This window comes from Tsukamurella sp. TY48 (assembly GCF_019656655.1).
Taxonomy (GTDB): Bacteria; Actinomycetota; Actinomycetes; order Mycobacteriales; family Mycobacteriaceae; genus Tsukamurella; species Tsukamurella strandjordii.
The window spans coordinates 170,646-226,628 of the sequence record NZ_BPMV01000002.1; the positions used below are offsets into that span (position 1 = coordinate 170,646).

58 protein-coding genes and 2 pseudogenes (2 of these 60 running past the window's edge) are annotated in these 55,983 nt (G+C 70.0%); 24 read left to right on the forward strand and 36 right to left on the reverse strand.

Annotation, left to right across the window (positions count from 1 at the left end; genetic code table 11):
* On the forward strand, positions 1–1,195 hold the 3' portion of the coding sequence (locus tag TTY48_RS16595; protein ID WP_220658764.1) for an excinuclease ABC subunit UvrA. It extends 1,172 nt beyond the left edge of the window; 1,195 of the gene's 2,367 nt are visible here — the last part of the coding sequence; its start codon lies off the left edge, out of view; its stop codon occupies positions 1,193–1,195.
* Between the two features lie 47 nt (positions 1,196–1,242).
* Positions 1,243–1,809, forward strand: a complete 567-nt coding sequence (locus TTY48_RS16600; protein ID WP_220658765.1) for a vitamin K epoxide reductase family protein — start codon at positions 1,243–1,245, stop codon at positions 1,807–1,809.
* 7 nt (positions 1,810–1,816) lie between these two features.
* Here TTY48_RS16600 and TTY48_RS16605 read toward each other — a convergent pair.
* The 3 genes and pseudogenes from TTY48_RS16605 to TTY48_RS16615 all read right to left on the reverse strand — a co-directional run.
* Positions 1,817–2,392 (reverse strand): annotated as a pseudogene (locus tag TTY48_RS16605) (MFS transporter); the annotation flags it as partial.
* 39 nt (positions 2,393–2,431) lie between these two features.
* Positions 2,432–3,603, reverse strand: a protein-coding gene (locus tag TTY48_RS16610) for an IS3 family transposase (RefSeq protein WP_374758672.1) whose coding sequence is annotated in 2 segments (ribosomal slippage) — positions 2,432–3,340 and positions 3,343–3,603 — 1,170 coding nt in all. Because the reading frame shifts where the segments join, the coding sequence is not laid out codon by codon here.
* A gap of 66 nt (positions 3,604–3,669) precedes the next feature.
* Positions 3,670–4,347: pseudogene (locus tag TTY48_RS16615) on the reverse strand (CynX/NimT family MFS transporter); the annotation flags it as partial.
* A gap of 82 nt (positions 4,348–4,429) precedes the next feature.
* On the opposite strand from TTY48_RS16615, the gene TTY48_RS16620 reads away from it, so the two are divergent.
* The 4 genes from TTY48_RS16620 (at position 4,430) to TTY48_RS16635 (ending at position 7,785) form a co-directional block, all read left to right on the forward strand.
* On the forward strand, positions 4,430–5,107 hold the full coding sequence (locus TTY48_RS16620; protein WP_220658766.1) for a FadR/GntR family transcriptional regulator: 678 nt from the start codon (positions 4,430–4,432) through the stop codon (positions 5,105–5,107).
* 31 nt (positions 5,108–5,138) lie between these two features.
* Complete coding sequence (locus tag TTY48_RS16625; protein ID WP_220658767.1) at positions 5,139–5,531, forward strand: hypothetical protein; 393 nt, start codon at positions 5,139–5,141, stop codon at positions 5,529–5,531.
* A 79-nt stretch (positions 5,532–5,610) separates the two neighbouring features.
* Complete coding sequence (locus tag TTY48_RS16630; RefSeq protein ID WP_220658768.1) at positions 5,611–6,228, forward strand: DUF305 domain-containing protein; 618 nt, start codon at positions 5,611–5,613, stop codon at positions 6,226–6,228.
* A gap of 171 nt (positions 6,229–6,399) precedes the next feature.
* Positions 6,400–7,785 (forward strand): PE-PPE domain-containing protein, encoded by a 1,386-nt coding sequence (locus TTY48_RS16635; protein WP_220658769.1) that lies wholly within the window; start codon positions 6,400–6,402, stop codon positions 7,783–7,785.
* Here TTY48_RS16635 and TTY48_RS16640 read toward each other — a convergent pair.
* On the reverse strand, positions 7,782–8,939 hold the full coding sequence (locus TTY48_RS16640) for an iron-containing alcohol dehydrogenase (RefSeq protein WP_220658770.1): 1,158 nt from the start codon (positions 8,937–8,939) through the stop codon (positions 7,782–7,784). The two genes, TTY48_RS16635 and TTY48_RS16640, sit on opposite strands and share 4 nt — an antisense overlap.
* 27 nt (positions 8,940–8,966) lie before the next feature.
* Between TTY48_RS16640 and TTY48_RS16645 the strand changes: the two genes are divergently transcribed.
* The gene (locus TTY48_RS16645) at positions 8,967–9,707 is read left to right on the forward strand and encodes a VIT family protein (RefSeq protein WP_220658771.1); all 741 of its coding nucleotides are present in this window, start codon (positions 8,967–8,969) and stop codon (positions 9,705–9,707) included.
* A gap of 19 nt (positions 9,708–9,726) precedes the next feature.
* On the forward strand, positions 9,727–10,245 hold the full coding sequence (locus tag TTY48_RS16650; RefSeq protein ID WP_220658772.1) for a gamma carbonic anhydrase family protein: 519 nt from the start codon (positions 9,727–9,729) through the stop codon (positions 10,243–10,245).
* 4 nt (positions 10,246–10,249) lie between these two features.
* Here TTY48_RS16650 and TTY48_RS16655 read toward each other — a convergent pair whose 3' ends face one another.
* The gene (locus TTY48_RS16655; RefSeq protein WP_220658773.1) at positions 10,250–10,735 is read right to left on the reverse strand and encodes a DUF2231 domain-containing protein; all 486 of its coding nucleotides are present in this window, start codon (positions 10,733–10,735) and stop codon (positions 10,250–10,252) included.
* A gap of 26 nt (positions 10,736–10,761) precedes the next feature.
* Here TTY48_RS16655 and TTY48_RS16660 point away from each other — a divergent pair, with 26 nt between their 5' ends.
* Positions 10,762–11,244: a ubiquinol-cytochrome c reductase iron-sulfur subunit gene (locus TTY48_RS16660; protein ID WP_220658774.1), complete on the forward strand. Its 483-nt coding sequence runs from the start codon at positions 10,762–10,764 to the stop codon at positions 11,242–11,244.
* Positions 11,245–11,365: 121 nt separating this feature from the next.
* Entirely contained in the window at positions 11,366–12,850 is a 1,485-nt protein-coding gene (locus tag TTY48_RS16665; protein WP_220658775.1) for an NAD(P)/FAD-dependent oxidoreductase, read from the forward strand.
* A gap of 67 nt (positions 12,851–12,917) precedes the next feature.
* On the opposite strand, the gene TTY48_RS16670 is transcribed toward TTY48_RS16665, so the two are convergent.
* The 4 genes from TTY48_RS16670 to TTY48_RS16685 form a co-directional block, all read right to left on the reverse strand.
* Positions 12,918–13,532, reverse strand: coding sequence for a L,D-transpeptidase (locus TTY48_RS16670; protein WP_220658776.1), 615 nt, complete (start codon positions 13,530–13,532; stop codon positions 12,918–12,920).
* 73 nt (positions 13,533–13,605) lie between these two features.
* A complete protein-coding gene (locus tag TTY48_RS16675) occupies positions 13,606–14,193 on the reverse strand; it encodes a CPBP family intramembrane glutamic endopeptidase (RefSeq protein ID WP_220658777.1) in 588 nt (195 codons plus the stop codon).
* Positions 14,190–15,035, reverse strand: a complete 846-nt coding sequence (locus TTY48_RS16680) for a hypothetical protein (RefSeq protein ID WP_220658778.1) — start codon at positions 15,033–15,035, stop codon at positions 14,190–14,192. Before TTY48_RS16680 ends, TTY48_RS16675 begins: the two co-directional genes overlap by 4 nt.
* Before the next feature lie 27 nt (positions 15,036–15,062).
* On the reverse strand, positions 15,063–15,398 hold the full coding sequence (locus tag TTY48_RS16685) for a hypothetical protein (RefSeq protein ID WP_220658779.1): 336 nt from the start codon (positions 15,396–15,398) through the stop codon (positions 15,063–15,065).
* Positions 15,399–15,459: 61 nt separating this feature from the next.
* Here TTY48_RS16685 and TTY48_RS16690 point away from each other — a divergent pair, with 61 nt between their 5' ends.
* Entirely contained in the window at positions 15,460–15,795 is a 336-nt protein-coding gene (locus TTY48_RS16690; protein WP_220658780.1) for an RNA polymerase-binding protein RbpA, read from the forward strand.
* Between the two features lie 104 nt (positions 15,796–15,899).
* On the opposite strand, the gene TTY48_RS16695 is transcribed toward TTY48_RS16690, so the two are convergent.
* From TTY48_RS16695 to TTY48_RS16725, 7 genes are read right to left on the reverse strand one after another with little or no spacing between them, the layout of a single operon-like run.
* On the reverse strand, positions 15,900–16,661 hold the full coding sequence (locus TTY48_RS16695; RefSeq protein ID WP_220658781.1) for a polyprenol monophosphomannose synthase: 762 nt from the start codon (positions 16,659–16,661) through the stop codon (positions 15,900–15,902).
* Complete coding sequence (gene lnt / locus TTY48_RS16700; RefSeq protein WP_220658782.1) at positions 16,658–18,241, reverse strand: apolipoprotein N-acyltransferase; 1,584 nt, start codon at positions 18,239–18,241, stop codon at positions 16,658–16,660. The genes TTY48_RS16695 and lnt overlap by 4 nt, the downstream gene beginning before the upstream one ends.
* Positions 18,238–19,800: an amidohydrolase gene (locus tag TTY48_RS16705; protein WP_220658783.1), complete on the reverse strand. Its 1,563-nt coding sequence runs from the start codon at positions 19,798–19,800 to the stop codon at positions 18,238–18,240. The genes lnt and TTY48_RS16705 overlap by 4 nt, the downstream gene beginning before the upstream one ends.
* 19 nt (positions 19,801–19,819) lie before the next feature.
* Positions 19,820–20,365: an FxsA family protein gene (locus tag TTY48_RS16710; protein WP_220658784.1), complete on the reverse strand. Its 546-nt coding sequence runs from the start codon at positions 20,363–20,365 to the stop codon at positions 19,820–19,822.
* A gap of 39 nt (positions 20,366–20,404) precedes the next feature.
* Entirely contained in the window at positions 20,405–23,977 is a 3,573-nt protein-coding gene (gene cobN, locus TTY48_RS16715) for a cobaltochelatase subunit CobN (protein ID WP_220658785.1), read from the reverse strand.
* Positions 23,978–24,013: 36 nt separating this feature from the next.
* Positions 24,014–24,496 (reverse strand): MaoC family dehydratase N-terminal domain-containing protein, encoded by a 483-nt coding sequence (locus tag TTY48_RS16720; RefSeq protein ID WP_220658786.1) that lies wholly within the window; start codon positions 24,494–24,496, stop codon positions 24,014–24,016.
* Entirely contained in the window at positions 24,493–25,104 is a 612-nt protein-coding gene (locus tag TTY48_RS16725) for a TetR/AcrR family transcriptional regulator (RefSeq protein ID WP_220658787.1), read from the reverse strand. The genes TTY48_RS16720 and TTY48_RS16725 overlap by 4 nt, the downstream gene beginning before the upstream one ends.
* 158 nt (positions 25,105–25,262) lie before the next feature.
* On the opposite strand from TTY48_RS16725, the gene fabH reads away from it, so the two are divergent.
* From fabH to TTY48_RS16770, 9 genes are all read left to right on the forward strand, one after another.
* Positions 25,263–26,333 carry a beta-ketoacyl-ACP synthase III gene (gene fabH / locus TTY48_RS16730; protein ID WP_220658788.1) on the forward strand — a complete coding sequence of 357 codons (1,071 nt, stop codon included), beginning with the start codon at positions 25,263–25,265 and terminating at the stop codon, positions 26,331–26,333.
* A gap of 74 nt (positions 26,334–26,407) precedes the next feature.
* Positions 26,408–27,391 carry a precorrin-3B synthase gene (locus TTY48_RS16735; protein WP_255585789.1) on the forward strand — a complete coding sequence of 328 codons (984 nt, stop codon included), beginning with the start codon at positions 26,408–26,410 and terminating at the stop codon, positions 27,389–27,391.
* Positions 27,392–27,400: 9 nt separating this feature from the next.
* Positions 27,401–28,036: a precorrin-8X methylmutase gene (locus tag TTY48_RS16740; RefSeq protein ID WP_220658789.1), complete on the forward strand. Its 636-nt coding sequence runs from the start codon at positions 27,401–27,403 to the stop codon at positions 28,034–28,036.
* The gene (locus TTY48_RS16745) at positions 28,033–29,505 is read left to right on the forward strand and encodes a precorrin-2 C(20)-methyltransferase (RefSeq protein ID WP_220658790.1); all 1,473 of its coding nucleotides are present in this window, start codon (positions 28,033–28,035) and stop codon (positions 29,503–29,505) included. Before TTY48_RS16740 ends, TTY48_RS16745 begins: the two co-directional genes overlap by 4 nt.
* A 26-nt stretch (positions 29,506–29,531) precedes the next feature.
* Positions 29,532–29,822 (forward strand): DUF1330 domain-containing protein, encoded by a 291-nt coding sequence (locus tag TTY48_RS16750; RefSeq protein WP_220658791.1) that lies wholly within the window; start codon positions 29,532–29,534, stop codon positions 29,820–29,822.
* A 79-nt stretch (positions 29,823–29,901) separates the two neighbouring features.
* Complete coding sequence (locus tag TTY48_RS16755) at positions 29,902–30,747, forward strand: helix-turn-helix domain-containing protein (RefSeq protein WP_220658792.1); 846 nt, start codon at positions 29,902–29,904, stop codon at positions 30,745–30,747.
* A gap of 94 nt (positions 30,748–30,841) precedes the next feature.
* A complete protein-coding gene (locus TTY48_RS16760) occupies positions 30,842–31,765 on the forward strand; it encodes an alpha/beta hydrolase (protein WP_220658793.1) in 924 nt (307 codons plus the stop codon).
* Positions 31,762–32,970 (forward strand): MFS transporter, encoded by a 1,209-nt coding sequence (locus tag TTY48_RS16765; RefSeq protein ID WP_255585790.1) that lies wholly within the window; start codon positions 31,762–31,764, stop codon positions 32,968–32,970. Before TTY48_RS16760 ends, TTY48_RS16765 begins: the two co-directional genes overlap by 4 nt.
* 58 nt (positions 32,971–33,028) lie before the next feature.
* Positions 33,029–33,460 (forward strand): PPOX class F420-dependent oxidoreductase, encoded by a 432-nt coding sequence (locus tag TTY48_RS16770; protein ID WP_220658794.1) that lies wholly within the window; start codon positions 33,029–33,031, stop codon positions 33,458–33,460.
* Between the two features lie 23 nt (positions 33,461–33,483).
* On the opposite strand, the gene TTY48_RS16775 is transcribed toward TTY48_RS16770, so the two are convergent.
* Both TTY48_RS16775 and TTY48_RS16780 read right to left on the reverse strand, forming a co-directional pair.
* Entirely contained in the window at positions 33,484–34,071 is a 588-nt protein-coding gene (locus TTY48_RS16775) for a cysteine hydrolase (RefSeq protein WP_220658795.1), read from the reverse strand.
* 22 nt (positions 34,072–34,093) lie between these two features.
* Positions 34,094–34,891 carry an alpha/beta fold hydrolase gene (locus TTY48_RS16780; RefSeq protein WP_220658796.1) on the reverse strand — a complete coding sequence of 266 codons (798 nt, stop codon included), beginning with the start codon at positions 34,889–34,891 and terminating at the stop codon, positions 34,094–34,096.
* Between the two features lie 27 nt (positions 34,892–34,918).
* On the opposite strand from TTY48_RS16780, the gene TTY48_RS16785 reads away from it, so the two are divergent.
* Positions 34,919–35,290, forward strand: coding sequence for a MerR family transcriptional regulator (locus tag TTY48_RS16785; protein WP_220658797.1), 372 nt, complete (start codon positions 34,919–34,921; stop codon positions 35,288–35,290).
* Here the strand turns inward: TTY48_RS16785 and TTY48_RS16790 are convergent.
* The 7 genes from TTY48_RS16790 to TTY48_RS16820 all read right to left on the reverse strand — a co-directional run bounded on the left by TTY48_RS16790 (position 35,268) and on the right by TTY48_RS16820 (position 41,384).
* Positions 35,268–35,537 carry a hypothetical protein gene (locus TTY48_RS16790; protein WP_220658798.1) on the reverse strand — a complete coding sequence of 90 codons (270 nt, stop codon included), beginning with the start codon at positions 35,535–35,537 and terminating at the stop codon, positions 35,268–35,270. The genes TTY48_RS16785 and TTY48_RS16790 overlap by 23 nt on opposite strands.
* Before the next feature lie 77 nt (positions 35,538–35,614).
* Entirely contained in the window at positions 35,615–36,625 is a 1,011-nt protein-coding gene (locus TTY48_RS16795; RefSeq protein WP_220658799.1) for a sugar phosphate isomerase/epimerase, read from the reverse strand.
* Positions 36,622–37,779 (reverse strand): Gfo/Idh/MocA family protein, encoded by a 1,158-nt coding sequence (locus TTY48_RS16800; protein WP_220658800.1) that lies wholly within the window; start codon positions 37,777–37,779, stop codon positions 36,622–36,624. Before TTY48_RS16800 ends, TTY48_RS16795 begins: the two co-directional genes overlap by 4 nt.
* Positions 37,769–38,023, reverse strand: coding sequence for a hypothetical protein (locus TTY48_RS16805; protein ID WP_220658801.1), 255 nt, complete (start codon positions 38,021–38,023; stop codon positions 37,769–37,771). The genes TTY48_RS16800 and TTY48_RS16805 overlap by 11 nt, the downstream gene beginning before the upstream one ends.
* On the reverse strand, positions 38,020–38,772 hold the full coding sequence (locus TTY48_RS16810) for a substrate-binding domain-containing protein (protein ID WP_220658802.1): 753 nt from the start codon (positions 38,770–38,772) through the stop codon (positions 38,020–38,022). The genes TTY48_RS16805 and TTY48_RS16810 overlap by 4 nt, the downstream gene beginning before the upstream one ends.
* 72 nt (positions 38,773–38,844) lie before the next feature.
* Positions 38,845–39,840, reverse strand: coding sequence for an ABC transporter permease (locus tag TTY48_RS16815; protein WP_308443063.1), 996 nt, complete (start codon positions 39,838–39,840; stop codon positions 38,845–38,847).
* On the reverse strand, positions 39,837–41,384 hold the full coding sequence (locus TTY48_RS16820; protein WP_255585792.1) for a sugar ABC transporter ATP-binding protein: 1,548 nt from the start codon (positions 41,382–41,384) through the stop codon (positions 39,837–39,839). The genes TTY48_RS16815 and TTY48_RS16820 overlap by 4 nt, the downstream gene beginning before the upstream one ends.
* A gap of 104 nt (positions 41,385–41,488) precedes the next feature.
* Between TTY48_RS16820 and TTY48_RS16825 the strand changes: the two genes are divergently transcribed.
* Positions 41,489–42,694: an ROK family transcriptional regulator gene (locus TTY48_RS16825; RefSeq protein WP_220658803.1), complete on the forward strand. Its 1,206-nt coding sequence runs from the start codon at positions 41,489–41,491 to the stop codon at positions 42,692–42,694.
* Between the two features lie 5 nt (positions 42,695–42,699).
* On the opposite strand, the gene TTY48_RS16830 is transcribed toward TTY48_RS16825, so the two are convergent.
* From TTY48_RS16830 to TTY48_RS16845, 4 genes are read right to left on the reverse strand one after another with little or no spacing between them, the layout of a single operon-like run.
* Entirely contained in the window at positions 42,700–43,434 is a 735-nt protein-coding gene (locus tag TTY48_RS16830) for a cobalt-precorrin-6A reductase (protein WP_220658804.1), read from the reverse strand.
* Positions 43,434–44,192, reverse strand: a complete 759-nt coding sequence (gene cobM / locus TTY48_RS16835) for a precorrin-4 C(11)-methyltransferase (RefSeq protein WP_220658805.1) — start codon at positions 44,190–44,192, stop codon at positions 43,434–43,436. Before cobM ends, TTY48_RS16830 begins: the two co-directional genes overlap by 1 nt.
* On the reverse strand, positions 44,189–45,325 hold the full coding sequence (gene cbiE, locus TTY48_RS16840; protein WP_220658806.1) for a precorrin-6y C5,15-methyltransferase (decarboxylating) subunit CbiE: 1,137 nt from the start codon (positions 45,323–45,325) through the stop codon (positions 44,189–44,191). The genes cobM and cbiE overlap by 4 nt, the downstream gene beginning before the upstream one ends.
* On the reverse strand, positions 45,322–46,107 hold the full coding sequence (locus TTY48_RS16845; RefSeq protein WP_255585793.1) for an SDR family NAD(P)-dependent oxidoreductase: 786 nt from the start codon (positions 46,105–46,107) through the stop codon (positions 45,322–45,324). Before TTY48_RS16845 ends, cbiE begins: the two co-directional genes overlap by 4 nt.
* A 25-nt stretch (positions 46,108–46,132) precedes the next feature.
* Here TTY48_RS16845 and TTY48_RS16850 point away from each other — a divergent pair, with 25 nt between their 5' ends.
* On the forward strand, positions 46,133–46,531 hold the full coding sequence (locus TTY48_RS16850) for a pyridoxamine 5'-phosphate oxidase family protein (protein ID WP_220658807.1): 399 nt from the start codon (positions 46,133–46,135) through the stop codon (positions 46,529–46,531).
* Here the strand turns inward: TTY48_RS16850 and TTY48_RS16855 are convergent.
* Together TTY48_RS16855 and TTY48_RS16860 are read right to left on the reverse strand one after the other, a co-directional pair.
* Positions 46,528–47,973: a sugar porter family MFS transporter gene (locus TTY48_RS16855; protein ID WP_220658808.1), complete on the reverse strand. Its 1,446-nt coding sequence runs from the start codon at positions 47,971–47,973 to the stop codon at positions 46,528–46,530. The two genes, TTY48_RS16850 and TTY48_RS16855, sit on opposite strands and share 4 nt — an antisense overlap.
* A gap of 49 nt (positions 47,974–48,022) precedes the next feature.
* Positions 48,023–49,138: a Xaa-Pro peptidase family protein gene (locus TTY48_RS16860; protein WP_220658809.1), complete on the reverse strand. Its 1,116-nt coding sequence runs from the start codon at positions 49,136–49,138 to the stop codon at positions 48,023–48,025.
* A 67-nt stretch (positions 49,139–49,205) separates the two neighbouring features.
* Between TTY48_RS16860 and TTY48_RS16865 the strand changes: the two genes are divergently transcribed.
* Positions 49,206–50,168: a 5'-3' exonuclease gene (locus tag TTY48_RS16865; RefSeq protein WP_220658810.1), complete on the forward strand. Its 963-nt coding sequence runs from the start codon at positions 49,206–49,208 to the stop codon at positions 50,166–50,168.
* A 12-nt stretch (positions 50,169–50,180) separates the two neighbouring features.
* Here the strand turns inward: TTY48_RS16865 and TTY48_RS16870 are convergent, their stop codons facing one another.
* From TTY48_RS16870 to TTY48_RS16890, 5 genes are all read right to left on the reverse strand, one after another.
* Positions 50,181–50,882 carry a DUF4333 domain-containing protein gene (locus TTY48_RS16870; protein ID WP_220658811.1) on the reverse strand — a complete coding sequence of 234 codons (702 nt, stop codon included), beginning with the start codon at positions 50,880–50,882 and terminating at the stop codon, positions 50,181–50,183.
* 67 nt (positions 50,883–50,949) lie between these two features.
* Positions 50,950–53,703 (reverse strand): RNA helicase, encoded by a 2,754-nt coding sequence (locus TTY48_RS16875; protein ID WP_220658812.1) that lies wholly within the window; start codon positions 53,701–53,703, stop codon positions 50,950–50,952.
* Entirely contained in the window at positions 53,690–54,694 is a 1,005-nt protein-coding gene (gene tatC / locus TTY48_RS16880; RefSeq protein ID WP_220658813.1) for a twin-arginine translocase subunit TatC, read from the reverse strand. The genes TTY48_RS16875 and tatC overlap by 14 nt, the downstream gene beginning before the upstream one ends.
* 29 nt (positions 54,695–54,723) lie before the next feature.
* Positions 54,724–54,984: a Sec-independent protein translocase subunit TatA gene (tatA, locus tag TTY48_RS16885; protein WP_255585794.1), complete on the reverse strand. Its 261-nt coding sequence runs from the start codon at positions 54,982–54,984 to the stop codon at positions 54,724–54,726.
* Between the two features lie 94 nt (positions 54,985–55,078).
* Positions 55,079–55,983, reverse strand: the 3' portion of a protein-coding gene (locus TTY48_RS16890; protein ID WP_255585795.1) for a YafY family protein. Its footprint extends 70 nt past the window's final position; only the last 905 of its 975 coding nucleotides appear in the window; its start codon lies off the right edge, out of view; it ends in the stop codon at positions 55,079–55,081.

Sequence of the window (55,983 nt, forward strand, 5' to 3'; positions counted from 1 at the left end):
CGTCTTCGACGAGCCGACCATCGGCCTGCATCCGCACGACATCGCGCGGATGAATGATCTGCTGATCCGCCTCCGCGATAAGGGCAACACCGTGCTCGTGGTCGAGCACAAGCCCGAGGCCATCGCGGTCGCCGACCACGTCGTCGACCTCGGCCCCCGCGCAGGCTCCGCCGGTGGCGAGATCGTCTTCGAGGGCACCGTCGATGCGCTGCGGAAGGCGGACACCCTGACCGGGCGGCACCTCGACGACCGTGCCCGGCTCAAGGGCGAGGTGCGCGCACCGTCGGGCTTCCTCGAGGTGCGCGGCGCCGACGAACACAACCTCCAGGACGTCGACGTGGACGTCCCGCTCGGCGTGCTCACGGTGGTGACCGGTGTGGCCGGCTCGGGCAAGAGCTCGCTGATCCACGGATCGATCAGCCCCCGTGAGGGCGTGGTAACCGTGGACCAGACGCCCATCAAGGGCAGCCGCCGCAGCAACCCGGCCACCTACACCGGTCTGCTGGAGCCCATCCGGAAGGCCTTCGCCAAGGCGAACGGCGTGAAACCCGCACTCTTCAGCGCGAACTCCGAGGGCGCCTGCCCCGCCTGCAACGGCGCGGGCGTGATCTACACCGACCTCGGGATCATGGCCGGTGTCTCGACCACCTGCGAGGAGTGCGAGGGCAAACGGTTCCAGGCGGCCGTCCTCGAATACCACTTCGGGGGCAAGGACATCAGCGAGGTGCTCGCGATGCCCGTGGCCGACGCGCTCGAGTTCTTCGCCGACGGCGAAGCGAAGATCCCGGCGGCGCAGAAGATCCTGACCCACCTCAACGACGTCGGGCTCGGCTACGTCAGCCTCGGCCAGCCGCTCACCACGCTGTCCGGTGGCGAGCGCCAGCGACTCAAACTGGCCACCCACATGGGTGACAAGGGCGGAGTCCTCGTCCTCGACGAGCCCACCACCGGCCTGCACCTGGCCGACGTCGAGCAGCTCCTCGGTCTCCTCGACCGGCTGGTCGACTCCGGCAAGTCGGTGATCGTCATCGAGCACCACCAGGCGGTGATGGCGCACGGCGACTGGATCATCGACATCGGCCCCGGCGCCGGACACGACGGCGGCCGCATCGTCTTCGAGGGCACCCCCGCCGACCTGGTGGCGAGCCGGGCGACCCTCACCGGTGAGCACCTCGCGGGGTACGTGCAGGGCTGACGGTGCGCTGACAGCGACCACACAGGAGCCTCGCCTAGGATCGTGACGTGGCCACTGTAGACAACCGACGACCGTCCGGGATCGTGCTCATCATCACGGGTGCGCTGGGACTCCTGGCGTCCGCGATGCTCACCATCGACCGGATCAAGCTGCTACAGGATCCGAGCTTCCGGCCGGGGTGCAGCATCGACGGCGTGCTCTCCTGCGGATCGATCATGGAATCCTCGCAGGGATCGGTCTTCGGGTTCCCCAACCCGCTCCTGGGCCTGGTCGCGTTCACCGTGGTGATCGTGACCGGCATCCTCGCGGCCGGCGGAGTCGCACTCCCCCAGTGGTACTGGACCGGCCTCGCGATCGGATCCGCCGCCGGCCTGATCCTGCTCACCTACCTGATCCACGCCAGCCTGTTCGACATCAAGGCGCTCTGCCTGTGGTGCACGCTGGTCTGGACGATTCAGCCCATCGTGGCCGCGGTGGCGACCGCCGGTGCGCTGGGCGAGCGGGCCACCCTGACGGTGAAGCAGGGGTTGGCCGCGCTCGTCCTGGTCTGGTACATCGTGGTGATCACACTGATCGCGACCCAGTTCTGGGACTACTGGAGCAGCAAGTTCTGATCGCCGATCAGTTCCAGGTGTCCTCGAGCATGCGCGGCTTGCACGCCTGGTAGGCGCCGACACCCAGCACGATCAGGCACACGAAGAGCATCACGAAGGGCGCGGTCCAGCCGCCGGTCGCCTCGTGCAGCAGTCCGAAGCCGAGCGGCCCGGCGCACGCCGCCAGGTAACCCACGCCCTGCATGAAGCCGGACAGGGCGGCCGATCCGGCGCCCGTGCGCGTACGCAGGTTCACCAGGGTCAAGGCCATCGGGAAGGTGGTCGGTCCGAGACCCGTTGCGATCACCCACAGCCAGGTGTGATTCATGGGCGCCAGCAGCAGGCCCAGGAAGCCGATCACGAAGAACGCCAGGAACACCAGGACCAGCGGGAACGGATTGCGCATCCGGGTGCAGATACCGGGGATCACCAGAGTGGACAGGAATCCGACACCGGAGAACAGCGCCACCATGTTGCCGCCGAGCGCCGCGCTGCCGCCGGAGTCCGACAGGATCGTCGGGATCCAGGTGAACATCGAGTAGGTGCACAGCGAGGTCATGCCGAACATCGCGGCCGCGCCCCAGGCCAGCGGCGAGCGCCAGGGTCTGCTGAAGGTTTCGTTGTCACTTCAGCTCAGTGATTGTTAGGCCGCGTTGGCGGCTGTGTAGATCATCTCAAATTCGATGGGTGTGAGCTTGCCGAGTGTGCGTTGTCGCCGGCGGCGGTGGTAGGTCCGTTCGATCCAGACGACGATTGCCGTCCGCAGTTCCTGGCGGGTGGTCCACTGCTGGCGGTCGAGGACGTTCTTCTGCAGCAGCGAGAAGAACGATTCCATCGCTGCGTTGTCCCCGGCGGAGCCGACCCTGCCCATCGAACCGCTGAGCTGAAACCTGTTGAGCTGCTCGGTGAACCGGCGTGATCGGAACTGGCTACCTCGATCCGAGTGCACTACGCATCCGGCAACCGCGGCAGGGCCACCGCGCCGGGTCACGGCGCTGTTGATGGCGTTGACCGCGATGCGGGTCTTCATCCGTTCGTCGATCGAGTATCCGACGATCCGATTCGCATAGACGTCTTTGACCGCGCACAGATACAACTTGCCCTCGCGGGTGTGGTGCTCTGTGATATCAGTGAGCCACAAACGGTTCGGGGCCTCAGCGGAGAACTCGCGTTCTACCAGGTCGTCATGGACCGGCGGTCCGGGACGTTTGCCGCTGCCGCGCCGGCGGCTGTGCGCGGAGAACAGACCAGCTTGTGAGCACAGCCGCCACACTCGCCGCTCCGACACACTGTGACCGGCAGCGACGAGTTCGTCGGCGATGAACCGATACCCGAACTCCGGATCATCACGATGGACATCGACCGCAGCATTAGTCACCACCGCATCATCGACATCACGGTCACAGACTGGAACAGCGCTCCAGGCATAGAAGGCTTGGCGGGAGAACTTCAGAACCCGGCAGGTCACCGCGACGGCAATCCCGTCAGCGGCCAGCTCGCGGACCAGCGGGAACATCATTTTGGGGACGAACCGAGCTTCAGATTCGCCTGCGACAAATACGCCGCCGCCCGCCGAAGGACTTCATTCTCCTGCTCCAACAGCCGGATCCGCCGCCGCGCTTCCCGCAGCTCCTTCGCCTCGTCCCGGCTCACACCGGGACGAACACCGTCATCGACATCGTCTTGCCGCAGCCACCGCCGCAAACACGACTCCGCGATCCCGAAATCCTCCGCTACCTGTTTGAGCGAGACCTGCCCCGACCTGGCCACGCGGACCACATCAGCACGGAACTCCTCTGGATACGCCTTCGGCATGGTCGATCATCCTTCCAGCAACAGTCCGCAGACCGCTACAGATCAGGTGACAACTAGACCTTCAGCAGACCCCCAGATCTGGCCCTTGGGCTCCGCGGTCTCCTCGGCGGTCACATCGTTGATGTCGTGGCCGCGCCGGGCGATGACGATGCCGAGCCAGGGCAGGAAGGCCGCGACGGGGATGATCGCCCACATACCGAGCGAGAAGCGCCAGCCCATCGCGTCGGCGACCGGCACGGCCGTCAGCGCGGGGATCATGGTGCCCAACTGGACACAGGTGAGATAGGCGGTGCTCAGGAAGGCGACCCGCTCCGAGAAGTACCGCTTCACTAGCGGCGGAATCACCACGTTGCCGATGCCCATTCCCAGGAGGGCCAGGCAGGAGAAGGCGAGCAGTCCCCCGGTGCCGCTCATCACCGAACGCACGGCCACGCCCAGGGCGGTGGCGCCCACGGCGATGAGGGTGGTGCGTTCGAGCCCGAACCGGGTCGTCATCACGGGGGTCACGATGCCTGCGGCCGCGAACATCGCGGTGGGCAGCATGCCGAAGACGCCGATGACGGTGGCACCGAAACCGATCTCGTGGCTGATCTCGGTGAGCAGCGGCGTCAGCGAGGTGACCGCGGCGCGCAGCGTCAGCGCGAAGAGCAGGATGGCGACGAGTACCAGAGCCCGGCCCTGCATCATCGAGCGCACGACGGGGTTGGCCTCCCGGGTCTCCGGGTCGGTCGCAGTGCTGGTCATTCGGCCTCCTTACGGTCCACGAAATCATAGGATGAATGGACGTATAGTGGCAAGGCGTTATCGCGCGGATAGGATGAATGTGATGCAACCCGTACGACGACAGACCTTGATCGCGCAGGTCACCGAGCAGCTCCGTGCTGAGATCGCCAGCGGGCGCTGGCCCGTGGGCAGCCGGATTCCCACGGAGACCGAGCTGCGCGAGCTCACCGGCACCGCGCGCAACACCGTGCGCGAGGCGGTGCAGGCCCTCGTGCACGCCGGAATGCTGGAGCGGCGCCAGGGATCCGGGACCTACGTCCTGTCGGCGTGCGCCAGCTCCGCCCTCGGCGACTACTTCGCGGCCGCCCGCGACACCGACCTGTTGGAACTGCGCGAGGCGCTCGATGTGACGGCGGCGGGGCTCGCCGCCCAGCGCCGCGACGAGGAGGACATCGCCGAACTGCGCCGCCTCCTCGCCCACCGCAACGCCCTGTGGTCGCCCGAGCGGGTGGCCGAGGGGAATCAGGAAGAGGCCGTGCGCACCGATCTCGCGATGCATCGCGGCATCGTCGCCGCCAGTCACAACGCCATGTACCTGGAGTTCTACGATTCCCTCGTTCCTGTGCTGCAGGAGCAGCTGGAGGAGTTCCCCGTGGGAGCGGCCACCTCGTACGAAGCGGACCACGTGACCCTCGTGGAGGCGGTGATCGCCGGCGATGTCGACGGTGCCCGGGCCGCCGCGCAACATCTGCTCAACGAGGTCCGGCTCCGCCGCCGGTGACCTAGTACCCCCATGGGGTACCCTGATCCGTGTGCGGATGATGCGAACTCGGGCGGTGGCGATGGTCTTCGCCGCCGTTCTCGGACTCGCTGTCACCTTCATGCACACCGGGATCGGTCCGGTCGGGCACGCGATGCCGACGACGCCCCAGCACGACGGTGCGCCGCTCGCGGCGACCGCCTCGGCCAACCACGGCCCCCAGTTCGAGAAGCCGACCTTCGATGCGGTGCACGAGCACAAGGCGCACGACTGCGCCGGGACGGTAGCCAAACAGCACGCTCTCGGCACGCCCTCGCTCGTCGCGACGCTCCCGGTCATCGGTCGCACCGCGGGGATCGAACCCCGCGTGCTCGCCGCCTTCGCCCGCGGTCCCCCGCCCTGGACCGTGCTCTCCCTCGCTGACCTCTGCCTGTTGCGAATCTGATCGACGCCCGCGCGCGGCCCCGCCGCGGCGCGCTCCGACGTACCCGCACACAGCAACCATCTCCAGTGAGGAATCACCCATGACCATGTCCCGCACCCGCACGGCCACGGCGCTCACCGCCGTCGCCCTCGCCGCCACCGTCCTATCGGCGTGCTCCTCGGCCGACCAGAACGCCGCCGACGCATCGACCACCGCCGGACACGGTGCGCACTCCGCCTCGTCGTCGGCCCCGTCGAGCGCCGTCAACGCCGCGTACAACGACACCGACGTGAACTTCGCGACCATGATGTACCCGCACCACGCCCAGGCCGTCGACATGGCGAACCTCGTCGACGGCAAGGACGCCAGCGCCGATGTCGTCGCGCTGGCCGCCGAGATCAAGGGCGCGCAGCAACCCGAGATGGACGCCTTCACCCGGCTGCTCGCCTCGTGGGGAAAACCGGCCCCCAAGCCGACGATGGATCACGCCATGGACGGCATGATGACCGACGCGCAGATGGATCGACTGAAGTCGCTGCGCGGAACCGATTTCGACCGCGAGTGGTTGACCATGATGATCCAGCATCATCGCGGAGCCATCTCCATGGCCGACACCGAGCTCGCCTCCGGCGTGAACGCCGAGACCCGGCAGATCGCCACCGACATCAAGTCCGGGCAGCAGGCCGAGATCGACCGGATGCAGAAGCTGCTCGGCTGATCCGATTCCCTGGGGCGGCGACCACCGGCCGCCGCCCCCAGGGGAGTCCGCACAGTAGCGAGAACGTGTTCTTGTGAATGATTGATTCCGGCAACATTACGTCGTTCGCCTGCGCATAATCGTCGGGTTGTGGGAGTGACTCCCGCTCCTTCCTTACGAAAGAGAACCCGCATGACGTCCCGCCACCGGCGTCCCACCTCCAGCGCATCCCTCGCGGCCGTCGGCACCGGTCTCGTCGGAGCCTTCCTCCTGGCCACCCCTACCTCCGGTTTCCTCGCCCAGGCCCTCGCCAAGACGATCGTCGTGGTCGGCGGGGCGAACGACCCCACCGGCCAGGACCAGTGGAAGCGCATCGGGCGCGACCACACCGGAGCCCCGCCGGTCTTGGTCCCCTACTCCGCCCAGTTCGGCATCGGCTGGCCAGGTTTCGCGCTCAGCCCGGATCGCACGACCACGTACGCGCAATCCGTCGACGAGGGCGCGGACGCGACCGTCAAGGCGGTGGCCGACGCCGCCGCGTCCGACGATGAGGTGGTCGTCTACACGATCTCCCAGGGCTCGGACGTCGTCGGTCTCGCCGTGATCCGGTACGGCAAGGACCATCCCGCGCCTACGGGAGGAGGGACGCCCAAGCTCACTTTCGTGGAGCAGGGCGGCCCCAGCTTCATCCGCACGGGCATGTGGAACGTGATCCCCGCCGGGATTCCCGGCCTGCACAACGGGCCCATCCGCAACGACGGTGCCTCGGGCGCGAGCGTCGTGGGAATCTGCATCCGCGGCGACATCGCCTGCGGCGTGGGCAATCCGATCTCAACGGTGTTCTACGCCTTCCCCGGTTTCATGCTGCACGGCACCGGCTACACGTCGGAGTACATCGGCCGGTACTCCCCCGTGGACGGCGGCGAGCCCTACACACCGGGCTCGAAGGGCGAGGTGCCGGTGAAGGTCGAACAGGTGCACCGCGACGGCCGCACCGTGATCGAATCCACGTACGCCGACGGTTCGACCAAGCGCACCTGGGTCGAGGACAATGCCACCTGGGTGGTGATCGATACCGGTGAGAACCCGTGGATGCGGCTGCTGCGTGCGAACGGAACACCGATTCCCAGAGAGTTCGACCGCCTCCTCAACACCCTCATCCCGATCGCCGAACCCGGCGCCCGCAATCCCTTCCTCCTCCCCGAATCCCCCTCGCCCACGAGAGCCGATTCCCCGTCGAAGCCCGACACCGCCGGCCGCCACAGCATTGACCGGCCCGGCACCGTCTCCGTTGCCGAGCTCATGACGAAAGCCGGCGCCGAGGCCGAGACACCCACTGCGGTGACGGCACAGCCGTCCCCCGCCTCGGGCGCCCACGAGACGGCGCCCGAACCGCCCGGACCAGCGAACGCGCCGACTTCGTCCGATCCGGAGGACGGGGTGCCGGAACCGTCGGGCCCCGACCCGGACTCGGCGCCCACTCCCGTCTCCGCGCCCGCCCCGGACAGCACCGCCGTCGCAACGTCGGACGCACCGACCGGGTCCGAGGCCGCCGCCCCCGACGTGGCAGCGGCCTAGCCGTACACCTCGTCGTAGAGCGCGACGATCTGCTCGGCGTCGGGCACCCGCGGATTGTTGCCCGGGGAGCCCGACGCCAGCGCCTGCTGCGCCATCAACGGCGCGAGCTCGTCCCACCGCGAGTGCTCGATCCCGTAGTCGCGCGGCGTCGGGACCTCCAGGTCCGAGCACAGCTCGTCGATCGCCACCACCAGCGCCTGCGCCAGCGCCGCATCGGACCCGCCGGACAGGCCGTAGGCGCGTGCGCAATCGGCGTACCGTGCGGGCGCCGCCTCCACCGAGAACCGCATCACCGCCGGCAGCAGCATCGCATTCGACAGGCCGTGCGCCACATGGAAATGCGCCCCGATCGGCCGACTCATCCCGTGCACGAGCGCCACCGAACTGTTGGAGAAGGCCACGCCCGCCTGGGTGGCCGCCAGCATCATCGCCGCTCGCGCGTCGCGATCGCCGCCATCGGCGTATACCGGCCGGATGTTCCGCGCGATGGAACTGATCGCGGTGAGGGCGAAGCCGTCGGCGAAGGGATTCGCCTTGCGACTCACGTAGGCCTCGATCGCATGAGTCAGGGCGTCCACACCCGTATCGGCCGTGAGGCGGGCCGGCATCGACAGTGTCAGCTCGTAATCCACCACCGCCGCGACCGGAAGGAAGGCCGGCCCCGGGCACAGCATCTTCTCGTCGCTCGCGCTGTCGGTGATGATGCTGAACTGGGTAGCCTCGCTGCCGCTCCCCGCGGTGGTCGGGATCGCGATCACGGGCAGGGCGGGCCCCGCAGTCACCGTGGGCGCCTTGTAATCCCGCATCGTTCCCCCGCCGACGGCGAGCACCGCGAGCGCCTTTGCGGTGTCGAGCGGGCTGCCGCCGCCGAGCCCGATCACGCTGTCCGCTTCGTGGGCGCGCACGGCCTCCACGCCAGGTCCCAGCGAATCCGTGGTGGGATCGGGCACCGTGCCGTCGAAGACCGCGGTGGCGCAGCCCGCGCCTTCGAGCGCCGCCACCACCCGCGCCGCGGTGCCCTGCGCGACGAGGAAGGCGTCCGTCACCACCAGCGGGCGCGCGAAACCGAGATCCCGCACCAGGCGCCCCACCTCGGCGGCGGCACCTCCCCCGACCACGAGCCGACGCGGAAGTCCGATCTGTGCTGCCGTCATGCCCCGAACCTACCTAGACTCACGACCATGACAGAGGGGATCGGCGGGGATCGCGACACCGCACCGGAGGACTTCCACTACGAACCGCACCACGACGCCGTCGGCGGCCGCCTCAACTGGCTGCGCGCGGGCGTCCTCGGCGCGAACGACGGACTCATCTCGACGGCCGGCATCGTGATCGGCGTGGCCGCGGCCACGGGCGACTCCTCGGCGATCCTCACCGCCGGCATCGCCGGACTCGTGGCCGGCGCCGTGTCGATGGCCCTGGGCGAGTACGTCTCGGTGAGCACCCAGCGCGACAGTGAGAAGGCGCTGATCGCCAAGGAGCGGACCGAACTCACCGAGGAACCCGACGCCGAGTTCGCCGAACTCGAGGCGCTCTACATCGATAAGGGGCTCACGCCGGAGACGGCGAAACAGGTCGCGATCGAACTCACCGCCCACGATCCCCTGCAGGCCCACCTCGACGCCGAACTCGGCATCGACGAGCAGACACTCACCAGCCCCATCGCCGCCGCCGTCTCCTCCGCCATCTCCTTCAGCGTCGGAGCGGCCATCCCGATCCTCGCCTCGCTCATCGAACCCAACCGGATTCTGTGGATCGTGCTATCGGTGGTGATCGGCCTCGGACTCACCGGCTACACCTCCGCGGTGCTCGGCGGATCGGATCCCAAGCGCGCCACCGCCCGCGTCGTGGTGGGCGGGCTGGTGGCCATGGCCATCACCTACGCCGTCGGTAAGCTGCTCGGCACCACCGGCATCGCCTAGACCGGTCGCAGGAGGACGCATGATCGCACGGTTCGGACAGATGACGCCCCGCGTGGCCGAGACCGCCTGGGTCGCGGACAACGCCACCGTGATCGGCGACGTGGACCTCGGCGACGGTGTCGGCGTCTTCTACGGCGCGGTGATCCGCGGCGACATGGCGACCATCGCCGTCGGAGCGCACAGCAACGTCCAGGACGGTGTGGTGCTCCACGCTGATCCGGGCGTCCCGCTCACCGTCGGCGAGCGCGTCTCGATCGGCCACAACGCCGTGCTGCACGGCTGCACCGTGGGCGACGACGTGCTGGTCGGCATGGGCGCCACGGTGCTCAACGGCGCCGTGATCGGCGCGGGCAGCCTGATCGCCGCGAACGCCCTCGTGCCGCAGGGCATGGAGATCCCGCCCGGCTCGATGGTGGCCGGGGTCCCCGCCAAGGTGCGGCGCGAGTTGAGCGATGCCGAACGCGCCGGCGTGAGCGCGAACGCCTCGGTCTACGTCGAGCTCACCCGCGCACACGCGAGCCAGACCGGACCCGCCTGACGGGTCAGATCCCCGACCACACCATCGTCGCCCCGGAATGACCGGCGGCGACCACACCCACGATGACGGCAGCGGCCGCCGCCGTCGCGAGCACGCCGAGCACGACGGTCCCGGCCCGCCCGGACAGCACGGCCGCGCCCGGAACCCGGCCGCGGACCGTCGGACTCGACCCGGCCCACACCGCGATCCCGAGCACCAGGACCGCGAGCGACCAGTAGAACGTGGCATTGCCCTGGGTCTCGTGGGCCGCGATCTGCTCGCGCATCCGCGCCATCGCCGGACGCTGTTCGAGGCGCTCGCCGGACTGCGTCGCCACGAAGCAGGCCAGCGCCGCGACCAGGGCGAGCACGGGAGTGCCGATCGCCAGCCGGGCGCGCGCCGCCGGCCACCAAGCCGCGGCGACGACGAACAGCGCGGCGATCGGGGTGAGCACCACCGCGCCGTGCACGAACAGGGGATGCGACGGAATTCCGGCGATCTCGGTGAGCACGGTCCAATGCTGGCAGAGTGGGACCCGTGACGCAGACGACTCAGCCAGTCCCAGTCCACGAATCGCCGCTGCTCTGCCCCAGCCGCCGCGCCGTCCTGGCCGCCCTGCCCGGTATCGCGCTGGTTCCCGTCCTCGCCGCCTGCGGCGGCAACTCCGGATCCGGTGCCGGGACCGCGGGCGAGACGACCGCCGCCCGGCCCGGTGAGTCCGGGCCCGGTGGCAGCGCGAAGGTCCCCGCGGCCCAAGTCCCCGTGGGAAGCGCGGTGGTGATCGCCGGTGTCACCCCGTACGTCGTGGCGCAGCCCTCCGCCGGGAAGTACGTGGCCTTCAACGCCGCCTGCACGCACAAGGGCACCACCGTGGCCGCGTCCGACGGGCTCGCGCTGGAATGTCCGGCGCACGGCAGCACCTTCGACGGGGCCACCGGCGCCGCCATCAAGGGGCCCGCGACGGAGGCTCTCGCCGCGATCGCCGTCCGGCTCGACGGGGACACGCTCGTCGTCGGCTGACGGGGGCGGGAGATTCTGGACCCCGCCGAACTGCGGATGTACCATTGGCGCCAGTTATTGAATCGGTCTCAGTAAGCAGCCCCGTGGCTTGCCGGGACCGCCAGCGACCGAGGAGTCTTTCGTGGCCAACCCCGAGGCTATCTACACGGACGTGCTGATCGTGGGTGCCGGCCTGGCCGGCATCGACACCGCCTACCGCGTATCCAGCACCGTCCCGCAGCTCAGCTACACCGTCCTGGAGCAGCGCTCCGAGATGGGTGGCACCTGGGACCTGTTCAAGTACCCCGGCATCCGGTCGGACTCGGACATCTTCTCCCTGAGCTACCCCTTCCTCCCCTGGAAGGGCACCAACCGCCTCGCGAGCGGCCCGGAGATCAAGGCCTACATCGAGGAGGCCGCCGCCAAGTTCGGGATCGACCGCAACATCCGGTTCAACACCAAGGTCGGCACCGTCGACTTCGACTCCGCGACCGACCTGTGGACCGTGACCGCCGAGCGTGACGGTGAGCCCGTCGTGTACACCGCGCGCTTCCTCGCGGCCTGCACCGGCTACTACAACTACGACGCCGGTTACGAGCCGCCCTTCCCCGGCATCGACGACTTCCAGGGCCAGGTGGTGCACCCGCAGCACTGGCCCGAGGATCTCGACTACCGGGGCAAGAAGGTGGTGGTGATCGGCTCCGGCGCCACCGCCATCACGCTGATCCCGTCGATGGCCGACGACGTCGAGCACATCACCATGCTGCAGCGCTCCCCCACGTACGTGCTGCCGGTGCCGAACGCGGACCCGCTCACGCTGTTCGGCGCCAAGGTGCTGCCGCCCCGCGTGGCCCACGGCCTCACTCGCAACATCAACGCCGTGATCAACGTGGGCCAGTACGTGCTGGCCCGCTCGTTCCCCAAGACCTCGCGCAAGTTCCTGCGCAAGCTGAACCAGAGCATGCTGCCCGAGGGCTACGACGTGGACACCCACTTCAAGCCCAAGTACGAGCCCTGGGACCAGCGCCTGTGCGTGGTTCCCAACGGCGACCTGTTCAAGACGATCAAGGACGGCAAGGCCGAGGTCGTCACCGACACCATCGACCGGTTCACCGAGAAGGGCATCCTGCTCAACTCGGGCCGCGAGCTCGAAGCCGACATCGTGATCACCGCGACCGGCCTGCAGCTGCTCGCCTTCGGCGGCGTCGACGTGCAGGTGGACGGCGCCCCCGTCAAGCCGAACGACCGCTTCGCCTACCAGGGGTACATGCTGGAGGGCGTCCCGAACTTCGCCTTCATCATCGGCTACACGAACAACTCGTGGACGCTCCGCGCCGATATCTCGGCCCGCGGCATCGCCCGCCTCCTGAGCTACATGACCACCAAGGGCTACACCCACGTGGAGCCCTCGGTCGGCACGCAGGTGCTCACCGAGCACCCCGCGCTCGACCTCACCTCCGGGTACGTGCAGCGCTCCCCCGACGCGATGCCCAAGGCCGCCACGGAGCAGCCGTGGATGATCCGGCACAACTTCGTGCTCGACTCGATCGACTTCGCCCGCTCGCAGGTCGACGCGCCCGAGCTGACCTTCGGTACCGTCGCCCCGGCGCAGAACGCCGGCGTCTGACGACACCCGCAACGCGAAGAACCCGCCCCGGCATCATGCCGGGGCGGGTTCTTCGTCTACAGGGTTGCTACGAGCCGGGGGTGTACTTACCGCCCACGGTGCCGCGCACCACGATCGGGGTGCCGATCGGGAAGTTGTCGTAGATGTACTTCCCGTTCTCCGTGCTCACGTTCAGGCAGCCGTGGCTCACGTTCGAGACACCCTGCTGGTTCACCGACCACGGCGCGGCGTGGACGAAGATGCCGCTCCAGGACATGCGGGTGGCGTACTCGACGTACGTGCGGTAGCCCTCCGGGGAGTTGACCGGCACGCCGTACGTGGACGAATCCATGTACATGTCGCGCTTCTTCTCCATGGTGTAGTACGTGCCGTTCGGCGTGGGGTGCTTATCGCTGCCCATCGACGTGGGCATCGTCTTCACGACCTCACCGTTGCGCCAGATGGTGATCTGCTTCGTCGCATCGTCCGCGAGCGCGACCCATCCCGTCTTGGTGGCGACCGGGGGCGCCTCCTGCGTGGGCGCGGGGCCATCGGTGGGCGTGGGCGTGGGCGGCGTGGTCGGGGCCGCCGCGGCGATCCCGACGGTGGCCGTGGCCGCGACGAGCGCGGCCGCCGCACTCGCACCGAGACGGGCGAACCCGCGGCGAGTGAGAGCGGTGGCGCCGGTATGGCGGTCAGTCATCGTCATTCCTCCTGGGCGGTATCAAGCCTTGCGCACAATCCTACGTGTCGGTACCGACAAACCTCGAAAACACTTAACCCGAGCTGAGAACAGCACCGGCGCCGTTCAGTGCCCAATGCGCCGCCATCGCGGGCCACAACCTGCGGGTTCGCCGTACCAGAGCGTCGAAGGCCGCCCCCGCGAACGAGGTGACGGCGATTGTCGGAAGTACAGGGTCGCCGGCAGCCTGAGCGGCACCCACATGCCACAGCCCGAAAGTCAGGGCACCCGCGACCGACCCCGCAGGACGTCCCAGAGCGGCCTCCCAGCGCGGCGTGAGCGAACCCCGGAAGAGCACCTCCTCCGGCAGCACCGTGCCCAACGGGATGTCCAGCAGCACCCACCGCGGCAGCGGCGGCGGATCCTCGCGATCCACCGAGCGTGCGCCGATGAGGCCGGCGACCGCGAGCGCGGCCCCCGCTCCGACACCGAGCGGAGCCGGAACCCGGGCCCGCGCCAGCAGAGCATCCGCAGCGCAGAACGCGGCGGTCGCTGCGGACCGGCCCGCACGGCCCAGGCCGAACTCGTGCGTCAGCCGCGGAAGCGCCGCGTTCGACCAGGCCACCGCGGCGCCCGAGGCCAGTGCCGCACCACCGAGCGCGCCGCGATCCGGGCGGCTCATTGCATCGAGACCCAGGTACCGACCGTGCGGTTCAGGCTCGCGGAGAACGACAGATCGGGGGCGCCGTACCGTGCGGGATCGCGCGATTCGTCCTCCTGCAGTGCGTAACTCACGCCGCGCAGCCGGACGAAGTTCACGTGCGTGCCCGTCATCATGTCCACCACGCCCTGCACCGCGGAGCAGTCCACGGCCACATCGGCATCGGAGCAGGTGACCAGGTTGTGCTTGCGCTTGTCCAGGTACTTGGTCTGCGCATCGGTCATCGCCAGGGTGTTCTGGTAGATGTCCGGAGCGTTCGGCAGCGGGTTCGCCACCACCGGCTCGATCAGGGCGATCGGCCGCGGCGGACGCTGCGCCTGCCCGGCACCGAGGGCGATCACCAGCGGTGCGGCAGGGCCGTGCCCGACGGCGAGCAATCGTGCATCGTCGACCTTCGAGGTCTCGGCGAGCGCCGTGAGCGCGCGCCCGGCCCGGTCGAGGGCCTGCGCGTAGTCGGGATTGCCGGCGAGCGCACCGTCGTACCGCAGGCTGGCCACGCCCTGATGGGCCAGCATCACCGCGATCTGCTTGGTGGCCACCTGGCCGCCGCGGTCGTCGTCGCCGAGCACCAGCGCGGCCCGCAGCCGATCCGGAGCCGATCGCGGCGCGGTGTAGGTGGCCGCGACCGCGCTCCCCGGAACCTGCACCGTGGACTCCGCCCAATCGGCGGGGATCGCGGCCGGTGCCGGCGGCGGCGGCGCGACCGAGGTCACCTGCGGAGTCGGGTCGTTCGACGAACACGCGGAGACGGCGAGCACGAGGGCCGCGATCAGGGCGCCGAGCCGAAGGCGGGCGGGCGTCATCGAAAAATCTCTCCTCGGGTCGGGCGATCAGCGCAAACGTTCGGCGGCGCGCGCGGTCTCCACCAGACGGTCCGCGAGCTCGGACAGTTCGTCGAGGGTGGCGCCCTCGGCGACGGCGGTCTGCACGTCTTCCGCCGCGCACCGTACCTCGAACATACGCTCCGCCACCGCCTCGGCCTCGGCCGCCGTCAGCACCACCGAATCGGCGGGCAGCGACGAGCCGTCCAGCGCGGCGCGGGCCTCGTAGGCGCGCTGGCGGCAGGAACGGCGGCAGTACTTCCGGGTGCGGCCGGGGCCCTCGGAGACCACCTCACGGCCGCACCACGCGCACGCGGCGGACCGGCGTCGTCGAGCGGTGGTCATGGCCGCTCATCCTAGCCGGTAGACTGGGAATGTTCGGCGTACGGCGATCGTTGGGAGAAGCATGGCAGATCGAGTTCTACGGGGCAGCCGCCTGGGTGCGGTGAGCTATGAGACGGATCGGGACCACGACCTCGCTCCGCGGCGGATCGCGCGATACCGCACCGACAACGGTGAAGAGTTCGACGTACCGTTCGCGGACGACGCGGAGATCCCCGGTACCTGGCTGTGCAAGAACGGCCTGGAGGGCACGCTGATCGACGGCGTGGTGCCCGAGGAGAAGAAGGTCAAGCCCCCGCGTACCCACTGGGACATGCTGCTCGAGCGGCGGTCCGAGGGCGAGCTGGAGGAGCTGCTCAAGGAGCGGCTCGACCTGCTCAAGGCGCGTCGCGGCAAGTGACCTGAGAAACCACGAGAAAGGGCCCCGGAGAAATCCGGGGCCCTTCTTCGTGCGCGCGACGCCGCCCGCTCAGCGGGCGGCGGCCCCGCGCAGCGGCCGAAGACTCAGCGGCCGAGGCGGCGCTGCACCTTGCGCTTGCGGGCCTGGAACCCCCACTTCGGGACCAGGGTGGCCGCCTCCTTGAAGATGGAGCCGCTCATCTTGGAATCGCCGATGGTCCGCTCGGTGAAGGTGATGGGCACCTCGACCACGGTGTATCCGGCCTGCACGGCGCGCCAGGTGAGGTCGATCTGGAAGCTGTAGCCGAGCGATTCGACACTGTCGAGGCCGAGTCCCTCGAGCGTCTCGCGGCGGAAGGCCTTGTAGCCACCCGTGATGTCCCGGATCCGCGTGCCCAGCATGATCTGGCTGTAGACGTTGCCGCCGCGGGAGATGATCTGTCGCGACAGCGGCCAGTTCACGGTCTTGCCGCCGGGCACGTAGCGCGAGCCGATCACCAGATCGGCGCCCGCGTCGATCGCGTCCAGGTGCCGGTACAGCTGCTCCGGGGCGTGCGAGCCGTCGGCGTCCATCTCGACCACCACGCGGTAGTCACGATCGAGCGCCCACTTGAAACCGGCGATGTACGCGCCGCCGAGGCCGTTCTTCTCCGAGCGGTGCAGCACGTGCACGCGGGGATCGGCGGCAGCCATCTCGTCGGCCTTCTCCCCCGTCCCGTCCGGGCTGCTGTCGTCGACCACGAGGACGTCGACGTCCGGCTGGGCGCGGTGCAGGCGACCCACGATGAGCGGCAGGTTCTCCAGCTCGTTGTAGGTGGGGATGATCACCAGCGTCTTCGACGAGGGAGACGACGGCTGCTCGGTCATGTGGTTCCTTGGTCTGCTGTGGGCCGGTCTGCTGTGGAGTGGTCCGATGCGGGCTGGGTGAAACGCCATCCATCCTGCCTTATGGCGATGGCGATCCCGCACAGGGTGAGCACCAACAGTGCGATGTTCCCCCACTCGCCCAGTCGGGCGGCCGGGGTGCGGCCCTCGCGCAGGGCGATGGTCTCCACCAGATGGTCGGCGGTCCAGATACGGGTGTTCTGCGCGATCGTGCCGTCGGGACGCACGAAGGCGCTCACTCCGGTGGTCGCGGCCACCATCACATCGCGATCGAGTTCGACGGCCCGGACCTGCGACATGCCCAGCTGTTGCCAGGTCATGCCCGTGCGCCCGAAGGTGGCGTTGTTGGTGGGCACCGTGAGCAGCTGCGCCCCGTTCGCCACGGACATCCGCAACGAGCGGTCGAAGGCCACCTCGTAGCAGGTCGCGACGCCGAGCGGCAGCGGCGGACCGTCGCCGCGGCGGGGATGCACCACCCCGTCGCCGGTGCCGGGGGTGAAGTTGTTGGCCATGTCGACGTAGCTGGAGAACAGGCGGAAGAAGTCGCGCATCGGCATGGTCTCGCCGAAGGGCTGCAGGATGGCCTTGTCGTGCCGCTCCACCGGGCCCTCGGCGGTCATCAGGATCATGCTGTTGTAGTAGCGGCCGGTGTCGTCGTAGTGCACGCTGCCCACCAGGATCGGCGCCCCCACCTCCGCCGCGGCGGCGCGCATCCGGGCATCCACCGAGGGATCACGCTCCGGGGAGACGTCCGAGGAGTTCTCGGGCCACACCACCACGTCCGGTTGCGGTTGCCGCCCGGCGCGGATCTCCGCGGCCAGCCGCCGCGTCTCCTCCAGGTGATTGGTGAGCACGGCCTCGCGCTGGGTGGCCACGTCCCAGCGCTGCTCGGGTACGTTGCCCTGGATCGCGGCCACCGTCACCGTGCGTCCGGGCGACGGTGCGCCCACCGTCGGCCAGGCCGCGGCCGCCCCGGCCACCACGATCAGTGCCGCGGCGGCGGGCACGGCGTAGCCACGGGCCGCGCCCCGGCGCCACGCGGTGAGTGCGGCCGCCGCGAGGGCGGTGCCGAGCAGGGCCACCGCGAAGGAGAGGCCGGGTGCGCCCACGAACCGGGCCAGCGAGACCAGGGGTGAGTCGCCCTGGCTGAACGCGAGCCGGCCCCAGGGGAAGCCGCCGAACGGGAAGGAGGACCGCGCCCACTCGGCGACGGTGAAGGCCGCGGCCACCCAGACCGGGGCGCCCGGCACGCGGGTCAGGCGCGCCGCGAGCACGCCGAAGGCCCCGTAGAAGATCGAGCAGGCGATCGCGAGTCCGATCCACGGGAGCGCGCCGACCATGCTGTCGATCCACTTCAGGAGCGGGACGAACTGCCCGAGCCCGGCGAGCAGGCCGTAGCCGAAGCCGGCGCGCGGCCGCGTCCGGTCCGGCAGCGCGAGCACGGCGTACAGCACGCCGATGCCGATCGGGGCGAGCCACCACAGGCCGGTGGGTGGGAACGCGAAGTAGAGGGCGAGGCCCGCGGCGAGGCTCGCGAGCGATCGCGCCAGCACGGCGGTCACGCCGCGAACACCGTCCGTCCGTCGATCACCGTGCGCAGGCAGCGCGGCAGGCGGGCTCCCGGCGCCAGATCGGGCAGCGGGGCCACGCCCGCGCGCGGATCGGTGGACCAGCGCTGCACCGCGTCCGACGGTGCCCGCACCACCAGTTCGTCGGCGTCCCACACGGCGAACGATGCGGGCGCGCCGGGAACGAGGGTGCCGGCGATGCCGTCGCGCACTCCCCCGGCCCGCCAGGCCCCGCGGGTCGCTGCGGCGAAGGCGGCGCGGGGCGAGATGGCGCTGCCGGGCGTGTGGTGCTGGGTGGCGGCGCGCAGTGTGGCCCACGGGTCCAGCGGTGTGACCGGGGAATCCGACGACAGCGCGAGCGGCACCGCGTTGCGGGCCAACAGCGCGAAATCGTTGAGGGTAGCGGCGCGCTCGGCGCCCAGGCGCATCGCGTACATGCCCTCGGTGCCGCCCCAGAAGGCGTCGAACAGGGGCTGCATCGAGGCGATGACGCCCCAGTCCCCCAGTCGCTTCGCCTGATCGGCGGTCACCATCTCGGCGTGTTCGATGCGATGCGCGCAGGAGGCCACCCGCGGGCCGCCGAACCGCTCGACGGCGGCGGCGAAGCCGGCCACGATCCGGGCCGTCGCGGCGTCGCCGATGGCGTGGAAGCCGGCCTGGATTCCGGCCTCGGTGCACGCCAGGATGTGGTTCGTCACGGTCTCGTCGTCGAGGTAGGAGACGCCGTGGGTGTCGGCGTCGGCGTAGGGCTCGAGCAGCAGGGCGGTGTGGCTGCCGAGCGAGCCGTCCACGAACAGGTCGCCGGCCAGCCCGTCGGCGCGGGTGCGGGCCAGCAGGGCGCGGGCGTGCTCGGCGTCCCGGGCGGGTTCCCCCCAGTACCGGCGCACGTGGACCGGATGATCGAGACCCGCGAGGAGCGCGAAATCCCGCTCGCCGGCGATGTCCGGGCCCGAGTTCTCGTGCACGGCGACGATGCCCGCGCGGGCCGCCGCGTCGAGGGCGGCGGTCTGTGCCGCGGTGATCTGGACATCGGTGAGCGCGGCGATCGCGGCCGCGCGGACGGCGTGGTGCGCGGCGGCGGTCAGCGGACCGTCGGGCGAGTAGCCGGCCAGCTCGGCGAGGTCGGGCACCAGGGCGCGGAGGGCGGTGCTGGCCTGTGCGGAGTGTTCATCGATGCGCGCGGCGTAGATGATGCGGTCCCCGGGCAGGTCGGTGCGCAGCAGCGGGGTGTCCCACGCGGTGTCGTCCCAGCCGCGTGCCAGGACCGCGCCGCCGAGCGTGCCCTGCAGCGTGGCGACCACGGCGTCCCTGGGCCCGGACAGGTCGAGTCCGGTGAGCGCCAGTCCTGTGGCGGTGAGGTGCACGTGGGTGTCGACGAAGCCGGGGGCGACGAAGGCGCCGTCGAGTTCGGTGACCCGGGCATCCGGATGCAGGGCCCGCGCCGCCTGATCCTCACCGATCCAGCTGATGAGGCCGTTCTCCACGGCGATCGCGGTGGCCGTGGTGGAGGCGGGTGTGTAGATGCGCCCGCCGACGAGGAGTTCCGTGCTCACCCCTAGAGTCTGCCAAGCGCTACGCCGGCGGCAGCTCCCGGTATCCGGGACGGGGACCGGCGGACGATCCGGCGTCCACCACGACACCGTCCACGGTGCCGTCGGCGGCGCCCTGCGTGGCGTGGTCGTCGACCGAGCCGTCGACCACGGTGCCGAAGCCGCGCGGTTGCCCGGCGAGCACGGTCACCAGGCCGGACTCCTCGACGAAGTGCGCGATGCGCTTGGCGCCCACGTACGCGGCCACCGGGCGGATCACGGCGCGGACCGGCTTGACCAGCAGCACCAGGCCGAGCGCGGTGCTCACCACGCCGGGCACGGCGAGCAGGAACACCGACGCGGCGAGCAGCGCCGTGTCCATCAGGGCGGGCCCCGCGGACTTGCGCCCGTCGAGGGCCGCACCGAGGTCGCGCAGCACGCCCGCGGCGGTGCGCCGCAGCATGAGGACGCCGATGGCGGTCGCGGCGATCACGGTGAGCAGTGCCCAGCCGAACCCGAGCCACGCGACGAGGCCCGCGAACGCCGCGATCTCCACGACGAAGTAGGTCAGGAACGCAAAGAGCTTCATGCCCTGTACAACGGGCGAACCGGGCGAATGGTTCCCGCGTCAGCGGTCCTCGAGATCGCCCTCGGTGTCGAGGTACACCTGCTGCAGGTCGGCGAGGAGCTGCGGATCGGGCTCCTTCCACAGCTCGCGTTGCGAGGCCTCCAGCAGCCGCTCGGCGATGCCGTGCAGCGCCCACGGGTTCGACTCCTCCATGAACTTCCGGTTCTCGGGGTCGAGCACGTAGTTCTGCGTGAGCGTCTCGTACATCCAGTCGGCCATCACGCCGGCGGTGGCGTCGAAACCGAAGAGGTAGTCGACGGTGGCCGCCATCTCGAAGGCGCCCTTGTAACCGTGCCGGCGCATGGCCGCCATCCAGCGCGGATTCACCACCCGGGCGCGGAAGACGCGGGTGGTCTCCTCGTTCAGGGTCCGGGTGCGCACGCTGTCCGGGCGGGTGGAATCGCCGACGTAGGCCTCCGGGTCGGAGCCGGTCAGATGACGCACCGTGGCCACCATGCCGCCGTGGTACTGGAAGTAGTCGTCGGAATCGGCGATGTCGTGCTCGCGGGTGTCGATGTTCTTCGCCGCCACGGCGATCCGCCGGTACGCCGACCGCATGTCGTCGGCGGCCGGTGCACCGTCGAGCCCGCGACCGTACGCGTAACCGCCCCACGCGGTGTACACCTCGGCGAGGTCGGCGTCGGTGCGCCAGTTCTTCGAGTCGATCAGCTGCAGCAGTCCGGCGCCGTAGGTGCCGGGCTTGGAGCCGAAGACGCGGGTGGTGGCCCGACGGGGATCGCCGTGCTCGGCCAGCGCGGCGCGGGTGTGGGCGGCCACGTAGTTCTGTTCGTCGGACTCGTCGAGCTGTGCGACCAGCTGGACCGCATCGTCGAGCATCGCCACGACGTGCGGGAAGGCGTCGCGGAAGAAGCCGGAGATGCGCACGGTGACGTCGATGCGGGGGCGGCCCAGCTCCTCCAGGCCGATCACCTCGAGGCCGGACACCCGGCGGGACTGCTCGTCCCACACAGGGGTCACGCCGACCAGTGCCAGCACCTCGGCGATGTCGTCGCCCGCGGTGCGCATGGCGGAGGTTCCCCACACCGACAGGCCCACCGACTTCGGGTACTCGCCGTGCTCGCCGAGGTACCGCGCGATCAGGGACTCCGCGAGTTCCTGCCCGGTGGCCCAGGCCAGCCGCGAGGGCACCGCCTTCGGGTCGACGGAGTAGAAGTTGCGGCCCGTGGGCAGCACGTTCACCAGTCCGCGCAGCGGCGAGCCCGACGGTCCGGCGGGGACGAAACCGCCGTCCAGTGCCCGCAGCACGTGATCGATCTCGTCGCCGGTGCGGCGCAGCCGCGGCACCATCTCGGTAGCCGCGAACTCCAGCACCTTCGTCACGGCCGGATCGTCGCTGATCGCGGCCACCGCGGCCGGATCCCAGTCGGTAGCCGCGGCCGCGAACACCAGCTCGCGGGCGCGGGCCTCGAATTCATCGGTCTGCGCCTTCGAGGCGGACCCGTCCTCGTCCATGCCCAGGGCCTCGCGCAGGCCGGGTGTGTGCACCGCGCCGGCCCACATCTGCTTGGCGCGCAGCATGGCCAGCACCAGATCGGACTCCGCATCCCCCGATGGTGCCGCGCCCAGGATGTGCAGGCCGTCGCGGATCTGGACGTCCTTGATCTCGCAGAGCCAGCCGTCGACGTGCAGGATCATGTCGTCGAAGGAATCCTCGTCGGGCTGATCGGTGAGCCCCAGGTCGTGGTCGAGCTTCGCGGCCTGCAGCAGGGTCCAGATCTGCTGCCGGATCATCGGCAGCTTCGCCGGGTCGAGGCTGGCGACGTTGGCGTACTCGTCGAGGTGCTGCTCCAAGCGCGCGATGTCGCCGTAGCTCTCGGCGCGGGCCATCGGCGGGATCAGGTGATCGACCAGCACCGCGTGCGCGCGACGCTTCGCCTGCGTGCCCTCGCCGGGGTCGTTGACCAGGAACGGGTAGATCAGCGGGAGATCGCCGAGAGCGGCGTCGGTGCCGCAGTCGGCCGACATGCCGAGCGTCTTCCCCGGCAGCCACTCCAGGTTGCCGTGTTTGCCGAGGTGCACCACGGCGTCGGCGCCGAAGCCGCCGTCGGCCTCGGCCGCCGCGAGCCAGCGGTAGCTGGCCAGGTAGTGGTGGCTCGGCGGTAGGTCGGGATCGTGATAGATGGCCACGGGGTTCTCGCCGAAGCCGCGCGGCGGCTGCACCATGACCACGAGGTTGCCGAATCGCAGGGCGGCGATGGCGATCTCGTCCGCGGCGGTGGTGAACAGCGAGCCGGGCGCCTCGCCCCAGTGTTCGGTGACGGAGTCGCGCAGGCCCTGCGGGAGCGTGGCGAACCACTGTCGGTAGGTGTCCGCGGGCACCGTGATCTCGGTGGCCTCGAGGCGCTCGTCGGAGAGCCAGTCGGGGTCCTGTCCGCCGCGGGCGATGAGAGCGTGGATGAAGGCATCGGAATCGTCGGCGGCCAATCCGGGGATCGCCTCGGCCGGGCCGAAGTCGTAGCCCGCGTCGAGGAGCCGGCGGAGCAACTCCAGCGCGGACTTCGGCGTGTCCAGGCCGACGGCGTTGCCGATGCGGGCGTGTTTGGTGGGGTACGCCGAGAGCAACAGCGCGATCCGCTTATCGGGGTTCGGAACCGACCGCAGCCGCGCGTGTCGCAGCGCGAGCCCGGCCACGCGATCCGCGCGCTCGGCGTCCGGGACGTACGCGGGCAGGCCGTCGTCGCCGATCTCCTTGAACGAGAAGGGCACGGTGATGATGCGGCCGTCGAACTCCGGGATCGCGACCTGTGTCGCCACGTCCAGCGGGCTCAGCCCGTCGTCGCTGCCCTGCCACTGTTCGCGCGAGGTGGTCAGCGCCAGCGCCTGCAGGATCGGGATGTTCAGTGCGGCCAGGCGGCCCACGTCCCAGGACTCGTCGTCGCCGCCCGCCGCGGCGCCCGCGGCGTTCACCCCGCCGGCCGCGAGCACGGTGACCACGAGTGTGTCGAGGGTGGCGAGCTCGGCGAAGAGCGCATCGTCGGCGGCGCGCAGCGAGGCGCAGAAGATCGGGACGGCCGTGCCGCCCTGCGCTTCGATGGCCGCGGCGAGCGCGTCGATGTAGGCGGTGTTCCCGGCCAGGTGCTGGGCCCGGTAGTAGAGGATCCCGATCCGGGGACCGGTGCCCGCGGGCCGCTCGACGACACCCCACTGCGGCGCGGCGACCGGCGGTGCGAAGCCCTTGCCGGTCAGCAGGATGGTGTCGGACAGGAAGTCGTGCAGCTGCGCCAGGTTCTCGGGGCCGCCCTCGGCGAGGTAGGCGTGCGCCTGGGTGGCGACGCCGGCCGCCACGGTCGAGGCCTCCATCAGATCGGCGTCCGGTGCCTGCTCCCCCGAGACCACGACGACGGGCTTGCCGCTCGCCGCCAGCGCGTCGAGCCCCGCCTCCCAGTAGCGGCGTCCGCCGAGGATGCGCACCACCACGATGTCGGCACCGTCCAGCAGTGCGGGCAGGTCCAGGTCCACGCTGATCCGGGCCGGGTTGGCCCAACGGTACGGCGCGCCACTGGCCTTCGCGCTGAGCAGATCGGTGTCGGAGGTCGAGAGCAGGAGGATCACATAGGCGACCCTATCCTGCTGTCGGTGAGCCGGCTCTCAGAGCACGGCGCCGTGCATCACCACATCGCGGGAGGCCTGGTCGATGAGATCGGCGGGTACCTCATCGCCCCCGGCGTAGGCCACCACGCTGGAGGTCTCGATCCGGGCCTCATCGCCCACCGCCACGACGCAATCCACGGTGAACAGGTCGATTCCCGCCTTGGTGACGCGGTCGGTGATCCGGGCGCCGAGCGAGGCCACATCGCCGATCCGGATCGGCTCCACCTGCCGGACCGTCTGCGAGACGTGCAGGAGGCGGCCCACGTTGAAGTCGTCGATGACGTCGGCCATGAGCCGTGCCGCCACCTTGAACACGGGCTGCGCCACGATCAGCGGCGGGACGGCCGTGTCGTGCGGGATCACGCGGCTGTTCGCGTAGGGGACGTGCGATGCGCGCGTGGCACGCGCGTACGAGCGCACTCCCTCCGAATCGATAGCGTAGGTGTCCTCGAGCCAGACGGAGTAGTCGTCGCGGTTCATTCGCCGGACTGTACTCGCACAGCTGATTGTGCGATCGTGAGATCGAGGAGCGCCTTCATGCTGGCGTGCACGTCGGTGAGCGGGGAGATGTTGCGCGCGGCGCGTGAGCGCGCCACGGCACCCTCCACCGAGCTCATGAACACCGAGGCGAAGACGCGGGCGCCCTCCTCGTCGACCCCCGAGTCGACCAGTGCCACGGCGAACCGGCGCGCGCACTCGGTGTAGGCGGCGGTGGCCGCCTCCTGGACGCGGGGCTCACCGTCGGCCAGCGCGGCCGCCAGCAGCGGGCATCCCACCCGGAAATCGGACCGCACCAGGACCCGCTTCCACAGCTCCAGGAAGCGCCCGATCCAGTCGTGCGGCTCCCCCTTGCTGGTGGCGGCGTCGATGTAGCGCAGCAGGCGGCGGCCCGCGAGCGCGGTGGAGGCCTCCACGAGCTCGGCCTTGCCGCCCGGGAAGTACTGGTAGAGCGAATTCTTCGAGGCCTTCGAGTGGGCGGTGAGCTCCGTGAGCCCGGCATCGGCGAAGCCGTGCTGCCCGACGAGGGTGAGGGCGGTGTTCACCAGGCGCGCACGGGGACGCGGGCGCGGCTTGGGGGCGGTCGTCATTCCTCGCGATCCTCCTCGAGAAGCCATCGGGTCACGACCGGATATTGTGCCCGACCGCATGGCGGTGCTTGTTTGAACCGCTCGGTTCATGTTACCAATACTGCGTCGGTGAACCGAATGGTTCACCCGCACCGTCCCCCGAATGGAGTTACCGACGCATGACCGCCCCCGCCCGGATCGCCCCCGCTGCTCCCGCTGAGCAGCCGCACGCCGCCTACCTCGGAATCGGCGTCTACCGGCCGCGGCGCGTGGTCCCGAACTCGGAGATCGTGGACAAGATCGACTCGAGCGACGAGTGGATCAAGACCCGTTCGGGCATCGAATCGCGGAACTTCGCGAGCGACGACGAGACCATTCTGGAGATGTCGGTCAAGGCCGCGGAGCGCGCCATCAAGGCCGCGAACATCGATCCCGCGCTGGTGGACTGCGTCATCTCCGCCACCAACACCCGCCTCGAACTGGGTCCCTCGCTGGCGCCGCAGATCGCGAAGGCGCTCGGCCGCATCGGCATTCCCTCGTTCGACATCACCGCCGGCTGCTCGGGCTTCACCACCGCCGCCGCCGTGGGCACCGACCTGATCCGCGCCGGCACCGCCAAGTACGTGGTGGTCGTGGGCGTCGAGCGCCTGTCGGACCTGATCGCCGAGGACGACCGCACCTGCGCGTTCATCTTCGCCGACGGTGCCGGCGCCGCGGTCATCGGACCGTCCGACGAGGTGGGCATCTCACAGGTCTCGTGGGGAGCCGACGGCGACTACACCGGTGCGATCTACCAGGACAAGGACTTCGGCACCTACTTCGACGAGGTGCACGCCTACCGGGATGACACCGCGGGGACCACCGAAGCGCCCGTGCGTCCCTTCCTGCGCATGGAGGGCCGCAAGGTCTTCCGCTGGGCGGCCACCGCGCTCCTGCCCGCCTGCCAGGAGGCGCTCAAGCTGGCCGGCCTCACCTCCAAGGACATCGACGTCTTCGTGCCGCACCAGGCCAACCTGCGGATCACCCAGGTGCTCATCAAGGCCCTGGAGCTGCGGGACGACTGCGTCGTGGCCGAGGACATCGTGACCACCGGCAACACCTCCGCCGCGTCGATCCCGCTGGCCATCGAGGAGCTGCTGCGCACCGGCAAGGCGAAGCCCGGCCAGACCGCGCTCGTCATGGCCTTCGGCTCGGGCCTGGCCTACGCCGGACACGTGATCACGCTGCCGCCCACCTACGAGGAGGCCTGATCTCCGACGCCCCTCGGGAACCCGACGCCTGCCCCGGCGTACTGCGACCGCACACCGCGGCCGACGGTGCGCTGGTGCGGGTGCGACTTCCCGGCGGCAGGCTGACCCCGGCCCAACTGGAGACCCTCGCCGACCTCTCGGACGGCGACGACATCGAGCTCACCTCGCGCGGCAACATCCAGCTGCGCGGCGTCGCCGATGTGGACGCCGCTCGCGCCGCCCTGTCCGGCGCCGGGCTGCTGCCGTCGGAGACGCACGAGCGGGTGCGCAACATCGTGGCCTCGCCGATGTCCCGCGCCCTCGCCGACCGTGCGGCCGCCTTCGACGAGGCACTGCGCGGGCGCGCCGCCCTCGCCGCGCTCCCCGGCCGATTCCTGTTCGCCCTCGACGACGGCTCCGGCGACGTGGCCACGCTCGCCGCCGACGTCGAGACCCGCGACGGTGCGCTCCACCTCGACGGCCACCGCACCGACTTGCCCGGCACCGTCGAGCACATGCTCGATGCGGCGCAGGCCTTCCTCGACCTGCGCGCCGACGAATGGCGGATCCGTGACCTCCCCGACGGCGCCGCCCGGGTCGCGGCCGCACTCGGCGGCGTGATCCTCGGTCGCGACTCCCCCGCCGCGCCGCCCGCCCCGCCGGTCGGCTGGTTCGACCGGGACGACGGCACCGTGGCGCTCGGCGCCGGTGTGCGGCTCGGCCGCCTGCCCGCCCGCACCGCTCGTTTCCTGGCCGCCATCGACCGCCCGCTCACGGTGACCCCGTGGCGCACGATCCTGGTGCACGATCTCGACGACGGCGCCGCCGAGACGGTGGTGCGAGTACTGGCGCCGATGGGTCTGATCTTCGATGCGAACTCCCCGTGGCTGCGGGTGAGCGCCTGCGTGGGCGACCACGGATGTGCGCGCGCCGAGGCCGACGCGCTCGGGCACGCCGCCGGCCTCGTGGACGATCTCGACGCGGACGAGCGCGTGCACGTGGTGGCGTGCGAGCGGGGCTGCGGCGCACCGTCGGGTGAGCACCGGCTGGTGATCGCTCCCCCGGACCCGGGCGAATAGACTCCCGGGGTGCACGAGTACCTCACCGACGGCGCCGAGATCTATCGGCGCTCCTTCGCCACCATCCGCGCCGAATCGGAGCTGTCCGGGTTCGCGCCGGATGCGGAGACGGTGGCGGTTCGGATGATTCACGCCGCGGGCCAGACCGATCTCGCGACCGACATCCGGATCTCGGGCGGCGCGGTGGCCGCTGGGCGCACCGCGCTGCGGTCCGGTGCCCCGATCCTCACCGACGCGAACATGGTGGCCCACGGCGTCACTCGCGCCCGGCTGCCCGCCGACAACGAGGTGCTGTGCCTGCTGCGTGATCCCCGCGTCCCCGAACGGGCCGCCCGGATCGGCAATACCCGCAGCGCGGCGGCGGTCGAGTTCTGGGGTGAGCGGCTCGACGGTGCGGTGGTCGCGGTGGGCAACGCCCCGACCGCGCTGTTCCACCTGCTCAACCTGCTGCACGAGGGTGCGCCGAAACCCGCGGTGATCGTGGGCATCCCGGTCGGTTTCATCGGGGCCGCAGAATCCAAGGACGCGCTGGTGGCCGATGCGGCCGCGCTCGGCGTCGAATACATCACGGTGCTGGGGCGGCGGGGCGGCAGCGCGATCACCGCCGCTGCGCTCAACGCGCTGGCGCAGGAGGAGGAACTGTGAGCGGCACGCTCTACGGCGTCGGTGTGGGGCCGGGCGATCCGGAACTGGTGACGGTGAAGGCGGCACGGCTCATCGGCGCCGCCGATGTGGTGGCCTATCACAGTGCGCGCCACGGCCGTTCGAATGCGCGGGCGTGCGCCGAGCCCTACCTGCGCGGCGATCAGACTGAGCTGCGCCTGATGTACCCCGTGACCACCGAGACCACCGATCATCCCGGCGGCTACCGCGGAGCATTGGACGATTTCTACGCCGAGGCCGCCGAGCAGCTCGCCGAACACCTGTCCGCGGGCCGCGACGTGGTGCTCCTCGCCGAGGGCGATCCGATGTTCTACAGCTCGTACATGCACATGCACAAGCGGCTCACCGGCCGATTCGACTGCGTGATCGTGCCGGGAGTCACCTCGATCAGCGCCGCCGCCGCCGCGACGGGCGTCCCGCTCGTGGAGGCCGACGAGGTGCTCACCGTGCTACCGGGAACCCTGCCCGAGCCGGAGCTGCGCCGCCGCCTCGCCGACACCGATGCAGCGGCGATCATGAAGCTGGGCCGCACCTTCCCCGCGGTCGCCGCGGCGTTGGACGCCTCCGACCGGGCCACGACGGCCCTCTACGTGGAGCGCGCGAGCCGGACCGATCAGCGGGTGCTTCCGCTCGCCGAGGTCGCGCCCGACAGCGTCCCCTACTTCTCCACGGTGCTGGTGCCCGGGCCGATCAATGCGCCCGCCGCGCGGCCCACGCCGGGCGTCGTGGTGGTGGGGCTCGGCCCCGGCGACGAGGCGTGGACCACGCCCGAGGTGCGCCGCGTCCTCGCCGAGGCCACCGACATCGTGGGCTACCAGACCTACACCGACCGCGTGCGTCCCCGGCCCGGTCAGCGCGTGCACGCCTCGGACAACCGGGTGGAGGCCGAACGGGCGCGGCACGCCCTCACCCTGGCCGCCAACGGTGCGCGGGTCGCCGTCGTGAGCTCGGGCGACCCCGGTGTCTTCGCCATGGCCTCCGCCGTCGCCGAGGTGGCGGCCGATCCCGAGTTCCACGGCGTTCCCGTGGACGTGCTGCCCGGGATGACCGCCGCCAACGCCGTGGCCAGCCGGGTGGGCGCCCCGCTCGGCCACGACTACGCCGTGATCTCGCTGTCGGACTACCTCAAGCCATGGGCGGTGATCGAGGAACGGCTGCGGGCGGTATCCCGCGCCGATCTCGCACTGGCCGTGTACAACCCGGCCTCGAAGACCCGGCGTGAACAGCTCGTCCGGATGCGTGAGGTGCTGCTCGAGGAGCGACCCGCGAACACCGTGGTGATCCTCGGCCGCGCTGTCGGATCGCCCGACGAGGAGATCACCGTAACCACTCTGGCCGACCTCGATCCCGACACCGTCGATATGCGCACCCTGCTCATCATCGGGTCCTCGCGCACAGAAGTCACTGAACGTGCGGCCGGTCGCATCGTGCACACGCCCCGGCGATACTGAAGACACCGCAACCGAAGGAGAAGCACATGGCCAAGGCGTACTGGATGGCGTTCTACACCGAGATCCGCGATCCCGAGAAGGTGGCCGCGTACGCCGCCCTGGGCGGCCCCGCGATCACGGAGGCCGGTGGCCGGTTCCTGGCGCGCGGACTGCCCGCGGTGACCTACGAGGCGGGGATCAAGGAGCGCACCACGCTCATCGAGTTCGACAGCCTCGAGGCCGCGATCGCCGCCCACGACTCCCCCGCCTACCAGGAGGCCCTCGCCGCCCTCGGCGACGGTGCCGTCCGCGAGATCCGGATCAGCGAAGGCGCCTGACCTCGGTGAACACCCCGGTCCCGTGCCTGCCCCTGACAGGGGCAGGCACGTCCGTGGCCTGAGGATCACACTCGAGTACATGATCGAAGAGACCGCCCCGACGCTCGGCTCGTTCCTGCGTTCGCGCCGCGCCGCCGTCGACGCCGATGAACTGGGACTGGCGAGCTACGGCCGCCGTCGCGTGCCGGGGCTGCGCCGCGAGGAGCTAGCCGAATTGGCCGGCGTGTCCGTCAACTACCTGACGCGGCTGGAACAGGGCGCCGCCGTCAACGCCTCGGACGAGATCCTCAACGCGCTCGCCCGGGCGCTGCGGCTCTCCGAGGTCGAGCGGCTGCACCTACTCGAACTCGCGCATCCGTCCGGCGAGCGGGCCGCACCCATCGACCGTGCCGGTGCCGGTTTCACCGGAGTCCGGCAGCTCGTCGAGGCGATGGACACTCCCGCCGTGGTCCTCTCGCGCAATCAGGACGTGCTGGCCTGGAACCGGCTCGGCAACGCGGTGCTGGCCGCGCACGTGCCCTACGGGGCGGTCCACGACGATCCGCCGCCCAACAAGGTGCGCCAGACCTTCCTCGACCCGCAAGTCCGCTCGCTGTACGTGGACTGGGAGCACGAGGCCGAACTGTCCGTCGCCTCCCTGCGCTGGGTGTCGGCGCAGTTCCCGGCGGACCCGGATCTGCGGGCCCTGCTCGGCGAGCTCGTCCTGGACCGTGATTTCGCCCGGCTGTGGGCGCGTCAATCCGTCGAGCTGTGCACCAGCGGGCTCAAGCGATTCACCCATCCGTGGGTCGGCCGGATGGACCTCTGCTACCAGATGCTGCACCTCCCCGAATCCGACGGAGCCCGCATGATCGCGTTCAGTGCGGCCCCCGGCAGCGCGGATGACGACGCCCTCGCCCTGCTGCGGCACCGCGTCGACGGCTGACCGCCCACCCCCACTCTTCTTCTCCCCCCATCACCCACGGTGACCAGGCCTGTCCTGGCGCTGTGAGCTGTCCGCACGACATCGGAGTACGCCCATGCCCCTGCACGCCCAAGCCGCCGCACACCTGGCCGCCGTCGCCGACGCCCCGCCCCTCCACACGCTCACCGTCCCCGAAGTCCGGCACGCCATCCGCGGCTACCTCGGGATGCAGCGCCCCGCGCCCACCGTCGCCGAGGTCCAGTACAGCTACATCGTCGGTCCCGGATCCGCACTGCCCGTGCGCATCTACCGCGACGGACCGCCCGCCGGGCCGGTGATCCTGATGCTGCACGGCAGCGGCTTCGTCGGCGCCGATATCGAGGTGAGCGATCAACCGGCCCGGGTTCTGGCGCGCGACACCGGAGCCACGGTGATCACCGTCGACTACCGCAAGGCGCCCGAACACCCCTACCCCGCCGCGCTCGACGACGCCGCGGCCGCCCTCGACTGGATCGCCTCCGGCCAGTTGGACGTGGACACCGACCGGATCGCGGTGATCGGCGACAGCGCCGGCGGCACCCTCGCCGCGGCGCTGGTGCAGCGGGTCCGTGACAGCGGCGGCCCGCGCATCGCGGCGCAGGCCCTGATCTATCCACCGCTGCGGCCCGGCGACTACGACGCGATCCCCGCCGATGAGGTGGGCCTCTCTGCGCCCGACATGGATTGGTTCTGGCGCCAGTACCTACCGGACGGGCAGGACGGCCCCGGCCGCACCCCGTCCGGCGCCGCACCGCTGGACGCGACCGATTTCGCCGCCCTCCCACCGGCCTTCGTCGCGACCGCGGAGTACGACGTTCTGCGCGGCCACGGCGAGCGGTACGTCCGCGCGCTCACCGCCGCCGGTGTGCCCGCGACCCACATCGACTACCCCGGCACCCTGCACGGCTTCTACTGGATGGACGCCGTGCTCGACACCGCCCTCGACCTGCAACGCGACCTCGCCTCCTGGCTGCGCGACACCCTGAACGGAGCACGATGACCACCACCGACACCCGGCGCATGCACCCCGGCCTGATCGCCCTCGCCATGGGCGGATTCGGCATCGGCCTCACCGAATTCTCGATCACCGGCCTCCTCACCGATGTGGCGGCGGACCTGCGCGTCACCATCCCCGCGGCCGGCGGACTGGTGACGGGCTACGCCCTGGGCGTCGTCGTGGGCGCCTTCACCGTCACCCTCGCCCTCGTCTCCCGCCCACCCAAGGCGGCGCTCCAGATCTTGTTGGCCCTGTTCGTCATCGGGAACCTGGTGTGCGCCTTCGGACCCACCTACGAGATCGTGCTGGCCGGGCGGATCATCACCGCGCTGTGCCACGGCGGCTTCTTCGGGATCGGCGCCGTCCTCGCCGCCCGGTTGGTGACCCCCGAGCGGCAGGCCTCGGCCATCGCGCTGATGTTCGCCGGGCTCACCGTGGCCAACGTGCTCGGCGTCCCCGCGGGCACGGCGCTCGGCCACCGGTTCGGCTGGCGCGCGACCTTCGTGGCGGTGGCGCTGATCGGCGTGCTCGCGATCGCCGCGATCGCCGCCTTCGTGCCGAATCTCCCGCCCGCGACGACCTCGGTCCGGTCGCAGATCACGGTACTGCTGCAGCCGTCCGTCTGGATCGCCTGCGCGGTAACGGCACTGGTCTTCGGCGGACTGTTCGGCGCCTTCACCTACATCGAGCCGCTGCTGCGCGAGGTCACCGGTTTCGGACCCGGCGCGATTCCCTGGATCCTGGTCCTCTTCGGCGTCGGACTGTTCGCCGGGAACCTGGTGGGCGGGCGCGTCGCCGACCGGGACGCCGACCGCGGCCTGATCGTGTTCGCGGTGCTGCTGCCCCTCGCGATCGCCGCCGTCGCGGTGTGCGCGGGCTCGAAGCCGCTCGTCGTGCTCGCCCTGATGGTCATGGGAGCGGTCGGCTTCGCAACGGTGCCCGCCCTGCAGCTGCGGGTGCTCCGCAACGCCGGAACAGCCACGCTCATCGCCTCGTCGGCCAACATCGCCGCGTTCAACCTCGGCAACGCCGCGGGGGCGCAGTTCGGGGGCATGGGGATCAGCGCAGGCGGCGGCCCGACGATGCCGGTGTGGATCGGGGTGGCGCTCAGCGGCGCCGGCGCACTGCTCGCCGCCGCGAGCATCGCGTGGGAACGCCGCAACCGCGCCGCCCGACCCGACGCCCGGCTCGATCACGTGACGGCCTGACCGTTGCGCGTGCCGTCGGATCCGGAACAGCCGGACCCGGCGGCGCGTTGCACCCGGCATGGCATCGACCGAGTTCGACCCCCGCAGCCTGATCGCGACCAGTCGCATCGGCGTCCTCGCGACCATCCGCGCCAGCGGGATGCCGCAGCTCTCGCCCGTCACCACGGTGTACGACGCGGACGGCGACCGGATCCTGGTCTCGATGACCGCCGGTCGCGCGAAGGAGGCGAATCTGCGGCGCGATCCCCGCGCGGCGATCGAGTTCACCAGCGCCGACGGCTACGCCTGGGCCACCGCAGAGGGAACGGCCACGCTCATCGGCCCGTCCACCGACCCCGACGGTCCCGAGGTGGACGCCCTGGTCGACTACTACCGCAGCGGGGCTGGCGAGCACCCCGACTGGCGCGAGTACCGCGAGGTGATGGTTTCCGACCGTCGCGTGCTGTTGGTCCTGCAGATCACCCACGCCTACGGCGCCCAGCTGCGCTGAGCGCGCCTGTAGGTCCGTGACGGTCAGGCGGCCCCGAACCGCGCCACGGCCTCGACCGCCGATACCCGGCCGGCCGTCACCAGATCCAGGTTCGCCAGCGATGCGTCGTGCGTCGCGGGGTCGGCGGCGGCCACGCAGTCCTCGACCACGTGCACCACGAGTCCCAGATCGGTGGCGTGCCGCGCGGTCTGCTCCACGGTGAGGTTGGTGGCCACACCGGTCAGATACAGCGTGTCGATCCCGTGCTCCGCCAGCCATTCCGTCGCCGGACCGGCGAGCCCCGATAGCCGCTGGTTGTCGTAGACCGCGGTCGGCTGGTCGCGCATGACGGCGATGATCTGCGCCCCGTCCGCATCGGGACGGAAGGACTCCTGCGCGTCCCCAACCGCCTGCATGAACCCGGTGTTGCGTACCAGGTCGCCCTCGCCCTCGGGCACGGTGAAGCGGGTGAAGATCACCGGCACGCCCGCCGCGAGTGCCGCATCGTGGAAGGCCGCGGCCCGGTCCACGACGCCCGATTCGGCGACCGGCCCCGCCAGCATCGGGCCGAAGAAGCCCTCCGGTTCGATCACGTTGATCTGCCAGTGAAGGGCGAGGACGGCGTCGGTCATGCCTCGATCATGCCCGCCGGGCTCACCGTGCGGCCAGGAACTCCGCAACGTCGCCCGACCACCGGGCCGCCTCGTCCGGGGTGAAGATGTGGCCGGCACCCGGGTACTCGATCACCCGTGAATCCGCGATCGCGCCGAACTCGCGGCTGATCTCCGGCGGCACCAACCGATCACCGCCGCCCACCACCGCGAGGGTCGGGACGCGGATTCCGGACAGCAGCCCCGTCACATCCACCCGGCCGACGAGCTCCATGTGATCGGGCATGCCGGGCGGGATCGTCGCGGCGATCCCGGCACGGGCGGCCTGTTCGTCCTCGTCCGTCAGTGCCCGCAGGCCGGCATCCGAGGACACGGCCGTGAGCACCAGTGCCGTGAGTGCGTCCGTCGCACCCGCGGCCGCGAGGGCGCGGAAGGCGCCGCTCGTGGCGCGCACCCGCACGTCCGCGCGGGCCAGGCCCACGGTGAGCACCAGCGCCGAGACGTGCTCCGGATGACGCAGGGCCGCGGTCACGGCAACCGCGGCACCGAGCGAGATCCCGACGACGGGGAATCGCTCGGCGCCCCGCTCGACCGCGGCCGCCACGACGGTGTCCGCGAGCTGCTCGAGCTCGAGCGGGGCCGCGGCACGCGGGGTGCCACCGGCCCCGGGCCAGTACGGGCCCACGAACCGATGCCCGCCGACGGCGTCCATGAGCGGACCGAAGTTCTCGACCACACCCCCGCCCGCGCCGTGCGCCAGCGCGACGACGGGGCCCGTGCCCCGATCGACCACGTGCGAACCGGTCTCGGTGAGGATCTGCGCTGCCTGTTCGGAATACATGCATGCAGTGTCGGGGTTGACGCCGGTGTGAAGGTCAAGGACGAATTGCTCATCGGCGAGTTGTCGCAGGTCACGGGAGCGAGCGCCCGGTCGCTGCGGTACTACGAGGAGAAGGGCCTGCTCGCGTCGCGCCGGACCGCGGCAGGTTACCGGGTCTACGACCGCGACGCCGCTACCCAGGTGCGTCGCATCCGCGGACTGCTGGACGCCGGATTCGACTCGGCCGCCATCGCCGTCGTCCTGCCGTGCGTCCGCGAGGACCACGTCACCGTGGACCTGTGTCCCGCCGTCGAGGCCACGATGCGAGCGACCCTGGCCCGCATCGACGCCGAGTTCGAGGATCTCGCACGGCGGCGCCGGGAAGTGGGAGCGCTCCTCAGCTCGCCGGTTGGCGACTGAGCAGGTAATCGCCGCCGAATGCCACGGCGACCCCGGGGAGCACGTTGATCAGCAGGATCGGGAACTCCTCGCTGAAGGAGTAGCCGTGGCTCATCCCCACCGCCATGTTGATCGCCATCGCGACGGTCCAGACCACGGTGAAGGCGATCGCGGCGCGACGGGTGCCGATCGAATCGACCTTCCGGCCCACCGCCAGGAAGACGAGGGCGAGCACGATGCCGATCGAGACGATGATGACAGTGCGCATTTCCGGGCCTCCTGGCTGTGAGATTGCACTCGCAATCACGTGGCTCACATCATAGGGGCTGGAAATTCCGTTCGCGCTCAGTCGGATCTTCGGGCGAAGGCGGCGTCGAACGCTCCCGGCGAAGCCGTGAGCTGATTCCGCCGGACGAAGTCCAGTGCCTGCGGGGCGCCGTCGAGACGGTCCATGCCCGCGTCCTCCCACTCGACCGATAGCGGTCCCGCGTAGCCGATCGTGTTGAGCATCCGGAAAATCGGGTCCCACTCGACGTGTCCGCGGCCTACCGAGACGAAATCCCAGCCGCGCCGAGGATCGCCCCACTCCAGGTGGGAGGCCAGCCGCCCGTTGCGGCCGTTCGCCGTCTGTCGACGCGCATCCTTGCAGTGCACGTTGTAGATGCGGTCGGCGTAGTCGTACAGGAAACCTGCGGGATCAAGGTCTTGCCAGACCATGTGCGAAGGATCGAAATTGAGGCCAAAAGCGGGCCGGTTCCCCACTGCGTCCAGTGCGGCCCGTGTTGTCCAGTAGTCGTACGCGATCTCCGAGGGATGCACCTCGAGCGCGAATCGGACGCCTTCCGCATCGAATACATCGAGGATCGGGTGCCAGCGGTCTGCGAAGTCCTGGTAACCGGCGCCGATTTGGGCGGCAGTGGCCGGCGGAAACATTGCGACGTACTTCCAGATCGATGACCCGGTGAAGCCGGTCACGGTGGGCACACCGAAGGCTGCGGCGGCGCGCGCCGTGGCTTTCAGTTCGTCGGCCGCGCGGTGGCGCACGCCCTCGGCTTCACCATCACCCCACACCGCGTCGGAGAGGATTGCTCGGTGGCGTTCGTCGATCGGGTCGTCGCACACGGCCTGGCCGGTGAGATGGTTCGACAGTGCCCATACTTGCAGCCCGTACTCGTCCAGCAGGCGCCGTTTGGCGGGCAGGTATTCCGGATCAGATAAAGCTCGATCGACGTTGAAATGATCTCCGGAACAAGCAATTTCGAGTCCATCATAGCCCCATTCGGCGGCCTGGCGGACCAGGTCGACGAAGGGCATGTCAGCCCACTGCCCGGTGAAGAGCGCTATCGAGCGGGTCATGGAGTAGCCTCCTCGGCTGCTTCGATCACGGTGGTCCAGCTCCGGGTGCGATCGCTGGTCTCGATCGAGGCCAACACGCGCTGTACCTGCAGTCCGTCCTCGAAAGAAGGAGCTGGATCAGTACCGTCGGCGATCGCATTCAGCAGATCCACCGCCTGATGGGTGAAGGGCTGTGCGTATCCCAGGCTGTGCCCGGGTGGCCACCAGGCCCCGACGTACGGATGCTGCGGATCGGTGACCATGATCCGTCGGAAGCCCGCGTCAGGGCCGCCGCTGGTGTCGTAGAACTCGAGGTAGTTCATGTCCTCGAGGTCGAAGGCCAGCGCGCCGTTCTCGCCGCTCACTTCGAGTCGCAGGGCGTTCTTCCGGCCCGTGGCGAGCCGGGTCGCGGTGAAGGAACCCGACGCGCCCGAGGCGAACCGCGCGACGAAATCGCACGAATCGTCGACGGTGACCGCGCGTGAGGTGCCCCCGGCATCGACGCGCTGCGAATGCGCCGTCGTCAAGGTGCCGCTCACGGTTGTGATGCGGTCACCCACGACGTACTGCGCGAGGTCGATCACGTGCGCGCCGATATCCCCGAGGGCGCCGGAACCTGCCGCCGTGCGATCGAGTCGCCAGGTCCAGGGCGCTTTCGGATCGGCGAGCCAGTCCTGCAGGTACTGGCCCCGCACCGAGTAGACCCGGCCCAGGCCGCCGCGGGCCACGATCTCCCGTGCGAGGGCGATGGCGGGGAGCCGCCGGTAGGTGAAGCCGACCATCGATCGGGTTCCGGTCCTCCGCGCGGCGGCGGCGGCCTCCGCCATCGCCTCCGCCTCGGCGAGGGTGTTCGCCATGGGCTTCTCCACGAGCACGTGCTTGCCTGCGGCGAGCGCTGCGATGGCGATCTCAGCGTGTGTATCACCGGGTGTGCAGATGTCGATCAGTCCGATCGCGGGATCGTCGAGGAGATCTCGCCAATCGGTACGGACGGATCGCCACTCGAACCGATCGGCTACATCCCGCGCTGCCTCGGCATCACGCCCGGCGATCGCGGTGAGCTCGGCGCGGATACCTGGAGAGAAGAACTGCCTACTGGCCAGCCACGCCTGGGAATGCGCTCGGCCCATGAAGGCGTAGCCGACCAGTCCAACGCCGATGGTGTCAGGACTCATAGGCCGTGGTGATGTACTCGCCGACGTTCGAGCTGTCGACGACGGGTGCGGACAGAGTGATCTCCTTGGGAACGGCCACCTCATCGATGTCGGCGAGCGGCTTCCCCTGGGCGACCAGGCGTGCGAGGCGCACGCCGTCGGCGCCCTGAGTCGCCGGGTACAGGATGGTGGCCTTCACCACGGAGTCGGCCTTCTGGATTTCGGCCATCATGTTCTTGGACCCACCGCCTCCCATCATGGTCATCTCCGTGCGTCCCGCCTGCTTGATCGCAGTGAGCACGCCGACGCCCTGGTCGTCGTCGTGGTTCCAGAGGAGTCGATCTTCGGAGCGGCCTGAAGCAGGTTCGAGGCCGCACGCTCGCCGCCCTCCACGGTGAAATCGGCCGCAACGCGGTTCGTGACCTTCAGACCGCACCGTGCGAGCGCGTCACGGAAGCCACGCGACCGGTCCTGTGTGAGTGGCAGCGAGTCGATGCCGGGAATCTCGGCGACAACGGCGTCGGTCCGGCCCTTCGCGGCGGTGCACACGTACCGTCCGGCCGACTGCCCCATGCCGTAGTTGTCTCCGAGAATCGTGGTGCGCGCTGCCGTGGCGCTCTCGAAGCGCCGGTCGACGTTGACAACCGGAATACCAGCGTCGGTCGCCTTCTGCGCGACCTGGGTCAGGGCGCCGCCGTCGATCGGCAGGATGACGATGGCATCGACCTTGTCGTTGATGAAGGTTTCCACCTGCGAGATCTGCAGGCTGGCGTCGGCTGTGCCCTCCGACAGCCGGAATTCGACATCGCCGTACCGCCCGGCAGCCGATTTCGCCTGCGCGGTGATCGCCGCCATCCAACCGTGATCGGCGGCGGGTGCGGAGAAGCCGATCGTCACCTTCTTGCCCGGCGCGTCATTGGCGCCGGACTGCGCTGCACCCTGACTAGGTGCGGGCGACGACGTGGAATTCGTGCACGCGGTGGCGGCGAGGGTCGCGGAAGCGATGATAGCCACGGTTGCTGCACTGCGGCGGACCGCGTTTCGAGACATGTGGGGACCTTTCGTTGGGCTGCTGTGGGTTTGTGATCAGGAGGGGCGGCGGTCCGCACGCTGGGCGAGGTGCTGCTGCAGGAGGACGGCGCCGATGATGATGAAGAACTTGGCCACCGATTGCACCGATACGGACAAGTTGTTGAGGGTGAAGATGTTGGTGAGGACGGTGAAGATGAGGACACCAAGCACGGTGCCGATGATGGTGCCGCGGCCGCCGCTGAGCAGAGTGCCGCCGATGACCACCGCGGCGATCGCATCGAGTTCGTAGAGGCTGCCGTGCGTCGAAGTGCCGGTGGTGGTGCGGGCCATCAGCATGAGCGCGGCAATGCCGCAGGTGAGTCCCGCCAACATGTACAACAGCACGGTGTGGCGCGATACCTTGATTCCCGCCAGGCGAGCGGCCTCGGGGTTGCCGCCCACGGCGAACGTTCGACGGCCGAACGTGGTGCGGTTGAGCAGGAACCATCCGCAGATGGCGACGAGGGCGAAGATGATGACGATCATCGGCACGCCGAAGACGTCCGCCTGGAAGAAGCCTAGGAAGCCCTCGTTCGTGATGATCTGGGTCTTCTTGTCCGAGATGATCTCTGCGAGGCCCCGGGCACCGGCGAGCATGGCTAGCGTCGCAATGAAGGGCACGATCCGTCCGTAGGCGATGAGCACACCGTTGATCAGGCCCACGGCGACACCGACCAGAAGGGCGGTCGCGACGATCACCGGCCATCCCAGCGAGTTCGCCAGGGCGAACGTGCCGCTGGTGGTGGCCCACACGGAGGCGAGTGCCACGATGGCGCCTACCGAGAGATCGATGCCGCGACCGGTGATCACGAAGGTCATGCCGATCGATACGACGCCGATCACCGCCGCTAGGCGCAGGATTGTCAGGAAGTTGTCAATCGATCCGAAACGCCCACCCGCGGTGACCAATCCGATGACGCATAACGCTAGGAGTGCGACGCCCAAGCCGACGAGGCGAAGGAATCCCGCTGGCAACCGGCGGCTCGTGTCGTCAACCACTGCTTCGCTCACTGTCGATTTCCTTCCATCACCAGGTCGAGGACCCGGTGTTCGTCGAGCTCGTCGCTCGGTCCGGTGTGCACTTGGCGGCCGTCCGCGACAACGGTGACGCGGTGCGCCAGACCGAGGACCTCGGGCAATTCGCTGGACACCACGAGGATCGCCACCCGACGGGTCGCGAGTTCGGCTATGAGCTGGTAGATCTCGCGTCGGGCACCGATGTCGACGCCGCGCGTCGGCTCGTCGAGGAGGAGTACCCTGCAGTCGCCGAGCAGCCAGCGCGCGAGAACCACCTTTTGTTGGTTGCCGCCCGAGAGCGTTCCGACGACCCGTTGCACGTCCGGGGGACGGAGCTCGACCTGCGTCGCGACGCGATTGGCCGCCGCGAGTTCAGCTTTCTGGTCGATGACACCTCGGTGTGCCCATTCGTCGATGCTCGCCAGGGTGATGTTGCGCGCGATGGTGTCATCGAGCACGAGGCCCTGCGATTTGCGTTCCTCGGGGCACAGGCCGAGGCCGGCCGCGACTGCGGCGGGCACGGAGCCGGCTCGCAGAGGGTTGCCGTCAACGGCGACCGTTCCGGTATCAGGCTTGCGTGCGCCGAAGATCGTCTCCATGATCTCGCTGCGCCCCGACCCGACCAGTCCGGCTATGCCGAATATCTCACCCGGGCGGACGTCGAAATCGATCGGACCGAACTCGCCGCGTCGCCCCAGGCCGGCGACCCGGAGAATCGGCGCCGCTGAGTAATCCACGGCAGGAAGGTGATCGAAGACGCGCTCGATTGCCCTGCCGGTCATCAGGGTGATCAAGTCGGCGGTCGGGGTCTGTGCGACCGAAAGGTCGCGGGCAACGGTTCGCCCGTCCTTGAGAACGGTGATGCGGTCTCCGAGGCGCCGAATCTCCTCCAACCGGTGGGATATGTAAATGACGGCTGCGCCGGCGGCGCGGAGCCTCTCGATCACGTCGAACAGGCCGTCCACCTCGCCGGAGTCGAGCACGGCCGTGGGCTCGTCCATGATGACCACCTGGCGGTTCATCTCCCCATCGTCCAAGTGAGACAACGCGCGCGCGATGGATACCACCTGTTGTTTGGCCGCAGGAAGCGCACCCACCTCGGTGGTCGGCGAGATCTCCGGATGGCCGAGCCTCGCGAGGAGGGCTTGCGCCGCGGCGTTCGTTCTGCCGATCGCGGTGACCCCACCTTTTGAGAATTCGTGTCCCAGATAGATGTTTTCAGCCACTGTGAGGCCGTCGATGAGGTCGAGCTCCTGATAGATGGTGGCGATTCCGTGGCTGAGCGCATCCTGGGGGTTGCGAAACTCGACTCGGGAGCCGCTCAGCTCGATCGTCCCCTCGTCGGGGCGATGTGCTCCTGCGAGCACCTTGATGAGGGTCGACTTGCCCGCACCGTTCTGACCCAGCAGGCAGTGAACCTCGCCGGACCGCGCCACCAGATCAACTCCGTCGAGCGCACGCACACCTGGAAAGACCTTCACGATCCCACGCATTGTGAGCGTCGGGACCCTGTCGATCTCTGGTGTGACGTGCGCCATATGAGGACGATAGGTACCACTTATGGCGATTGTCAACAAAAGAATGATTGGGATCAGGATAAGGTGTTCGGTAATCTCGGCGGATTGCGGAAGGAGTGTCGGTCATGGCTGCGTCGCAGGGTGAACGGATCCCGGTGCCGCGTTCGCGCACCGCAGGGACGGGTGCGGGCGACCTCCTTCAGCTGCTCCGTGACGGCCGTCCGAGAACGCTCGCCGATCTGGTCGAGCACACCGGCCTGTCGCGCTCCACAGTCCGCACGCGGGTGGATGCCCTGGTCGGGGCGGGATACCTGACTACCACTGAGGATGGACATTCCACCGGCGGTCGGCCAGCCGGTCGCTTCGCGTGGAATGCCCACCATGCGGTGGTGCTCGCGATCGATCTCGGAGCGACGCACGCCGTGATGGCGGTGCTCGACCTCAATCGCAGCGTGCTTGTCGAACACACCTGGGACAGGTCGATCTCCGATGGACCGGAGGCAGTCCTCGACGAGGTGCTTGAACATGGTCGGCGGCTGCTAGCGGAAGTGTCCGTCCCTCGGCTCGCAGGCATCGGCGTGGGATTGCCCGGACCGGTCGAGCATGCGACCGGCCGGCCGACCAGACCGCCCATCATGCCGGGGTGGGACGGTTACGACGTGGTCGGGCACCTCGGCGAGTTCGGTGCACCGGTACTGGTGGACAACGACGCGAATCTCATGGCGCTCGGCGAGCACGCATCCACGTGGCCGAAGGAGCGGCACCTCCTCTTCGTGAAGGCGGCCACCGGAATCGGGTCGGGCATCATCTCCGAGGGTGTGCTGAACCGGGGGGCGATCGGCACCGCGGGCGACCTGGGCCACGTCGCGCTATCGGCCGCGGACGACGTGACCTGTCACTGCGGAAACACCGGCTGCCTCGAGGCGGTCGCCTCGGGTGCGGCGATCATCCGCACGTTACGCGCATCCGGCATGCCGGTGGTGTCGATCAGTGAGGTTGTCGAGGCCGTCCGGCGCGGGGACCCGGCGGCGGCGACGCTGGTGCGACAAGCGGGTCGCGATATCGGAACCGTTCTCGCGACGTGCGTCAGTCTGCTCAACCCGTCGGTGATCGTGATAGGTGGCGAGCTCGCAGCCGCAGGAGAATCTCTGCTCGCCGGTGTGCGCGAGGTGGTCTACCGTCGGTCGATCCCGCTGGCGACTTCGACGCTGCGCATCGTGGCCTCGGAGACCGGGTACCACGCTGGTGTCATCGGAGCAGCGGAGATGGTGATCGATCGGGTATTCGCCTCGGACGTCGTCGACTCCCGCATCCTCAACGCCGCTTCCTGACCGCGTCAGCGCAGGGCGTGGTAGGCGGCCGCCGCGGAATCCAGGGTGCGCGCACAGGCGAGGACCGGGCGATCCACCATCACGACGTCGATTCCCAGATCGCGGGCCGCCGCGAGCTTCGCCGAGACCAGCTCGCCGCCGCTGTTCTTCGTGACCAGCACGTCGATCCCGTTGTCCCGGAGCAGTGCGCGCTCGTCCTCGAATGCGTAGGGCCCCCGGCTGCGGAGCAGCTCGTGCCGTCGTGGCAGTGGGCCCGACGGGGCGTCCACCACCCGGATCAGGAACCGCCACGCGTCGAGCGCGGCGAACTCGTGCGCGTCCTGGCGGCCGGTGGTGAGGAACGCGGTGCCGCCCGGCCGGTTCGCGAGCGCAGCGGCCGCGGCCGCCACCGTCGGCACGCGGGTCCAGCGGTCGCCCGCCTGCGGCGCCCACGGCGGACGGACCACCGCGAGCAGCGGCGTGCCCGTGCGCTCGGCCGCCGCAGCGGCGTGGGCGGAGATCCGCGCCGCGAACGGGTGCGTCGCATCCACGAGCACATCCACGCCCGCGAGGTAGGCCGAGAGGCCGTCGACTCCGCCGAAGCCGCCGATCCTCGTCTCGCCCACGGGCAGCCTCGGATTCGCGACCCGGCCGGCGAGCGAGCTCACCACCGCGAACCGCTCGTCGCGCTCCAGGAGGCCGGCCAACTCGCGGGCCTCCGCGGTGCCGCCCAGGATCAGCACGCGGGTCGGCCCGGCCATCAGTGGCTCGCCCCTGGCGCGCGCAACCGGGCGGCCGAGTACAGGTAGCTGTCCTCGAAGGTCTCGGCCTCGAGCACCCTGCCCACGAAGATCACCGCGGTCTTGGTGATCCCCGATGCGGACAGCCGCTGGGGCAGATCGGCGAGCCGGCACCGCACGATCTGCTGCTCGGGCCGGCTGGCGAAGGCCACCACCGCCACCGGACAGTCCGCGCCGTAGTGCGGCAGCAGCTCGGCGGTCAGCTCGGGTCCGCGGTGCGCCGCGAGATGCAGCGCGAGCGTGACCCCGGAGGCGGCGAGCGAGGCGAGGTCCTCCCCCGGTGGCATGTCGGTCGAGAGCGTGGACACCCGGGTGATCAGCACCGACTGCCCCACTCCGGGCACCGTGAGCTCGCGGTGCAGCGCCGCCGACGCCGCGGCGAATGCGGGCACCCCCGGAATCACCTCGTAGGGAACGCCCGCCGCGTCGAGGCGCTTCGCCTGTTCGGTGAAGGCCGAGTACAGAGACATGTCGCCCGAATGCAGTCGGGCCACATCGCGACCCGCTCCATGGGCGCCCACGATCTCGGAGATGATGTCGTCCAGCGGCATCCGCGCCGTGTTCACCAATCGGGCACCGGGCGGGCAGCGGTCCAGCATCTCCTGCGGGACCAGGGAGCCCGCGTAGAGGCACACCTCGCACCGGGCCAGGAGCTCCGCGCCGCGCAGCGTCAGCAGATCCGGAGCCCCGGGGCCCGCGCCGATGAAGTAGACGGTCACGCTTCCTCTTTCACATAGATCCACTGCACCACGGGACGCCGGGGTTCCCATGCGGTGCCCGCACCCAGCGGTCGTTGATCGGCCACCGTGTACGACCGGAGGATGCCGCCGAATCGGTCGCGCAACCGCGCGCACAGGGCCTGCCCCTCGACGGTGACGGTGTTCGCCACCAGCCTTCCGCCGGGCCGGAGTACGCCGACGGAGGCCGCCGCCAGCGTCTCCGTCAGCCCGCCGCCGACGAAGATCGCGTCGGGCTCGGGCAGATCGGTGGACAGCGCCGCCGAATCCGCCACCACCACTTCGTTCCGGACGCCCGCGCGGGCCGCGTTACGGGCCACCCGCTCCGCACGATCCGGCCGCTGCTCCACCGCCACCACCGAGCCGCCACCGGCCAGGGCCCAGCTGATACCGACGGACCCGGATCCCGCCCCGAAGTCCCAGATCCACCCGTCGGACGGGACCAGGGCGGCCACCGTGAACGCGCGGATATCGGCCTTGGTGATCTGGCCGTCGTGCTCGAACTCGAAAGGTGGCGCGGCGGAGTCCGGTTCGATCGCGATCACGTTCAGGTCGTCGACCTGCGCGTCGCGGCGCCACGGCGACACCCGCTCGCGCGGTCCCCCCAGCTGCTCCAGGACGGTGAGCCGGGCCTGCAGCCCCGCGTCGGCGAGCAGATCCGCCACCAGCTCCGGCGTCCGGCCCGATTCGCTGAGCACGATCACCCGGCGTCCGGTCCGCGCGGCTCGGACGATCGGCGCTAGATCGCGGGCCACCGCGGAGACCACGGTGACGTCCTCGGCCGGCCAGCACAATCGCGCGCAGGCCAGCGCGAACGAGGAGAAGTGCGGCAGCACCCGCAGTGTCAGATCCGGCCGGTGCCGGGTGAGCGTGGCCCCGATTCCGTAGAACAGCGGATCACCGCTGGCCAGCACGTGCTGGCCCGGCTGCACCGCGTCGAGGCCGGGCAGCAGCGGGGACGGCCACGGCCGCCGCTGCGCCGTGACCGTCGGCGGGAGGTACTCCAATTGGCGTGGGGCGCCGTGGATCACAGTGGCGTCCTCCAGCTCCCGGCGCGCACCGTCGGTGAGTCCGGACCAGCCGTCGGCGCCGATGCCGACCACCACCACCGTCATCGCGGCATCCGGCGCCACACCGCCTGGGGCAGGTACCGCAGCCCCGCGTAGAGCGGGCGCAGTACCGGCGGAATCCACACCGTGCGCCGCCCGTGACGCAGCGCGGCGACGGTGGCGTCGGCGACCTGGGGCGCGGTGCGGCTGAACGGTGCGGGCTTCACCCCCGAGGCCATCAGATCCCGTGTCATCGCGCCGATGATGAAACCCGGCCGGGCGAGCAGAACCTGGATACCCGAACCGTGCAGGGAGTCGGTGAAGCCCTGCACGAAGCCGTCGAGCCCGGCCTTGGTGCTGCCGTACACGTAGTTGGCCTTGCGCACGCGGACCCCGGCCACGGACGAGAAGGCGACGATGGCGCCCCGGCGCCCCGCGCGATCGTCCTGCACCCGCATCAGGTTCGCCAGCCCCAGCAGGATCGAGACCTGCGCCACGTAGTCGGTCTGCGCGATCTGCACCGCGTGCGTGGGATCCGCCTCCGCCCGAGCCTGATCACCCAGGATGCCGAAGGCGACGATCGCCACCCCGATCCGGCCGAACCGGTCCGCCACCTCGTCGAGGAAGCGGCCGTGAAGGTCGGTGCGGTCCGCGTCGAATTCGATCGGGAACACGCCCGTGGCGCCCGCCTGCCGCAGCAGCGCGATCTGCTCGTCCAAATGCTCCGAGCGGCGCGCCGCGAGCACCACGTCCCGACCGGGCGCGATGCGTCGCGCCACCTCCAGGCCCACCTCGCTGCGCCCACCGAGCAGCAGCACCGCACCGTCGGGCAATCCTTGCCGAGTCACCGCTCCAGACTAGGCCCCGGCTACGGTGGCAGGCGTGACCCACCTCAACGCGGAAGCGACGACCTTCGTCACCGAGCGGCACCTCGCCACCCTGAGCACCCTCCGTGCGGACGGAACGCCGCACACCGTCGCGATCGCCTTCACCTACGACCCCGAGGCCGGGATCGTGCGGGTGATCACCTCCGGCGGCAGCCAGAAGGCCCGCAACGCCGAGCGCGGCGGCTACGCGGCGGTGACCCAGGTGGACGGTGGCCGATGGATCACCCTCGAGGGGCCCGCTCGCGTGTACACCGACCGCGAGCACGTCGGCGAGGCCGAGCGCCGGTACGCACTGCGGTACCGCGTTCCTCGCGAGAACCCCGCGCGCGTGGTGATCGAGATCGACGTGACCCGCGTGCTCGGCTCGCCCGGTCTGCGGAACTAGCGCGAGGGCACGCTGCCGTCCATGTCCTCCAGCGACTTGCCCCGCGTTTCGGGGACGAATCGGTACACGAAGAACAGCGACAGCAGCGCGAACAGCGCGTAGAGGCCGTAGGCGAGCGTCAGGTTGCCCTCCATCTTGGGGAAGGTGACGGTGATGGCCCAGTTCGCGGCCCACTGCGCGGCCGCCGCCAGCGACAGGGCCGCGCCGCGGATCCGGTTGGGGAACATCTCCCCCAGCAGCACCCACACCACCGGGCCCCAGCTGACGCCGAAGAAGATCACGAAGAGGTTGGCCGCGATCAGCGCGATCACGCCCACCGCGCCACTCAGGGACGGAGCGCCGTCGGTGATCACCGCAGTGCTGAAACAGACCGCCATCGTGGCCAGCGAGACCGCCATACCGATCGAGCCGATCAGCAGCAGCGGGCGGCGGCCGATCCGGTCGACCAACATGATCGCCACGATGGTCACCAGCACGTTCACGATCGAGGTGAAGACACTGATGATGTTGGACTGGGATTCCTTGAAGCCCACCGCCTGCCACAGCATGTTGGAGTAGTAGAAGATCACGTTGATGCCCACGGCCTGCTGGAAGATCGACAGCAGCAGACCCACCCAGACGATGGGGTAGACCCCGCCGCCCGGCTTGATCAGGTCGCGCCAGGAATGCTTCTGCTCACCGGCGAGGCTCTGCTCGATCCGGCTGACCGTGATGTCGAGGTTCTTCTCCCCCAACAGCATCGAGAGCACCTTGCGGGCCTCGGGAATCCGGTGCTGGGAGACCAGGTAGCGCGGCGACTCGGGGATCATCGTGGACGCCGCGCCGTACACGATCGCCGGCACCGCCATCACCAGGAACATCCACCGCCACGCCTCGAGTCCGAACCACAGATCGTTCGAGGCGCCGCCGGCCAGCGAGGCCAGGAGCCAGTCGATCAGCAGGGACAGGAAGATGCCGAGCACGATGGCCATCTGCTGCAGCGAGCCGAGCCGGCCACGGATCCGGGCCGGTGACACTTCAGCGATGTATGCGGGCGCGATCACCGAAGCCACGCCCACGCCGATGCCGCCGACGATCCGGAAGAAGATCAGCACCCACAGGTCGTACGCGAAGGCGCAGCCGATCGCGCTGGCGAGGAACAGCACCGCCGCGATCTGCATCACGCGCAGCCGGCCGATCCGGTCCGCGATGCGGCCCGCCGTCATGGCGCCGGCCGCGGCACCCAGCAGTGCCGAGGCGACAGCGAACCCCAGCGTGTAGCCGTGGATGTCGAAGTAGCCCTCGATGGCCTTGGTGGCACCGTTGATGACGGCGCTGTCGTAGCCGAAGAGCAGGCCGCCCATCGCCGCGACCACGGCGATCTGAATGACTCGGCCGCTGTTGCCGTCACCCTCCTCGTAGATCGACGATCCGTCGGGCGTGGCTCCGCCGCCGTGGGTCATACGGGATCCTCCTGTGTGGAATGTGCCCCTGCCCCGGAGGTGTCCGGGCCTAGAGGACCGTGAGACCGTGCGGCCGGTTGTTCACCGGCTCGCATCCGTCCTCGGTGACGATCACGATATCTTCGATCCGTGCTCCCCACGAGCCGCTGAAGTAAATGCCCGGTTCGATCGAGAAGGCCATGCCCGGTTCGACCGAAAGGTCGTTTCCCGCGACCACATACGGCTCCTCGTGCACCGACAGACCGATGCCGTGTCCGGTTCGGTGGACGAAGTACTCGCCGAGGCCGGCGGCGGCCAGAACGTTGCGGCCCGCCGCGTCGATCGACTCCGCGCTCACGCCCGGGCGGACCGCGGCGACCGACGCCGCCTGCGCCCGCTCGAGCACGGCGTACTGCTGGGCGACTTCGGCCGCGGGCTCCCCCATCGAGTAGGTGCGGGTGGAATCGGAGTTGTATCCGGACGGCAACGGCCCGCCGATATCGACCACCACCACATCGCCCGCCTCGATCACCCGGTCCGACACCTCGTGATGCGGGTCGGCGCCGTGCGGGCCCGAACCGACGATCACGAAGGCGGCCACCGTGTGGCCCTCCTCGACGATCGCGGCGGAGATGTCGTCGGCCACCTCACGTTCGGTGCGGCCCACTCGGAGGATCTCGGGGACCCGGGCGTGCACCCGGTCGATGGCGGCGCCGGCGGCGCGCAGCTCGTCGATCTCCGCCCGGTCCTTGATCATTCGCAGTCGGCGCAGGATCGCCGTGGCCAATTCGGCGGTGAGCCCGCGGTCCAGGAGCGGGATCAGGTGCAGCGCCGGCACGGCATCCGCCACCGCCACCCGCGATGCGCCCGCCAACCCGGCGACCACCAGCGTGTACGGGTCCTCGCCGTCCACCCAATCGGCCACGGTCACAGCGACGCCCGCATCGGCGAGCCCGGGCACAGCCGAATCCTTGAGGATGGCCAGTTCGAGGCGCGGTACCACCAGCGTGAAGCCCTCGGCGGTGACCACCAATGCGGTGAGTCGCTCGAAGGATTCGCTCACCACCCCGGTGAGGTAGGCGAGATCGGGGCCGGGGGTGATCACGAGCGGGGTCTCCGCTGCGGTGCTCAGTTGCTGGGCCCGAGTGAGACGGTTCGCGTACACGGAGGCGGGGAATGCGGTCATGGCCTCCATACTGTCACTGCCCCGGCGACCTCCGCGCCGGGCCTGTCCGGCCCGTCGGTGTGTCACGATGACTCCCGTGACGAACGACGCCGCCCATGCCCGCCCGCTGATGCTCCTGGATTCCGCGGGTCTGTGGTTCCGCGCCTACTACGCGATCCCGGACAAGGTGAAGGCCTCCGACGGCCGTTCGGTGAACGCTCTGCGCGGCTTCCTGGACATGACCTCCCAGCTGATCGCCACACACCGTCCGGGGCGGCTGGTGGCGTGTCTCGATCTGGACTGGCGGCCGGCCTTCCGGGTCGATCTGCTCCCCACCTACAAGACCCACCGCGTGGCCGAGGACGCCGAGGACGGTGCCGAGGAGGTGCCCGACACGCTGTCACCGCAGGTGGACATGATCCTCGAGGTACTCGACGCGGTGGGGATCGCCACCGGCGGAGCCGAGGGGCTGGAGGCCGACGACGTCCTGGGTACCCTGGCCGCCCAGGAGGAACGCGATCCCGTGATCGTGGTCTCGGGAGACCGGGATCTGCTGCAGGTGGCCGACGATGCGCCGCCGCCGGTGAAGTGCCTCTACATCGGGCGCGGCATCGCCAAGGCGGAGATGTTCGGTCCGGCCGAGGTCGCCGAGAAGTACGGGCTGCCGCCGGAACGGGCCGGCGAGGCCTACGCCGAACTCGCCCTGCTCCGCGGAGACCCGTCCGACGGCCTGCCCGGTGTCCCCGGCATCGGCGAGAAGACCGCGTCGAAGTTCTTGCTGCAGTACGGATCCCTCGCCGCGATCCGGGAGGCCGCGGCACAGACGCCGTCGCCCCTTCCTGCCCGCGCAGCCGCGTCGATCAACGCCTCGTCGGACTACCTGGATGCCGCGTGGGACGTGGTGTGGGTGCGCCGGGATGCCGCCGTCGAGATGTCCGGGCCCGATTCGCTTCCCGCAGAACCGCGTGATCCGCAGCGCCTGGCCGAGTTGGCCGAGGAGCTGCGGATCGGTGCGCAGGTCGACAGGCTGCTGGCCGCGCTGCGCGGCTGAGCCCGAGAGGCGTCAGTTCGGGGCGCCCACCTGGTACTTGCCGTCGCTGTCGAGAACCTTGACGTCCACGGTGCGCTGCTTACCGCTGATGGTGGCATCGCACTGGAAGGTGCTGCCCGCCTCCACCTTGACGCCGTCGGTGTTGCACTTGACGTCCTTGGTGTCGGACTCGTTGTAGTTCTCCTTCAACACCTTGGTGACCCCCTCGTTCACCGCGGCGTTGTCGAACTTCTTGCCGAAGAAGGCGCCCGTGAGGTAACCCACGAGAACCACGATCAGGACGATCACGATCACGGCACCCGCGCCGATACCGATGATCAGGCCGTTCTTCGACTTCTTCGGGGCACCCGGCTGCCCGGGAACGCCCTGACCGGCGTACTGCGGGGCGAACTGCCCGTACTGCTGGCCCGGCTGCCCCGGCTGCGGACCGGGATACCCGCCGAACTGGCCGGGCTGCTGGCCCGGAGCGGGCTGTCCCTGCGGGAAGGGCTGGCCCGGCTGTCCCTGCCACTGGCCGCCGCCGAACTGCGGCGCGACCTGGGTCTGGTCTCCGGTGGGAGCGCCGTACGGCTGACCGGGCTGTTGTCCCCCGAACTGCGGCGCGATCTGCGTCGGCTCGGCTCCTTGCGGCGGCTGACCGGGCTGTTGTCCCGGCTGGCCGGGCTGTTGCCAGCCCTGCTGCGCCCACTGGTTCGGATCCTGCGGGTTGCTCATAGGTTCACTCCTCCCCGGTCGCCGGACGAGGCCCGGCGACGTACGCGTCTGGATTCAAGGTACCGGATCAGGCACCGGATTCAGCGACGACGCCGCGGCGAATCGCAGCGATCGCCGCGGTCGCGACGGCGGCCAGTCCGGGCCGGGTCGCGAGCGAGGTCTGACGGATCTGGTCGAGCAGGTCGATCACCTGCCGGCACCACCGCACGAAGTCGCCGGCGGGCAGTGGCTGACCCCGCTCACCTGCGGCGATCAGCGTGGCTGCCAGGGTTCCCCCGCTCGACCACTGGTACATCGGGGCCACGAAACCCACATCGGGTTCGCGGCTCGGCTCGAGGCGGTGCCGGGCCTCGGCGGCGATGATGTCCGTCCACCGGTCGGCGACATCGCGCACCGCGGACCGCACGCCGCCGGGGATCTTCTCCCCGGTGAGGATCGATCCGCCCCGATCTCCGCGGGACTCGAAGACCATCGCGGAGACGACCGCGGCCAGCTCGGCGGGAGCCAGGCCGTCGAAGACGCCGTCCTCGATGCACTCGCACACCAGGAGATCGGACTCGCTGTACACCCGTGCCAGGCGATGCCCGGCTTCGGTGAGCACCACCTCGTCGTCGACCGTCTCCAGGTAGCCGCGGTCGTCGAGCAGGGCGACGATCCGCTCGAAGGTCACCGCCAATGACGACGTGGTCGCGCGCACGGTGGCCGCGGAGGCCGTGGTCTCCCGTTCGAGCCGCGCGTAGCGCTCCGCCAGCCGGTCGAGTTCGGGTGCGCGCTGGCCGGTGTGGGCGGGGTGCGCCCGCATCCGCGCGCGCAGGTCGGCGAGCTCACCGTCGTTGGCTGCCGGACGCGGCGCCTTCGCCTGTTGGCGCGGCGCCGAGATGCCGCTGTTGCGCAGGGTGGATGCGAGATCGCGTTTGCCGCGACCGGACCGGTAGTCGGCGTTCTTCGGCACGCGCAGGGTGCCCAGCACGGCCACGTCGCCCACGAAATCGGACGTGCCCACCCGGCCCGACCAGCCGCTCTCGGTGATCACCACCGGCTTCGGCTCGCGTCGATCGCCGGACGGTTCCACCACCAGGGCCAGGCCGCGCCGCTTACCGCCGGTCACGGCGATCACATCGCCGCGGCGCAGTTCGCCCAGCGCAGTGGCGGCGCCGTCGCGGCGGTCGCTGAGGTGTTGCCGGCGCAGCGAGCGCTCGCGGGCGCGGACGGCCTCGCGCAGCCGCACGTACTCGAGGTAGTCGGCGCCGCCCGCAGCGTCGGTGATCTGGGTGCGGAGCTGATCGAGTTCCTTCTCACCGCGCTGCACGCGCTTGGCGAGGCCGACCACGGACCGGTCGGCCTGGAACTGGGCGAAGCTGGCTTCGAGGAGTTTCTGGGCCCCGGCACGCCCAAGGCGGTCGACGAGGTTGATCGACATGTTGTACCCGGGGGTGAACGAGCTGACCAGCGGGAAGGTGCGCGCGCCGGCGAGGCCGGCCACCTCCTGCGGGCGCACGCCGGTCTGCCAGAGCACCACCGCGTGCCCCTCGACGTCGATACCGCGCCGCCCGGCGCGGCCGGTGAGCTGCGTGTACTCCCCCGGTGTGAGCTCGTTGTGGGTCTCGCCGTTGAACTTCACCAGCCGTTCGAGGACCACGGTGCGGGCGGGCATGTTGATACCCAGCGCCAGGGTCTCGGTCGCGAAGACCGCGCGCACCAGACCCTTGACGAACAGCTCCTCCACCGCGTGCCGGAAGGCCGGCAGCATGCCCGCGTGATGCGCGGCGAACCCCCGGGTGAGGGCGGCCCGCCACTCCTCGAATCCCAGCAGTTCGAGGTCGGCCGGCGAGAACTCGGCCACGTGCTTGTCGATGATGGCGCCGATCTCCTCGGCCTGCTCCTGCGTGGTGAGCACCACCGGTGACCGCAGGCACTGGGTGAGCGCCTGCTCGCACCCCGCCCGGGAGAAGACGAAGGTGATCGCGGGGAGCAGTCCCTCGGCGTCCAGCAGTGCGATCACATCGGGACGCGGGATGGGGCGCCGCGTCTGGTGCGAGCGGCCCCGTCCGGCACGCCGGCCGGTACGGCTGACGATGCCGGGGTCGTGGCTGCGGTCGAGGGCCTCGCGCTGCTTCACGTAACGCACCAGGTCGGCGTCGAGGACGAGCGCGTTCTTGCCGCCGGACTCCTGCGCGGCGCGGATCGCATTGGTGTCGAACAGATCGAAGAGCCGGCGGCCCACCAACATGTGCTGCCACAGCGGCACGGGACGCTTCTCGTCGACGATCACGGTGGTATCGCCGCGGACCTCGGTGATCCACGCACCGAACTCCTCGGCGTTGGAGACCGTGGCCGATAGGCTCACGAGCCGCACATCACCGGGAAGGTGCAGGATCACCTCCTCCCAGACCGCGCCGCGGAACCGGTCGGCGAGGTAGTGCACCTCGTCCATCACCACGTGGCTCAGCGCGTCCAGCGTGGGTGAATCGGCGTACAGCATGTTGCGCAGCACCTCGGTGGTCATCACGACCACGGGCGCGTGCGAGTTGATCGACGTATCGCCGGTGAGCAGGCCCACCTTGTCGGCGCCGTAGCGGGCCACCAATTCCGCGTACTTCTGGTTCGACAGCGCCTTGATCGGCGTGGTGTAGAAGCACTTCGTCCCGCCCGCGAGGGCCAGATGCACGGCGAACTCGCCGACCACCGTCTTACCCGCGCCGGTGGGCGCGCACACCAGCACACCGTGTCCGGCTTCGAGCGCGGTGCAGCCGTCGCGCTGGAACGGATCCAGGGTGAAATCGAGGCGTTCGGCGAACAGCTCCAGCTCAGAGGACGTCATCGAGCCCCGAACGCGGGATCGAGGTCTGCATCAGCTTCTCGGGCGCGGCGATCGCGGATGCTCCCACCGTTCCGCTGGCCGACGGTGCGCCGGACGCCCCGATCGGCTGCGGTGCGGCCGGCGTCGGCGAGGCGCTCTCGTCGTCGATGTCGCCGTCCCACCCGTCCGTGTTCTTCTGCTTGCGGCTCTTGAGCTTGTCGTGGAACCGGCACCACTGGATGGACAGTTCGAGCAGCACTGCCAGCGCGGCGCCCAGAGCGAGCATCGACAGCGGGTCCTGCGCCGGCGTGATCACGGCCGCGAAGATGAACATCGACATCAGCAGGCCGCGGCGCCACTTCTTCAGCTTCGCGTACGGCAGGATTCCCACCAGGTTGAGCATCACGATCAGCAGCGGCATCTCGAAGCTGACGCCGAAGATGATGAGCGCGTTCAGGACGAACGAGAAGTACTGATCACCCTGCAGCGCCGTGATCTGGACATCGCTACCGATCTTGAGCAGGAACTCGAAGGCGTGCGCCACCAGGAAGTACGCGAGGGCGGAGCCGGCGATGAACAGCGTGGCGCCCACGGCCACGAAGCCCACGGCGTAGCGCTTCTCGCTGCGGTGCAGCGCGGGCACGATGAAGGCCCACAGTTGGTACAGCCAGAACGGGGCCGCCAGGATCACGCCAACGGTGATCGCGACCTTCAAGCGCAGCGCGATCTGGTCGAACGCGCCGGTGGCGAGCAGGCGGCAATCCTCGCTACCGAGGTTCGCGCGGTACTGCGAGGGCACCTCGCAGTACGGGCCGCGCAGGATCTCGCCCGTCGACGGCAGCCCGAACATGGGGTTGGTGTACCAGAAGAAGCCGATCACCGAGGTCACGGTGATCGCGAGGAGCGCCAGGAGCATGCGGGTCCGGAGCTCGTACAGGTGCTCCACGATCGACATGGTGCCGTCGGGATTGACGACGGCGCGGCGCCGCCGCGGATCGAACGGAATCTTCACGGGGTGCTTTCCGGGGCCGTTCCGCCCCGTCAGGCCGACTTGCGGTCGGCCTCCTGCGGATCGACGGTCTGCACGTCGATCGGCTTGTCGGTGACCTGGGGTGCCGACTGCTGCGCCTTATCGGCGTCCGCCTTCGTGCCCTCGGTCTTCATCTCGTCCATCTCGCTCTTGAAGATGCGCATCGAGCGGCCGAGGCCACGCGCGGCATCCGGCAGCTTCTTGCCGCCGAACATGATGAGGAGGACGACGGCGATGATGACCCACGCCCAGGGATGTGCCCAGAAGTTCACGATCTCTCCTTGCTCGCGCGCAATTCTCTTCTTCCAGCGTACCGGACACCGCGCGGTGCTCCCGCCGTACGGCCGCGCGCCGCGGGTGTCCAGTTCATGAATAGTTCGCCAGGCCCGCGGCGGCGCGTTCCGCCACCGCTGTGGCCAGCGATGCGGGTTCGCGCACCGTCAGCTCGCCGCCGAAGCTCAACACGAAGCGCACCATCCACGACTCGGTCGCGTACGGCATCGTCGCGGTGACCGCGCCGTCCGGACCGTCGCCCACCACGCTGAACGGGTAGTACTCCAGCGCCCAGGCCGCCCCGGGGGCCACATCGACGGTCGCGATGGTCAGGTCGTCGGCCGCGGCTCCGTCGAACAATCCGGACGCGGGCTCGACGTGCTCGGGGACTCGGGAGGGCTCGTCGAGCACGCGTGCCTCGTCGATCCGGTCCAGCCGGAACATGCGCAGCCCCTCGCTGCGGCGGCACCAGGCCTGCAGGTAGGTGTGCCCGTCGAAGGTGTCCACGGCGATCGGGTCCACATCGCGTTCGGTGGTGGTGTCCCGGGTGGCCGAGTAGTACCGCAGGTGCAGCGCACGGCCGTCGCGCAGCGCGGAGTGCACCGCGGCGGCGATCTCGGTGTCGCGGTCGTTCTCGGTGCGGGCGCCGTTGATCGAGGCCACCGTGTCGCGACCCGCACCCGCCACCGCGGCCTCGAGCTTGGCGATCGCGCGCAGCACCGCCGCCGGATCGGCCACGCCGGGCGAATCCGCCAGCCCGCGCAGGGCCAGCAGCAGCGACGCGGCCTCGGCGCCGGTCAGCTTGAGCGGGCGGTCGATCCGGGCGCTGAACCCGATGTCGACACCGGATTCGTCGTAGTCGATCTCGATGAGGTCGCCCGGGTACATGCCGGGTAGCCCGCACATCGTCAGGCCGGTGAGGTCCTTGCGGAGCTGCGCCACCGTGACCCCGAGATCGGCCGCGGCGCGGTCGAGATCGGCGTCGGGATGCGTGCGGA

Bases quoted from the DNA above. Each gene is read 5' to 3' on its own strand.
- TTY48_RS16690 (WP_220658780.1), top strand. From the start codon at position 15,460: ATGGCAGATCGAGTTCTACGGGGCAGCCGCCTGGGTGCGGTGAGCTAT.
- TTY48_RS16725 (WP_220658787.1), bottom strand. From the start codon at position 25,104: ATGACGACCGCCCCCAAGCCGCGCCCGCGTCCCCGTGCGCGCCTGGTG.
- TTY48_RS16635 (WP_220658769.1), top strand. From the start codon at position 6,400: ATGACGTCCCGCCACCGGCGTCCCACCTCCAGCGCATCCCTCGCGGCC.
- TTY48_RS16800 (WP_220658800.1), bottom strand. From the start codon at position 37,779: ATGAGTCCTGACACCATCGGCGTTGGACTGGTCGGCTACGCCTTCATG.
- TTY48_RS16820 (WP_255585792.1), bottom strand. From the start codon at position 41,384: ATGGCGCACGTCACACCAGAGATCGACAGGGTCCCGACGCTCACAATG.
- TTY48_RS16825 (WP_220658803.1), top strand. From the start codon at position 41,489: ATGGCTGCGTCGCAGGGTGAACGGATCCCGGTGCCGCGTTCGCGCACC.
- TTY48_RS16775 (WP_220658795.1), bottom strand. From the start codon at position 34,071: ATGACCGACGCCGTCCTCGCCCTTCACTGGCAGATCAACGTGATCGAA.
- TTY48_RS16870 (WP_220658811.1), bottom strand. From the start codon at position 50,882: ATGAGCAACCCGCAGGATCCGAACCAGTGGGCGCAGCAGGGCTGGCAA.
- TTY48_RS16855 (WP_220658808.1), bottom strand. From the start codon at position 47,973: ATGACCCACGGCGGCGGAGCCACGCCCGACGGATCGTCGATCTACGAG.
- TTY48_RS16875 (WP_220658812.1), bottom strand. From the start codon at position 53,703: ATGACGTCCTCTGAGCTGGAGCTGTTCGCCGAACGCCTCGATTTCACC.
- TTY48_RS16750 (WP_220658791.1), top strand. From the start codon at position 29,532: ATGGCCAAGGCGTACTGGATGGCGTTCTACACCGAGATCCGCGATCCC.
- TTY48_RS16710 (WP_220658784.1), bottom strand. From the start codon at position 20,365: ATGAAGCTCTTTGCGTTCCTGACCTACTTCGTCGTGGAGATCGCGGCG.
- TTY48_RS16640 (WP_220658770.1), bottom strand. From the start codon at position 8,939: ATGACGGCAGCACAGATCGGACTTCCGCGTCGGCTCGTGGTCGGGGGA.
- TTY48_RS16795 (WP_220658799.1), bottom strand. From the start codon at position 36,625: ATGACCCGCTCGATAGCGCTCTTCACCGGGCAGTGGGCTGACATGCCC.
- TTY48_RS16770 (WP_220658794.1), top strand. From the start codon at position 33,029: ATGGCATCGACCGAGTTCGACCCCCGCAGCCTGATCGCGACCAGTCGC.
- TTY48_RS16805 (WP_220658801.1), bottom strand. From the start codon at position 38,023: ATGACCATGATGGGAGGCGGTGGGTCCAAGAACATGATGGCCGAAATC.
- TTY48_RS16865 (WP_220658810.1), top strand. From the start codon at position 49,206: ATGACTCCCGTGACGAACGACGCCGCCCATGCCCGCCCGCTGATGCTC.
- TTY48_RS16720 (WP_220658786.1), bottom strand. From the start codon at position 24,496: ATGAACCGCGACGACTACTCCGTCTGGCTCGAGGACACCTACGCTATC.
- TTY48_RS16830 (WP_220658804.1), bottom strand. From the start codon at position 43,434: ATGGCCGGGCCGACCCGCGTGCTGATCCTGGGCGGCACCGCGGAGGCC.
- TTY48_RS16675 (WP_220658777.1), bottom strand. From the start codon at position 14,193: ATGAGCCGCCCGGATCGCGGCGCGCTCGGTGGTGCGGCACTGGCCTCG.
- TTY48_RS16765 (WP_255585790.1), top strand. From the start codon at position 31,762: ATGACCACCACCGACACCCGGCGCATGCACCCCGGCCTGATCGCCCTC.
- TTY48_RS16790 (WP_220658798.1), bottom strand. From the start codon at position 35,537: ATGCGCACTGTCATCATCGTCTCGATCGGCATCGTGCTCGCCCTCGTC.
- TTY48_RS16680 (WP_220658778.1), bottom strand. From the start codon at position 15,035: ATGACGCCCGCCCGCCTTCGGCTCGGCGCCCTGATCGCGGCCCTCGTG.
- TTY48_RS16630 (WP_220658768.1), top strand. From the start codon at position 5,611: ATGACCATGTCCCGCACCCGCACGGCCACGGCGCTCACCGCCGTCGCC.
- TTY48_RS16650 (WP_220658772.1), top strand. From the start codon at position 9,727: ATGATCGCACGGTTCGGACAGATGACGCCCCGCGTGGCCGAGACCGCC.
- TTY48_RS16755 (WP_220658792.1), top strand. From the start codon at position 29,902: ATGATCGAAGAGACCGCCCCGACGCTCGGCTCGTTCCTGCGTTCGCGC.
- fabH (WP_220658788.1), top strand. From the start codon at position 25,263: ATGACCGCCCCCGCCCGGATCGCCCCCGCTGCTCCCGCTGAGCAGCCG.
- TTY48_RS16620 (WP_220658766.1), top strand. From the start codon at position 4,430: ATGCAACCCGTACGACGACAGACCTTGATCGCGCAGGTCACCGAGCAG.
- TTY48_RS16670 (WP_220658776.1), bottom strand. From the start codon at position 13,532: ATGACTGACCGCCATACCGGCGCCACCGCTCTCACTCGCCGCGGGTTC.
- TTY48_RS16645 (WP_220658771.1), top strand. From the start codon at position 8,967: ATGACAGAGGGGATCGGCGGGGATCGCGACACCGCACCGGAGGACTTC.
- cbiE (WP_220658806.1), bottom strand. From the start codon at position 45,325: ATGACGGTGGTGGTGGTCGGCATCGGCGCCGACGGCTGGTCCGGACTC.
- TTY48_RS16685 (WP_220658779.1), bottom strand. From the start codon at position 15,398: ATGACCACCGCTCGACGACGCCGGTCCGCCGCGTGCGCGTGGTGCGGC.
- TTY48_RS16695 (WP_220658781.1), bottom strand. From the start codon at position 16,661: ATGACCGAGCAGCCGTCGTCTCCCTCGTCGAAGACGCTGGTGATCATC.
- TTY48_RS16780 (WP_220658796.1), bottom strand. From the start codon at position 34,891: ATGTATTCCGAACAGGCAGCGCAGATCCTCACCGAGACCGGTTCGCAC.
- TTY48_RS16860 (WP_220658809.1), bottom strand. From the start codon at position 49,138: ATGACCGCATTCCCCGCCTCCGTGTACGCGAACCGTCTCACTCGGGCC.
- TTY48_RS16760 (WP_220658793.1), top strand. From the start codon at position 30,842: ATGCCCCTGCACGCCCAAGCCGCCGCACACCTGGCCGCCGTCGCCGAC.